Origin of the sequence: Anabaena sp. UHCC 0253 (assembly GCF_009712085.1) — a bacterium.
Lineage (GTDB): Bacteria > Cyanobacteriota > Cyanobacteriia > Cyanobacteriales > Nostocaceae > Dolichospermum.
The window spans coordinates 223,081-277,379 of sequence record NZ_VILD01000008.1 but is presented as its reverse complement, the minus strand read 5'-3'; the positions used below and the strand labels follow the sequence as shown (position 1 = coordinate 277,379).

The window sequence follows — 54,299 nt, the reverse complement described above, 5'->3', positions numbered from 1 at the left end:
AAATCAATCAATTTTGTAGAGGTAAACCCCCTGTGGTTGCCCCAAATCCCTAAATCAATCAATTTTGTAGGGGCAAACCCCCCTGTGGTTGCCCCAAATACCTAAATCAATCAATTTTGTAGGGGCAAACCCCCTGTGGTTGCCCCAAATACCGGGGTAGGCACGGGGGCGCTACCCCTACATTAAATCCAAATCTTTTATATAATTAATTTTGCCTGCCTACTTAAGAAGGTATCAATTGTCAATTATAAATATTTTACAGATAAAATATCTTAATTTACTTCTTCTTCATTCTTTTGATGAAATTTATAGGTAAATTATATTTATCAGTTGCGGACAGAAAACAATAATCCCTCTTAATTTTCTGCATTCATTGTGCATTCTCTTCATTTCACAGTAGTTAAAGAAAAAACCACCTGCAAATCTTTGAGGTAATTATATGAAAGCGGTAATTTTAGCAGGGGGTCTTGGTACACGATTAAGTGAAGAAACCAGTATCAGACCCAAACCAATGGTTGAGGTTGGTGGTAAGCCAATTCTCTGGCACATAATGAAGATTTACTCGGCTCACGGTATTAATGATTTCATCATCTGTTGCGGTTATAAAGGGTACATCATTAAAGAATACTTTGCTAACTATTTCTTACATATGTCAGATGTGACATTTGATATGCGATTTAATCAAATGAATGTCCATTCTGGATATGCTGAACCTTGGCGCGTCACCTTAGTAAATACAGGTGATAGTACGATGACAGGGGGACGTTTAAAGCAAGTTCGTGAACATATTGGAAATGAAACATTTTGCTTTACCTATGGTGATGGTGTCAGCAATATCAATATTACAGAGTTAATTAAATTCCATCGAGAACAAAACACACTAGCGACACTCAGCGCCGTCCAACCAGCAGGAAGATTTGGGGCGATTTCTCTAGGATACGAACAAACAAAAATTACCAGTTTTCAAGAAAAACCTGAAGGTGATGGTGCTTGGATTAACGGTGGCTATTTTGTTCTCGAACCCCAAGTAATTGATTTTATTGCTGATAACTCAACTGTGTGGGAAAAAGAACCATTAGAAAAGTTAGCGAATTTAGAAGAATTATCTGCTTACAAACATCATGATTTTTGGCAACCAATGGACACATTAAGAGATAAACACTATCTAGAAGAACTTTGGAAAAGTGGTAAAGCTCCTTGGCAAGTTTGGTCATAAATAGTTGCATAGGAACAAATAAAAGGTTTAGTCATGAAATCAAATTTTTGGCATCAGAAAAAAGTGTTTGTCACAGGACACACTGGTTTTAAAGGTGGTTGGTTGTCAATGTGGCTACAAATGCTAGGGGCCCAAGTGTGTGGTTACTCTTTAAATCCGCCAACATCTCCGAATTTGTTTGAATTAGCTCATATAGCTGATGGGATGACATCGGTAATTGCAGATGTGAGAGAATTAGACAATCTCCAGGAAGTAATGCAGACTTTCCAGCCAGATATTGTTATTCATTTGGCGGCTCAACCTTTGGTACGGGAATCTTATCAAAACCCGGTAGATACCTATGCCGTAAATGTGATGGGAACAGTTAATGTACTGGAAGCAGTTAGGTCTGTATCTAGCGTCAGAGCGGTAGTTTCTGTCACTTCTGATAAGTGTTATGAAAATCGGGAATGGATTTGGGGTTACAGAGAAACAGACCCTATGGGAGGACATGATCCTTACAGTAGCAGCAAAGGATGTGCTGAATTAGTCACCACAGCTTACCGTCAATCTTTTTTCAATGCGGCTGATTATGCTCAACATAAAGTAGCCATAGCTTCCGTTCGGGCTGGAAATGTGATTGGTGGAGGAGATTGGGCAAAAGATCGTTTGATTCCTGATATTCTTAGAGCTTGGTTAGCAGGAGAGGAAGTAGTAATTAGAAATCCTCAAGCAGTGCGTCCTTGGCAGCACGTACTAGAACCATTGCATGGTTATTTAATGTTAGCTGAAAAATTATTTACTCAAGGTTGCACTTATAACGGAGGCTGGAATTTTGGTCCAAGTGAATCAGGAGTAAAAACTGTTGCTTGGATATTAGAAGAACTGCAACAGCTTTGGGGTAATGATGCTAATTGGATTCAAGATAGGAGATTTCAACCCCATGAGGCTAATCTTTTAACATTAGATTGTTCCAAAGCTCGTAATCAACTTGATTGGGAAGCTCGTTTAGATTTAAAAACAGCATTGGCTTGGATTGTTGATTGGCATAAAACATGGCAACAAGGTGATGATATGAAGCAAAAAACTCAAGAGCAAATTCAGGAATTTATGCAATTGTCAAAATCTCTAGAACAGCCTATGTTGGTTTTGCGTTAATTGCTAAGAGTTAGGGAAATTTCAACTTGTATAATTGGTGAGAAATCCAAGTTAAAAAATACAATGTATAAATTACCAAGTGTTTGTGCATGAAAAATTTTAATTGGGAGGTGTTTAATGTTTGTCAAAATTAAAGAGAAAATATCTCTGTTGCAAATAGAGTTGAATTATATAGCACAACGTTGGCAAAATCGGAGCAGTTTACCTGTTATTGATTCAGGCGATCGCAAAATTCTTAATGCTCTCAAACGTGATTGTATTTATATCACAAATCTCACGGATTTAGGGTTTGGTTATACTCCAGAATTGCTTAATGCTGCTGATATTCTCTTACCAAGTATGGTAAATACTAACTATAGCTATTCAGAGAAAATTCCGCCCAAAATTTATACAGTTACAGATTTAGCGGAATTTTCTAATTGGGGAAGAGAACCCAGATTACTCAATCTTATTGAGAATTATATGGGTGTTCCTATTGCCTATCATGGTGTACATTTACGCAAAGATTTCGCTAATAAAGATCAGTTTGCCACATTACTATGGCATAGAGATATAGAAGATCGGCGAGTGATCAAGGTCATCGTTTATTTAAATGATGTAGAAGAAAAACATGGTCCTTTTGAATATGTACCATTATCTTATACTTCTTTATATAATCCTAATTATTATCGGATTAAATCTAAGATTAATACTTCAGAAGGAATAAATGATGAAACACTAAATCAGATTATCCTCAAATCAGCTTGGAAATCTTGCCCTGGTGCTGCTGGTACAGTGATTATTGTTGATACCCGCAGACTTTTACATCATGGAACTATCCGGACTCAAGAACGTTCAACATTATTTTTTGCCTACACTACTAAATCTCCTAAACAACCACAACTTTGTAATCATTTCTGGGATGATTCTTATTTCAAACCAAATTTGTATAGTGAATCTGTTCAGGAAGAAAATGATCACGTATTATCTGTTGGTAAAAATTAGCATCTCTTAGTTTTATCAGGACTTACGCAGTCACGAAAGAATTAAGAAAGAAAGAATGAACCACGAAGGAACGAAGGAAACGAAGAGAAGAGGGTTTCAGAGATATTTTGCGTAGGTTTTAATTAAAAGAGGTTTTTTTCTTTTTCGCAAAGCAAATCCAGTTATCGCCAATTAGTAGGTGAACAGAAAAATTTAAAGGTATGTGAAGAAAAGTAAAATCGCCCAAAACTCTCTTCCTGTTCCCTTGCCCCAACGACAATTTTTAACGCCCACCTACTTTATCCATTGATTACTATCCATCTCAACCAATATTATTATCCATGATTTTTACCTCCACTAATCTTTCTGGTGCTTTCATTGTTGACTTAGAACAAAAATCAGATGCTCGCGGTTTTTTTGCGCGGACTTTCTGTGCTGATGAATTTGTAGCACATGGTTTAAAACCTACGGTTGCCCAATGTAATCTTTCTTTTAATCATAAAAAAGGGACATTGCGAGGAATGCACTATCAAAGTCTTCCCGCAGCCGAAACAAAATTAATTCGCTGTACTCAAGGAGTTATTTATGACGTAATTATTGATATGCGTCCTGAATCTCCCACTTATCTAGCGCATATTGGTGTAGAACTGAGTGCAGAAAATCGCCGCGCTCTTTATGTTCCAGAAATGTTTGCTCATGGTTATCAGACTTTAACAGATGATGCTGAAGTTATGTATCAAGTGGGTGAATTTTACACTCCTGGATATGAAAGAGGTTTGCGTTATGATGATGCAATTTTAGAAATTTCTTGGCCGTTGAGTGTTACTGAAATATCCGATAAAGATCGGAATTGGCCTTTACTAGAATCTATGTTAATAGGAGTTTAATCATGATTATTGTTGATAAAGCCTTACAAGCGCGGGCTGCATTAGGTAAACCTGTGAAAGTAGCGATGATTGGGGCTGGTTTTATGGGTCGAGGCATTGCTAATCAAATTATCAATTCTGTGCCTGGAATGGAGTTGGTAGCGATCGCTAATCGGCACATTGATACAGCCCAACGAGCTTATTTAGAAGCGGGTATTGAGGATATCAAGGTGATTACAAATGTAACTGATTTAGAAGATGCGATCGCTGAAAATAAATATGCAGTCACCGAAGATGCCATGTTGCTATGTGAAGCAGAAGGCATAGATGCAATCATTGAAGTGACAGGAACAATTGAATATGCAACTCATTTGGTCATGTGTGCGATCGCTCATCAAAAGCATATCATTTTAATGAATGCTGAACTTGATGCCACACTCGGACCCATCCTCAAAGTCCATGCAGACCGCGCTGGAGTCATCCTCAGTGCCTGTGATGGCGACCAACCAGGGGTAGAGATGAACCTGTACCGCTTTGTCAAAAGCATCGGTTTAAAGCCCCTTCTCTGTGGCAATATCAAAGGTTTACAAGACCCCTATCGCAACCCCACCACCCAAGCAGGTTTTGCCGAACGCTGGGGGCAAAATCCCGCCATGGTGACAAGCTTTGCCGATGGGACTAAAATTTCCTTTGAGCAAGCGATAGTGGCTAATGGCACAGGGATGAAAGTAGCCAAGCGCGGAATGTTGGGATATAACTACACAGGTCATGTTGATGAAATGACCAAAATGTATGATGTTGACCAACTCCAAGAATTAGGCGGTATAGTTGATTACGTTGTTGGCACTAATCCCAGTCCCGGAGTGTTTGTATTTGCCACCCACGAAGACCCCAAACAACGCCATTATCTCAATCTTTACAAATTAGGTGAAGGACCCCTCTACAGCTTCTACACCCCCTATCACCTCTGTCATTTTGAAGTTCCCCTGTCTGTTGCCCGTGCTGTCCTCTTCCATGATGCTGCGCTTGCACCAATCGCTGGACCTGTTGTTGATGTCGTCACCACTGCGAAAATTGACCTCAAAGCGGGAGAAACTCTTGATGGTATTGGTTATTACATGACCTATGGACAATGTGAAAATTCCCCAATTGTTCAACAAGAAAACTTATTACCAATGGGTATATCTCAAGGATGCCGTTTGCAGCGCGATATCCTCAAAGATCAAGTTTTAACTTACGATGATGTCGAATTACCAGAAGGCAGACTTTGCGATCAATTACGGGCTGAACAATCAGTTTATTTTGCACCTGCGAAAACTTTAGCACTCACAAAATAGTTTTAAAAATCAGTATCAAGATAATTCAGAGGTTTCCTGATATTTTCATCAGACCTCTGAATTTACATATATAGCAAAAATTAATTGCATAATCAGGTGCTAATTGATTGGCATCGTGAACACGGAATTTCGGTGCATAATCACTTTTATAGTAGAGCGATCGCTACTTTTAGGAAATAGGGAAAAGAGAGGATAATTACCAATTACCACTCACTCAATTATAGGGAATTCAGTATGAAAATTGCTCTCGTTCATGATTACTTAACTCAACGCGGTGGGGCAGAGCGTGTATTTGAATTACTGTGTAAACGCTATCCCGATGCTGACATTTTCACCTCATTATATGATTCAGAAAAAAGTATTGATCTAGGTGAGAGAATTATCAATACAACATTTTTGCAAAAAATTCCTGGTGCAACTAAATATTTTCGGATGTTAGCCCCCTTATATTTTCCTGCATTTCGGTCTTTGGATTTACAAGATTATGACCTAATTATTAGCAGTAGCACAAGTTTTGCGAAAGCAGTACGGAAAAAACCCCAAGCCAGACATATTTGTTTTTGTCATAATGTTACCCGATTTTTATGGGACACAGAAACTTATTTACGGGAATACGGAGACTATAGATACTTTGCTCCCCTCATCGAAAAAGTATTTCAAATGATGAGAAATGTAGACCTGAAATATGCTCAAGAACCAGATATGTACATTGCCAACTCTAGCATTGTGGCCAGGCGCATTCAACAGATTTATAACAAGCAAGCCATAGTTATTAACTATCCAATTGATACTAGCAACTTTGTTTTTTCTGATACTAAATCAGAATACTACCTAGCATCAGCGCGGATGATAAGTTATAAACGTCTTGATATAATAGTCGAAGCTTTTAATTGGCTAGGCTGGAATTTATTAATATCAGGTGATGGACCAGAAGAAGAAAGATTAAAAGCTCATGCTTTGCCCAATATCCAATTTCTTGGTCATGTTAGTGACAAAGAACGTAAAAATTTATTCTCTAAAGCCAAATCAATAATTGTTGCGGCCTTAGAAGATTACGGTTTAGTTCCAGTCGAAGCAAATGCTAGTGGTACACCAGTAATTGCTTATGGAGCAGGTGGAGTATTAGATACTCAAATACCAGGTAAAACTGGCGTTTTTTTTAATAGACAAACACCATGCTCTTTACAAGCAGCATTACTAGAGGCCGGAGGAATATCTTGGGATTATGAAACCATTCGTAATCATGCTGTTAGTAATTTTTCCGAACAGTCATTCTTTAGTAAAGTTGAGCAAATTATTGATCAAGCTAGTATCGCAAGACGGAATTAAAAATTGAAAAAGCAACTTCTACCAGCTTTTTGAGAATTTTTAATTGTTAGTTAACTTCTGTCATTGTGTGCTGGATGTGTGCATCACTGATTCATTTAATTTTTTAGGTGTTTGCGTAATGTGTCGCAGATAAGGATAATAAAAGTGGTTCAAACTAGTCTAAATCCAAATATAAATTCAGCATCAGAAACAGAACCAGGCTATGGACAAATATTTGCCGTACTGCTCCGGCGATTTCCCTGGTTATTATTAGTATTGCTGAGTTCTACAGCTATTGCTGGCATCATTACATTAAGAACAGAACCCAGCTTCAAAAGCACCATGCAATTGTTAGTAGAACCTAACTATCAAGGTAAGAAAGAAGCTGATACCATTGAAAGCCAGTTTACTGATGCTAACGTAGTGGTAGATACTGCTACTCAACTGAACTTAATGCAGAGTTCTGGACTAATTCAAAAAGCAGTTGATAAACTCAAAAATGAATATCCAGACTTAACTGTAATGGATTTAAAAAAGTCCTTGACCTTAACTCAAATTAAGACTCCAGAGGACAATATTGCTACTAAAATATTTCAAGTTGACTATAGCGATAACGATCCAGAAAAAACACAAAAAGTGCTGACTGCCATTCGGCAAGTTTATTTAGAATACAATAAACAACAGCAGGATTCACGCTTGCAAAAAGGTCTACAAGTTATCAGAGATCAATTAAGAAAAGCTACTGATGAAGTAACTGCTTCAGAAGCAAATCTGCAACGGTTTCGCAGAAATCAAAATCTAATTGATCCGGAAACTCAAGCCAAAGCCATAGAGGCAACTTTAAATACTATCCAACAAGAACGACAAACAACTCGTTCCCAGTATGAAGAAGCTATAGCAAAGCAAAAATCTTTGCAATTACAACTTAACCGTTCTCCACAAAATGCTCTAGTTTCTTCTCGTTTGAGTCAGTCTACCCGCTACCAAGGTTTACTTAACGAAATTCAGAAAACAGAATTAGCCTTAGCACAGGAAAAACTACGCTTCACAGATGATACTCCCAGCGTTCAAAAATTGAACGAACAATTACAAAGTCAGAAACAACTTCTACAAAAAGAAGTTACTAGAACATTAGGACAAAGATCCAATCGTGTATTTAGTCCTGGAGACAATCTTTTAGAACAAGGACAACTTGGTGAAATTGATCTTAACCTCACAGGTCAATTAGTAGACACACAAACTACCATAGTTTCATTAAGCGCCCGTGATCAAACTTTAGCAACCAAAGAAAAAGAACTACAAGCAGACCTGAAACGCTTTCCTTCTCTATTAGCTTATTACAATCGCATTCTTCCCCAATTACAATTTAGCCGGGAAAGATTGGAACAATTATTAAGAGCCGAACAAAAATTACGCCAAGAACTTTCTAAAGGTGGATTTAATTGGGAAGTAGTAGAAGAACCTCAAGAAGGTATTAAAACTGGTCCAAATCTCCGACAAAACCTCTTATTAGGAGGAGTAATTGGCTTAATGTTTGGCGGTATTGCTGCCTTTATTCGTGAAGCCTCTGATGATGCTGTCCATACTACTGCTGAATTAGAAAAACAAGTTTCTTTGCCATTATTAGGAACAACTCCTAAATTGCCACCGGCTAAACCCAGAGAATCAATGATCAAATTGCCATTTGGCAAACCAGAAGTTCTCGCTCCTTGGACAATTCAGGTACTACAATCTCCTCCTCGTTGGGAATCCCTTGATCTCATTTACAAAAACATTGAACTGCTCAATAATGTCTCTGATTTAAGATCCTTAATGGTGACATCAGCGTTACCAGATGATGGTAAGTCAGCTTTAGCATTAGGTCTAGCCATGAGTGCCGCTCGCTTGCATAAAAAGGTATTACTAATTGATGCCAATTTGCGCTATCCTAACCTGCACAAACAATTAAATCTTCCTAATGAACAGGGACTTTCTACATTATTAGAAAGTGAAGTTACCTTACCAAATCAAATTAGTGTTCCCTACTCCGGTTCATCTTATATTGATATCTTGACCGCTGGACCTATCCCTACTGATCCTGCCCATCTTTTGAGTTCTCCCCGGATGATCCAATTGATTGCTGCATTTGAAGAAAACTATGATTTGGTACTCATAGATGCCCCCTCAGTGCTGGGTTTAGTGGATGCTATGCTCACAGCGTCATCTTGTCGAAGTGTGGTGATGATGGCGAGTATTGGTAAGGTGACACGCACCCAACTTAATCAAGCTACAGGTATGTTGAGTAAGTTAAATTTGATTGGGGTTGTGGCTAATGGTGTTTCCCCATCTGATAGCACTTATGTACCCTATGTCAAGCCAAAACATTTGGTATTACAACAAGCAATGGAAGAGTAAACCAAGCTATTTCCTAATTATTCAACCAGGTTTTATATTATTGACCCCTCATACTTCATGGGGGTTTTTTATTGACGAGATTTATTTAGATAACTCAAGTTATCTGGTAATGGGTAATTGGTAATTGGTAATAGGTAATGGGTAATTGGTGATTGGTAATGGGTAATTGGTGATTAGTAATAGGTAATTGGTGATTGGTGATTGGTGAGTAAATTTCTGTTTTTATTCTGTTAATCCTTTAATTGGTGGATACATTTATAGCGGTTATCGCTAGGATGCAATACAATCGAGGGCGCAGGGCCTGCGCCCCTACAGGCTTTGCGATTTGCTGACTGTATCTCACTCAAGTGCATACCGCTATATAAGCATTTGTTGGGTTTCGCTGTTGCTTAACCAAACCTACACCTCATAAATCGGGATAAATATCCGCAATAGTCAGATATCCAATTCATGATAAAAATCTAGTTTACTGTTACTTGTATAGCATTCCTTAGTCTAACGAGATACAAATTTATCTGCGTTCATCTGTGTTTATCCTCTTCCATCTGCGGTTAATTATTTATTCTTATATCTCACTTAAACAGTAACTGCTACAAATGATAAATAACAAAAAAATATGTTTTGCAAGTCACAAAATATTGGTTAATTTTATTTAGTTACAATTAATTCAATTTATCATAACTTGATATTTTATAGAAAAAAGGAATATCTATTTAAAGAGTAAATAAAGAAGTTGCTTATTGATGATCTATTTATCGAGAGTCTTATATTCTAGAGATTGAGACACATATTCCCAGCCTCAAGCTAAGGACAACCTGACTATTTTATAGTGGAGATAACCATAGGGAAATACTGATAATAATTTCCTCTGCGGATATTTCCAGTCAACCTTTTACTACTTTATTCCTGACAATATATATGACAACTTCAGTTATTCCTAGTCTAAATAATAACCTTATTATCTCTCCTGAATTTGACACTATTAATCCATCATCTTGTACCTTAAAATGGCGCAGAGGAAAGTTATTAGTGAAAACTTCTACACAATCACCACAGCCCTATTTAAATTTAGTAGAAGATGCAGAATCCCTAGTCAAGTGTTTAAAACATTCTTCAGTGAATTTAGTGAGTGTAGATCCAAAACTCGGTAATTCTCTATTGAAATTTTGGGCAAATGCTTGTAAAAAAGCTAATAAACCCATCTTTATCAATATTCCTAAATATCAGAAATTACCCAAAAAAGGTAATCAAATATTCAGAATTTTTCAAAGAATTGTTGATTGGAATTTAGCTTTATCCTTGTTGCTGTTGACAAGTCCATTCATGCTGGGATTATTTATTGTCATGCAGGTATATTCTCCCAAATTATTGTTTGATTATGAATGGTATGTTGGAGAAAAAGGTCAACTTTTTCAGGCAATTAAGTTTAGCTCAATTGCTAAAAATGAAATTACAAATTTTCTACCTGGTGTAGGTAAATACTTTCTGGAAAATGTGTCTAATTTACTGAATGTGTTACAGGGTAAATTTTACTTAATTAATAATCCTTGTTTGTCGTTAGAGGAAGTAGTGAATCTAAACTTAGAAAAATAGGAGTGATGATTTAAAATTCACTGGACTACAATCTAGGATAAATATATATTTATCCAAATGATAAAAATTTCCTGGTTTGATATTTTCAAGCATGAATTATGTAGCTAATTCAAAACAAAAAACCTATGCAGATAGAGCTTTATAACGATTTTCACCGAAGTTGTAATTGCATTTATGGTTTTTGTCATCTTATTCGGAACAACTCAATTTAAGAATATTTATTGTTCTTTTAGTTGATGCTTCTGTGCTTAATTATCAAAATAACAACTTCAAATGTTTATGGATTCTAAATTTATACCCTCAACCGTGAAAATCTTGCAATCTACAAGTTTTTGGCAAAATAATCGGTTAATATTGCGAGAATTTAAACATTTTCGGTTGGTGGCAATTTTAGCTGTAGTTTTTTCAGTAATATCTGCCAGTTTAGAGGGATTTGGTTTAGGATTTTTGTTGGTATTTCTACAAAGCTTAACCACTCCTGGTGCAGAACCTGTGCAAACAGGAATTGAATGGTTTGATATTTTGATTTTAGGAATTAATGCTTCCGCAAATGAGCGATTATATCGAGTATCGGCTTTAATTGTAATTACCACCTGTATGCGTGCATTGTTCAACTACCTGGGACAATTGTGCATTCAGTTTAGTGAAGTCAGCTTAGTAGACAATTTCCGCAAACGAATTTTTGAACAATTAGAAGCTCAAAGTCTCAGTTATTTTGGCCAGAAAAAATCTGGAGAATTAATTAATACACTCACCAGTGAAATGGAGAGAATTAGACAGATTTTCGGTGGTATAGCTTTTTTAACCACTAGAAGCTTCACACTGATAGTTTATTCTATTTCTTTGTTTATTCTTTCATGGAAACTCTCTATAGTTTCGATTTTGCTATTTAGTCTTTTAGCAGTAGGATTATCTACACTAAATAAACAAATTAGAGAACGTAGCTTTGCGATTACTACAGCTAATGATAATTTTACTTCTAGGACACTAGAGTTTGTCGAAGGTATCCGGACAATTCATGCTTTTTCTACTCAAGAATTTGAGCGAAAACGATATTATCAAGCGAGTGAAAAAATAGTTGATACTTGGAAACGAGTTTATTGGATTTCTTTAGTAGTTAAACCTCTGGCAGAGAGTATAGCTACGATGATTTTGATTAGTATGATTATTGTGGCAATCGTCACAGGTTTAATGAAAGTTTCGGCTTTGTTAACGTTCTTCTTTGTACTGTTCCGAATTATCCCCATGACTCAGGATTTGAATGGAGTGGTAGCTTTTTTAAGTACCCAAGCAGGAGCAGTAGAAAATATCAAGAATCTATTAAAACCTGATGATAAAATCTATTTTCAAAATGGAAAACTTAAATTTCCTGGTTTGAAAAGATCCATTGATTTAATATCTGTTGATTTTGGTTATAATCCCAATCAACGGATTTTACATGATGTTACTCTCTCGATTGAACAGGGGAAAATGACGGCTTTAGTGGGTTCATCTGGGGCTGGTAAAACTACATTAGCAGATTTAATTCCTCGATTTCATGATGCTACTGAAGGCTCTATTTATATAGATGAAGTTGATATTCGCAAATTTGAAATTAACTCTCTTCGTCGGAGAATAGCAGTTGTTAGTCAAGATACATTTATTTTCAATACTTCTGTTTGGAAAAATATTGCTTATGGGACACCAAAAGCCACAGAATCGCAAATTAGAGAAGCGGCTCGACTTGCCAATGCTCTTGAATTTATTCTAGAAATGCCTGAAGGTTTTAATACACAATTAGGAGATAGAGGAATTCGATTATCAGGGGGACAAAGACAAAGAATAGCGATCGCTCGCGCATTACTCAGAAATCCCGAAATTTTGATTTTAGATGAAGCTACAAGTGCTTTAGATTCTGTTTCTGAGCGTTTAATTCAAGAATCATTAGAAAAACTCTCTGTTGGTCGGACAGTAATTGCGATCGCTCACCGTCTTTCTACTATTGCTAAGGCTGATAAAATTGTCGTCTTAGAACAAGGCAAAATTGTAGAACAGGGTAAATATCAAGAGTTACTAGAACTTAAAGGGAAGCTTTGGCAATATCACCAAATGCAATATGAAATTAGACCTACTAGCGATAGTTAAGCTGCTCAATAATCAAGGTTCATTACTCAAGCTTTTCAGGGATGCAGAGAATTGATACGGGAGGAATAAAATAGGATTTCTAGATTGATTCTCAATCGCAATTTATAGATATTCACGAGTCAACAAATGTATGCAAAATGAATAATTCTTTGTGGAACTTTTTGCCATTGAGTTTTTCTAAAGTCAGAAAATCTGCCGATTCTCACAATAAATTGGCAGAAAAGTCACCCAATCAGCCAACACTTTTTTGTATAGCCTATGATTTACCACCCTTAAAAACACCAATTGCTCATAGGGCTAATAAACTATTAGGAGAATTTCAAAAAACTTGGCAGATTCATGTATTAACAGGTACAACTGGTGGTTATTTATCAGAAAAATCTCACATACATTATATCAAAAGTTTGTATCCTCAAACTTTAATTAAATGGTTAAATAAACTGAGATTGGAGAAAATAATAACATTATTGATTTGGCCAGATCCAGAAATATTTTGGTTTTTACCTGCACTATTGAAAGGCTATCAATTAATTAAGCAGCAAAAACCTGATGCTATTTTTGTGATTATGATGCCCTATTCTGCCGGGTTGGTGGGAATTGCACTTAAATTCCTCACAGGGTTGCCTTTGGTAATTAGTTTAGATGATTCACTTAGTTGTACTGATATGCACTCTAATGCAGTCAGTTGGTTACATCATCATCTTGAACGCTGGTTAGAAAACTTTTATGTCAGCCAAGCAAATGCGGTAGTTTATGTTTCTCAATTCAATTTAGATTTAGTTAAAAATCGTCAATCTGCATCTCAAAAATCCAAATTTAATCTAATTCGTTGTGGCGCAGATCCAGAGGATTTTACTACTCCTATTGAATTAAAAAATGATAACTCATATTTCGATATTGTTTATACAGGTGGGATGAATGGCTGGTATGAATTTTATCATCTTCCTTCCGAAAAAAATTTAGCTAAAAAACTTTATAAAGCCTGGCTAGAATGGGGATATTATCACCGCTCGAAACTTGATTATCGCAGTTCTAGTCCAGTTTTTGTTGGTAAAGCTATCAAAAAAGTCATCTCTCAAAACCCAGAATGGGAAAGCAAAATTAAACTTTCTGTGTATGGTAATAGTTTTCCAGAATTTGTAGTGAATCGGGTATTACACAATCAAAATATTGCAGATGTAGTCACTGTATTAGAGCCATTACCTCACTTCCAAGCTATTCAATTAGCTAGACAGGCAGATTTATTATTAATAACTTTACCTAATCGTCTAGACGGAACTCCAGGGGGCAGAATTTCCTGTAAAACCTATGAATATTTGATGACAGATAGACCCATTCTAGCAGCAGTTCCTCCAGGAGAGAATAGAGATTATTTACAAGATAAACCAGGTGTTTGGTTAGTTGAACCAACAGATATAGAAGCTATTATGCAAGTAATTTCTTATATTGCTCAAGCTAAATTTGCTGGTGATCCTCTCAGATTTAATCGCACTCATTTATATGCAGAACTGAGTTATAAAAATTTAGCTCAAAACTATTTACAAATATTCAATGATGTCTGTTTTAAATCAAACTTAAAATCATGAAAATTACATTAACTTGCAATACAAGTCTAGGTAAAGGAGGACAAGGAATTTGCTTAGAAAATGCAGCTTTAGCTTTAAGTGAAATTGGTGATTTAACTGTATTGTCTGCTGATTTAGAATCACCAAAAACTAATTTTCCTGTTTATTCAATGGGATATTCTCGTTGGAGTCAAAGATTGCTAAATACGCCATTTTTACGTCGTCGTCATGATTGGGCTGTATTAATGGGGGATTTATATTTTGATAAACAAGTAAGTAAAACTTTAAAATCTCAATTTTGCGATTTAATTATGGGGGTAGCAGGACAAACTAATTTAGGATTTAAAACAGCTAAAGCTACAGGTGCAAAAGCTTGGCTATATTGTTTAAATAACTATTTACCTTTTATGCAGTCACAAATTCACCAAGAATTAGAATTTATTGGTGATTCTACTGTAGCAAAAATGAATCCAAGAATGCTAGATCGTTTTGAAGGTGAATGTCAACAAGCAGATTTAATTGTAGTGCTTTCAGATGTTGCTAAAAAAACTTTTATTCAAGCTGGATATACATCAGAAAAAGTTGCGGTTCTCAGACCTTTTGTAGATACTAATAGATTTCATCCTGTGACGAAGGCTGATCAAGTTTTCCGCGTTTTATATGTAGGAACGATTGAACCAAGAAAAGGAGTTATTTATTTAGTTAATGCTTTTTTACAAGCTAATATTCCTAATTCCGAATTATTGATTGTGGGTGGAACTACAACTCGTGGATTGAAAATATTCATGGAAAAAACATTAAGTCAACATATAAATATTAAACAGGAATTTCGGGATTTTAGTCAGGATGATCCGACGGAGATATTTGGTAAATCGTCTGTTTTAGTTTTACCTTCTGTAGAAGATGGTTTTGGTTTAGTTGCATTAGAAGCAATGGCTTCTGGACTACCTGTAATTGTCACGTCTCAATGTGGTGCGGCTGATGTGGTAAATAATGGAGTAAATGGGTTTATTGTACCACCTAGAAATATAGAAGCTATAGCTGATAAATTGACATTTTTAGCGGAGAATAAAACGATTAGATCAGAGATGGGAACATTTGCCAGAACTACTGCTAAACAATTTAATTTAGAAAATTATCAACAACAATTGCGCCAAATCTTTGTGCAAGAAGGGTTATTAAAATAGCTTAGTAACTTTAAAAATATCTAATTAATTTTGTTGGCTAGGAATCTGTTCTGTTTTTAATAGGACTTACGCAAGATTGAACTCAAAACCTGATTCTTGCGTAGGGGTAATTCATGAATTACCCCTACTTCCGTTCTGTTTTGCGTAAGTCCTGTTTAATATATCAGGAAAGGACAGAGATATATTTCACAGGATGGTATATTTTTTATATTCTCTTATTAATAAGACTCTGGCTACATTGAAACAGGACTTACGCAAAATCATGAAGAAACGAAACGCAGAGGACAGGTCGAAATAAGAGTTTCAAAGAGTTATTGCGTAATTCCTATGAAAAAGTGAAGGTATTAATTAATCACTTGCTCTTAGTATCTGTTAACAAACTGATGTTAATTTATAGCAAATTGGAGATCAATGAGGTATAAAATCTAAATTGAAACATATACACAAAGCTAGTTTTACTTCTGACTCCTGTACGGGCGAAGCATTCGGGTGATAACTTATCGGTTTGTTCCCAAATTTATTTTCCGAATGCTTCGCCCCTACTTGGACAAAAATAGTCGAAAAAATAAAGCCTTAATTTCTAAGAACTTTAAACACAGTTTTTATTGTTTGATCATGGCGTAATTCTCATATTTTTATTTATCAGACTATTTTGATGATGGATAATACCGTAGTTCATGAAAAGAGGATACATCATTGCTCTAGTATTAGTCTTGAGGGTGGTGGTGGGTTAGAAACTTATATAACTTCTTTGATAAATTCACAAATTTATGAAGTTAGTAAAAATTTGATTACTTCTCTCAAGAATATGGATCAAAGTCAGTATAAATTACTGCATTTTCATGATCGAGAAATGTTGATGGAATGGAAGGAAGAATGTCCAGCCGTCTTTACATTACATAATCACTCTAGCTACTGTCCGAGTGGGACAAAATATTTAACAGATCGTCAAAAGCAGTGCGATCGCATGATGAACCCTCTAGGATGTACTTGGGGGCATTTAGTTGATGGTTGTGGTAGTCGTAGAATTCCCAACATTGCACAAAATTGGTGGAGTACGTACCATCCTTTTACAGTTCTCAAAAAACTAAGTATTCCTATTATTGCTAATAGTCACTATGTAAAAAAGCAAATTATTAAAAATGGTATATCACCTCACCGTGTAATTACATTACCCTGTGGTGTACAACAACCTAAAAATTACACAGAACCATTAACTAAAAATATTCATCAACAACAAAGAATTTTATTTGTTGGTCGAATTGTTCCTGATAAAGGAATTGAATGGTTGATTAAATGTTTAGCAAACACTGATCAGCGTATTTATCTGGATATTGCTGGTGACGGTTGGGCAAAATCTGATATGGAAAAATTAGTAGATCAAATGGGTTTGAGTCATCGGATTAAGTGGCATGGTTGGTGTCAAGGAGAAGCACTAGCACATCTTTATCACCAATGCTTTGCGGTGGTATTTCCTAGTCTTTGGCCTGAACCGGCTGGGCTAGTAACCCTAGAAGCTTATGCTCATTATCGTCCTGTTATTGCCAGTGCAGTCGGTGGTATTCCTGAATATGTAAAAGATGGTAAAACAGGTATTCTTGTATCACATAATCACATTTCTCAATTGTCTGATGCGATCGCTGAATTGGCTACAAATTATCAAAAAAGCCGACTTATGGGTGAACAAGGTCAGATTTTATTTCAGCAAGAATTTACGATTGAGGTTCATATTCAAAGATTAATGGCAATATATTCTCAAACTATCACTGATTTTGAATTTCAAAATTGAAATATTAAATATAACCAATAGAAAAACATCAATGTATCTTCCGTCTTGTGAGGGCAACGAGCAGACTATGCTAACAAAAATCAAATAGGAGTTCTAGATGATAAATAATCGTTTACCGAAAATTCCCCTCAAGATATATTTTTACTGTGACTCTCAAGAAAATATTCCTATAGGGGATAAATTTCAACATCTATTAATTTGTCTAGCTGAAGGTTTTCGAGAATTAGGAATATCGTTTTTTTCTAATGCTAATTATTGGCAAAATTCCTTAGAAACATCAGAATATCTGTTTCAATATCATGATCATGTGACACCTGATGATTGTTCTATTGTTATCCTTACCAATTATTGGTATCATACTCGTCAACAATTGCCAGAAAAATTATTTCATCCACAACGTCAATATATAACTATTTATTTGGATGGTGAGGATGATGATAAAACCTATACTAAAAGACCAGAATTTAAGCAATTTGACTTTATTTTCCGAACTCATCTGAATAGTAAATTAACTTATGGTGATAACTTTCATCCTTGGGCATTTGGACTGAGTAATCGCATTTTGCAAGAACTGAACACTATCCCAGATTTTGCTGATAGAAAAAAACAAATATTGGTAAATTTTCGACATTGGAAATCCGGACATTCTGTCAGAAATATTAGCTGTAGTCAACTTATTCCCCAGATTAAAGATATTCTCTCTATTAATGATGTAGTTGATGATCCTCGTCATCATCCTCAAGTAGGATATCATTATCTACAATATTTACAAACTGGTGGTAGACACTATCCAAATTATTATCAACGGCTGCAAGAATCTGTTGCTTGTACTTGCTTTGGTGGTTTTTTTGTACCTACTTGGCCTAATAATCCTGGTAACTTAGTTAATCGCATGATTAAACAATGTTTAGCCAAGTTAAACTTACAATCAAAAACAATTGTCCAATGGGATAGTTGGCGATTTTGGGAATCTTTAGCCGCAGGATGTGTTACCTTTCATGTGGATTTTGAAAAATATGGAATTTCTCTACCTGTAATGCCTGAAAATTGGCGACATTATATTGGTGTAGATTTGAATAATATCCAAGCCACAATAGATAGAATTGTAGAAAATCCCGAAGTTCTCGAATATATTGCTAAAGAAGGCAGAATTTGGGCTATGAAATATTATAGTCCTACACCTACTGCTTTACGTTTATTAGAAATAGTTTCCCAAGAACAAAAAAAATTCCCGATAGTTTGTTTTCTCCTGTTACTATCAATGCTAAAAATTAATGAGGTAGAATTTATGTCTATAAATATGAATTCACTAGAACCGCTGGTGAGTGTAATCATTCCTACCTATAATCGCCTAGAATATCTCAAACAAGCAATTACTAGCGCCATTCAACAAAAGTATCAAAATCTGGAAATTATTGTTTCTGATAATTGTAGTTCTGAAAATCCTCAAGCAATGGTTGAATCTTTTCAAGATTCACGCATTAAATTTTGGCGACATGAACAAAATATTGGGATGTTAGGTAATCAGTTTAATGCTTTTAAAATGGCACAGGGAAAATATGTTGCTAGTCTTCATGATGATGATATGTGGAATGAGGATTTTTTATCTAAACTTGTACCCCATTTAGAAACAAATCCCGATTTGATCTTAGCATTTTGTGACCAATATATTATAGATGGTGATAGTAAAATAAATCTTGCTGCTACTGAAAACAATACCCGTAGTTATAAGCGAGATCAAATTGTGGCTGGAGTTCATCAAAATTTTACTCAAATTGGCTTGATGGATAAAAGTATCCCCACTGCGGCTGCTTGTGTAATTCGCAATGGTGTCCTTGATTGGGATAGTATTCCTGCCGAAGTTGGGGGAATGTGGGATTTATATTTAACATATCTGTGTTGTGTTTCTGGCTATGGAATTTACTATGTTCCTGAAAAATTAACTAGATATCGGGAACATGAACAAACTGATACTCTGTTGAGTGGTAGTCGTAATACACAAGCAAAAATTCGTAAGGCTAAAAGTGAGATATTCTGTTATCAAATTTTTATGGCAGATAAAAATTTACAGGAATTTCATCAATACTTTAAAAAACAATGGTTAACAGCGAATACAACTTTAGGTATTGGTTTATTACGAGATCAACAAATCTCCGCAGCCCGTCCTTATTTTTGGCAGACTTTGAGCGAACAGAAGTTTAATTTACGCACTTTGGTAGCTCTGATTCTTAGTTTTACTCCCCGGATTTTGAGTAATAAAATTTTAAAGATTTCATAATCGGTAAATTCAATAAATTCAGGTAGGTGATGAGTGAGACTTTGTATTGTTACTCACAAAATTAAAAAAGGTGATGGTCAAGGAAGAGTTAATTATGAAGTTGCTCTAGAAGCAATTCGTCGGGGTTATCACTTAACGTTATTAGCTAGTGAAGTTACTCCAGAGTTAGCAGAAAATAGTGCAGTTGATTGGATTTCTATTCCCGTTTCTGGGTATCCAACGGAATTTATCCGCAATTTTATTTTTGCCAAAAAAAGCGGTGATTGGTTAAAGAAAAACCGTGATCATTTGGATTTAATTAAAGTCAATGGTGCGATTACGATGGGTGCAGCAGATGTGAATGCTGTGCATTTTGTGCATAATTCATGGTGGCGATCGCCTGTGCATATTTCCCGCACCCGTAAAGATTTGTATGGGTTCTATCAATGGTTATTTACTGCGGCTAATGCTTATTGGGAAAACCAGGCTTTTCAGCAAGCAAAAATTCTAATTGCTGTCTCTGAAAAAGTAGCTCAAGAATTAGTAAATATTGGTATTTCCCGCCAGAAAATTCGCGTCATTGTCAATGGTGTAGATTTACAAGAATTTTCCCCTGGTGTCTCTGATCGTACTGCTTTGGGATTACCTGAAAATGTAACTTTGGCTTTATTTGCTGGCGATATTCGCATTCCTCGCAAGAATTTAGACACTGTACTTCAGGCTTTAGTAAAAGTTCCTGAACTACATTTAGCAGTTGTGGGAGATACAAAAGACAGCCCGTATCCCGCAATGGCAAAGATGCTGAATATTAGTGAAAGAGTGCATTTTTTAGGTTATCGCCATGATATGCCACAAATTCAACGGGCATCAGATTTATTTGTGTTTCCTTCCCGCTATGAACCCTTTGGATTGGTAGTGATTGAAGCAATGGCTTCCGGGTTGCCAGTAATTACCGCGACTACTACCGGTGCAGCAGATTTACTTAATCCTGATTGTGGCATTGTTTTATCCGACTGTGACGATGTTGATGCTTTAGCCGATGCCATGAAGTTGTTGAATAGCGATCGCTCATTGCGGCAAAAAATGGGTCAAGTCGCCCGTACTGTCGCTGAACAACATAGCTGGTCAACAATGGCACAAACCTATTTAGATATATTTGAGGAGTTAATTACCCATGAGAAACACAGTTCTCATCCCCACCTATCGTCGTCCGCAAGATTTAGCCCGCTGTCTGAAAGCCCTGCAACAGCAAACTAAATCAGTTGATCAGGCGATCATCGTTGTCAGAGATACAGACACAGAAACCCAGGAGTTCCTTGACCAATTTCCGTACTATCTCCTACCCCTCAAAATTGTCACTGTTACCCAGCCGGGAGTCGTAGCCGCCCTCAATGCCGGACTAGCCCAAGTACAAGGAGACATTGTTTCCATCACTGATGACGATGCTGCCCCCCATCCTGATTGGTTAGCGAAAATTAACTCTCACTTCAGCGTCAATGGTGCTATTGGCGGCGTTGGTGGCCGTGATTGGGTTTATCAAGGAGACAAGCTAGAAGCTGGTTCTCGTTCCATAGTGGGCAAATTGCAATGGTGTGGGCGTGTGATTGGCAACCATCATTTAGGAGTAGGCGCACCCCGTGAAGTTGATGTTCTCAAAGGTGTGAATATGAGTTTTCGGACTCAAGCGATCGGTAAATTGCGATTTGATGATAGAATGCGGGGTACAGGCGCACAAGTACATTTTGAAATGTCCTTTACTCTCACTCTCAAAAGAGCCGGATGGAAAATGATCTATGATCCCAGCATTGCTGTAGATCACTATCCAGCCCAACGTTTTGATGAAGATCAACGCCACAATTTTAATGACATCGCCTTAATTAATTTAGTCCACAACGAAACCTTAGTTTTATTAGAACATCTTTCTCCTTTCCGTCGCATTGTCTTTTTATGCTGGTCGGTTTTAGTAGGAACAAGAGAAAGTTTAGGAATATGTCAATGGCTGCGACTTTTTCCCAAACAAGGAGAATTAGTAACTAAAAAACTGCAAGCATCTTTACAGGGTAGATGGTTAGGATATCAACAATATAAACAAATGGAAAAACACCATCTGAGCTATTAATGCAGATTTAGTTAGGTTCAGTTTTTTAGCCAATATCGAAATTAAAGTGATTTCTAAACCGATACTTTTCAACACTGTTTTAAAAGAACAATTTTCGCCCCAAGATCGATCTGCTCAAAGTTGGATCATTATCCTTGGCTTTATCTTTTTAACAACAGCTTGCTACTTTACCAGTACAGCCAGTTTACGCTTCGTTTTTCCCGCAATGACATTTTTAGTCGCCATATTTTTATATTTGCGACATCCCATTCACTATATCGGCTTTACCTGGTGGGTGTGGTTTCTCACTCCTTTAATTACTCGTTTGGTTGACTATAAAATTGGCTGGGACCCTACCAGACAAATGTTAATTGCTCCCTATTTAGTGGTATTTATCACTATAATCACCTTCTTTAAACATCTACCTAGCACGTTTCGTCAAGGTGGACTGCCATTTGTTTTGGGTTTTATAGGGGTTTGTTATGGGTGTTTAGTGGGTTTAGTTTATAATCAACCAGTAGCAGTAATTCGCAGTTTTTTAGATTGGCTAAGTCCCATAATTTTTGCTTTTCACCTCTTCTCTAATTGGCGAGATTACCCTAGCTATCGCCAGAACATTCAACGCATCTTTATTTGGGGTGTATTCATCCTTGGTGCTTACGGTATTTATCAATTTGTTGTTGCTCCTGAATGGGATCAATATTGGTTACTGCAATCGAAAATGTTTACCAGTGCTGGAAAACCTGTACCTTTTGGAATGCGGGTTTGGAGTACATTACATTCACCTGGTCCATTTGCTACTGTGATGCAAGCTGGGTTGCTATTATTATTTACTAGTTCCGGTCCTTTCATCTTTCCGGCTTCTGCTGTGGGTTATTTGTCGTTTTTACTCACCCAAGTCCGTAGTAGTTGGGGTGGTTGGTTGTTAGGAACAATTATGATTTTTGGTTCTGTAAAACCGCGCATTCAAATGCGGTTAATTACCATAATTTTAATGATGACAATCTGTGTTGTCCCCTTGGTAAATATTGAACCTATTTCTAAAGTGATTACGACTCGCTTAGAAACTTTTTCTAACTTGGAAAAAGATGGTAGCTTTAAGGATAGATCCGCAACTTATGATCGCAACCTCAATTTAGCTCTTTCTAATGTAATTGGTAATGGTTTTGGCAATATTTGGAAGGTGAATGAAAAAACTGGACAAATAGAGGTAATTGTAATTGATAGCGGTATTTTAGATATGTTTTTCACTTTGGGTTGGATAGGTGCAATTCCCTATCTTGGTGGATTAATATTGATAGTTATTAGTGTTAGTAATTACGCCGAAGGACGTTTTGATAGTTTTCTCAGTGCTGCTCGCGCTATTGGTCTGAGTTGTTGCGCTCAGTTAATTATTTATAGCGGGATGTTGAGTATAGCCGGGATGATTCTTTGGGGATTTTTGGCGATCGCTATGGCCGGACATAAATACTATAGTAGGCAACAGGTGACAAGTGACAGGTAATAGTCCTCCTGAATCCTGCTATATAGCTAAACCATAATAACCCTGACTTTTTCGTGAAGTCGGGGTTCTGCGGCTGGGAATTTTTATAAATCAAATGGAAGTGCTATAGGCTGATAGAATGTTCTCACTTTGATAGCAAAGAGGTATGTATGAATAAAATTAACTCCTTGGCCATTGTGGGAGGAAATCACGGCAACGAATTAACAGGAATTTATTTGGTCAAAAAGTTTCAGCAATATCCCAATTTAATTTACAGACAAAGTTTTGAAACTCTATCATTACTTGGTAATCCTCAAGCTATTATTGCCCGCACAAGATATATTGAGAAAGACTTGAATCGCTGCTTTATTGAATCTGAATCTCTAGATACAAAAACATCAAGCTACGAAGAATTAAGAGCCAAAGAAATTCAAGCCATACTACACCCACCAAACCAGAAAATTGTAGATGTAATTATTGATTTACATACGACTACTGCCAACATGGGATTATGTATTATTCTGGGTAGTGACCATCCCGTATTACTTGGATTAGCGGCTGATTTAAGTGCAATTAATCCTCTAGTAAAAGTTTATCTCCATCCACAACCCAAAGGCAGTGGTTTTCTCCGTTCCTTGAGTGAATTAGGTTTTGCTCTGGAAGTTGGTGCTGTACCCCAAGGAATTTTAAATGCTGAATTATTTCAACAAACTGAACAGCTTATTTATGCTATTTTAGATTATTTTGAAGCATATAACCAAGGTAAAAATTTGCCAAAAAATCAGATTATGACAGTTTATCAATCCATGGGAATAATTGATTATCCTAGAAATACAGAAGGAGAAATTCAAGCTATGGTACACCCCGAACTTCAGTTTAGGGATTATGAACCATTGCATCCTGGTGATCCTATGTTTCTAACTTTTGCAGGTAAAGAAATTTTATATCAAGGAAATTCTACTGTCTATCCCATTTTTATTAATGAAGCCGCTTATTATGAAAAAGGAATTGCTATGCACATTAGTAAAAAAGAGTTAATTCAGATTAGCTAATCTAGCATTTCTCACAAATAAGTAGGTGGGAAAACTTATACAGCACTTCCCTCTGTTATGAGGTACAGTTTTTTATTGTCAAACCCGTAGGGGCGGGGTTTCCCCGCCTTCCATTGTATTTCATTAGAGCGGGAAGTGCTGTAACTATGTCATTGCGAGTGGAACGGAGTGGAACGCAGCAATCCCAATAGTTTTGGGTAATTTACAGTTCGTTACATAGTTGGGTTGATTAGCATCTACCTACTTAATCTAGCATTTCTCACAAATACAGCCGATTGTAGATCAATGAAGTACAGAATCTAAATTGAACCCTATCCTGTAGGGGCGAAGCATTCGGACGATAAATTATCGGTTTTTCCCAAGTTTATTTTCCGAATGCTTCGCCCTTACACCAAATACTTCACCCTTACAATTCTTGATTGAAACATTTTTTAGTAGAGACATTCCAGCGGAAAGTCTCTACAGAAGTCAGGAAGAAGAACAACAATCTCGAACTTTCAAATTACCCATTAAATCTATAAATAAGCACCTTCCCTTTCCAATTTTCCTCTACAAATACAAGATATTCACCATTAGCACGGCGAAAACCACGGATACCATAGGGAATATCAACCCAGCCACTTTCCTTCCCTACTTCTGGTCCTGGAGTCATCTTTCTCACCAATTCTCCTGTTGCAGATTTATAAACATATACCTCTGCCGTTTTTACAGTCACTGCAAATACATAATCACCAGCTATACTCATGGCTGCGGTAGAAACTTGCCCCTTACCTGTAGTGTCATAGGGAACTACAGTTCGCCATTTGGGAGTGCGATTTCCTTTACTCCAATTATCAAACCGAGCAATTTCCGATCCTATAACTTTGGCATCATCAGCAAATGCAGGATGTTCCATCGTAAAACCTGACAAATACATAATATCTGTTTCTGGAAAATACTCAATCCGTCGCAAGTCTTTAAAAATGCTAGGAGTCTGGATTTTCTGCATCGAACTATAGTTATAAATCGGGTTTCCTTTAGCATCTATTCCCTGCAAAGGATAACGACGAATACCATCTTGAGTTCGCAAAGTCTTCCAAACATCACCTTTACTATCTACCCACCAACCACCCATATAGGGATAATCTTGGCTGCTGTCATACTCATTTTTTTCAAATCCACCATTCCCATTAATATCGCGCCAAATCCATTCTCCTTTTGTCGGTTGAGAAGGTGGCCAATTTCCCGAAATAGCTTGTTCACCTTTATCATTAGTACCCACAAACATCCCCGCCGGAATCGCAATTTTACCGTCTGTATTTGGTTGAAAACGATAAATTTGTAAAAAGCTGCCAAACATATCTGTCAGGAATAAAAAAGGTTTTCCCTGAATACGCCGCATCCAAGTACCATCAGGTGATGTATGCAAACGTGGATCTTGAGGATATTTAAAAGGATTAACTGTGTAAGCTTTATAAGTCCAATCTTTACCAGGTGGCTTACTATAGTCCATCACATATTCTTCTTGTTTTGTGAATAGATGAACACCATCTGTTTTGGGATCAGTATCGGCATTATCTACAAATATTAATCCTAGTAATTGCCATTGTATTTGTCCTGACGGGGAAAATTTTCTTAAATCTGTTCCTGATCTATTGAAACCATTATTGTTTATATAAAGATTACCTGTGGCATCTGCACCGACTCCGGTAATCCCATAGAGTTTTGAATTTTTTACTTCTCCTGGTACACCACTAAAAATACCGTTTTTATCGCCAAATGTATCAACGCGAACTGGCTGATTATTAATATTATAAATCAGCACTTGTTGACTAACACCATTTTCTCCTATTAACAGCCGACCTCGATTATCAATAGCTAATGCTGATGGTTCGTCAATATCTATAATTTGTTGGGGTAATTTCTTTCCTGTCTGAGAATAATTAACAACTTTTCCAGGAGTGCTACCTTTTTTCTTTTGAATAATCCATAACCCACCTTTTTTATCAATGGTGATATTTCCTGGATTGGTAACAGAAAAACTAGTTATTTCCTCCATTGTTTCGGTATTATAAACCCGAACCATATTTTCATTAGCATTGCTAACAAATAGTTGATTATCTATCGTTGCTAATCCAGTCACTGCATTACTTTTGCTGGTAATTAACATACTTTTATCCCAGCCATTACCTTTACCAAAAGGGGCAGGTTTCCCTTTTAAGTCATAGCGTCTAACACAGTACCATGTCTGACCTTTGGGAGGATAATCTTGTTTGGTTTTATCTAGTCCTCCTTGAGACATAGCCAAGTAAATATATTTGTTATTTACTGTTATGGCTTTACCACCTAACCGATACCAACCATGAGTATCTTCAAGGACAAAAATTGGTTTACCATCTTTATATACTCCTGCTTCACTACCAGCTTCATCCCAAATACTATTTGTATAAATTGTCCCGTCATCTTTAACATACATTCCTTCTATGTTGTTTTGTACTCGCAATTTACCATTGCCAATAGTATTACCCAACCAAGAAGTTATATAGGTAACTTCAGAAGTTTTAGTTTTAGCTATTTTAGGTGTTTTAGTTGTAGCAAAATCCATGGCCATTCCAGCAAATGTCACCATAAGACCACAAGTAACACCAAGTAAAATGTTGAATATTATTTTTTTGTGCCAATATTTCCTGTTAACCAAACTATTAATATATTGATATATTTTATGGCAAGTTTTCCTAATATGCGTAAAAAATGTATTGTTCATGACAATTTTTCTGTAGTTTGATAAACAGTTGAATTTCCAGTGAATTATCTATTAAAACTAGGTCATACCAATTTTATGCGAGGCTGCACAAAGTCCATTAATTCATCCGCGTTTATCTGCGTTCATCTGCGGTCAATTATTCTTGAAATCTGATCTTATGCAGCTTCATCTTAATTTGGGATAAGACCGTAAAAATCCGGAAGAAACAATGGATAACTATTAAATAGTATTGATGCGCTCGATATCTTATTAAACCAACCATGCAGTTTCTAAAATGTATCCCATAAACTAGCAAATAAATCCAACTAGGAAGATAATTTCATCAAAACTTTATTAATTAAATATCCTCTTCAAAAAAAGAAATTATACTCAATACATGAATACTGATTATCTCTAGATATAATTGTTATTGCTCACTTCATAAGTATTAGCAACATTTCATACATTTTTATTAATAAAAATAATTCTTTTTTGATAGACAATTCTTGTTAGGCTATGCCACAAATATCAAACTGTTTGTTTAGAATTCAGTATAATATTTACAGGTAGTAATTTTTCTTAGTTCACAAAGAACTCTTGCTGAAAGAATATTGACACTTGAAAATTAATTGTTTATAAATAAGTTTGCTATCTTCTATCTGCTCTATATTAGACATTTCCCACAAAATCTAAAGATGTTCTCTAGCAAGTCTTGACAAGGTTTGTGGATAAGAAATATTTAATTTCTGGAGATGTCTATGAGTATCTTTTATAAACACAGACTATTTCCTAGATGAATATATTTTTTTGCTATATATTTCATATTTAGACTGGTTTTAATCTTGAGTGCTGTATTAGAAGATCATGCTGAAATGAGTTATTTGGGTAGGGGCAAATCAGGAATATAGAAATTATACATTATTGGTGAACAATAATATCCCTGACTTTTTCTAGAAGTCAGATATCCGATGCTGGCAGTCAAATAGGATTACTAAATTATATCTATAAGAGGAGATAATTAAGTGGAAAGTAAAGATACAAAATTGGATTCAGCATCTGCATCTATTCTAACTTTGGGTACAGGTTGGTTTCCGAAAACTCCCGGAGGATTAGAACGGTATGTTTATGAACTCACTCATAAATTAGCAACACATAAAGACCAAGTAGAATTATGTGGAGTTGGTTTACCTACAGATAATAAACATATACCCATAAAGTTAACTAATCTAGCTTTTCCAGATACCAAGATTAGTTCTAGACTGTGGTCAATTCGCAATAACTTTAAGAAAACAAGATTAGGTAAACCTGATGCAATTAATCTACATTTTGCATTATATAGTTTTCCAATTTTAGATATTTTACCTAAAGGAGTACCAATTACCTTTAATTTCCATGGACCTTGGGCTGCGGAAAGTCAGGAAGAAGTAATTAATCAGAAATTGAGTATTTGGTTAAAAAAGCAGCTAATAGAACAAAGCACTTATAATCGGTGCGATCGCTTCATTGTTCTTAGTAAAGCTTTTGGTCAGATTTTGCATCAAAAATACCAAATTCCCTGGCAGAAAATTCACATTATTCCCGGTGGAGTTGATATTGATCATTTTCAAAATCATCTATCACGTCATGATGCTAGAACCAAACTAGGCTGGCCGACTAATCGGCCTATACTATTTACTTCCCGTCGCTTAGTTCATCGGATGGGAATTGATAAGTTATTACAAGCGATCGCTATAATTAAACCAGGAATTCCTGATATCTGGTTAGCTATAGCCGGTCGTGGTCATATTCAACCTTTACTTCAACAACAAGTTAGAGAATTAGGTTTAGAAAATAATGTGCAGTTTTTAGGTTTTTTACCTGATGAACACTTACCTCTAGCTTATCAATCGGCTGATTTAACTGTCATGCCAAGTCAATCTTTTGAAGGGTTTGGATTAGCAATTATTGAATCGTTGGCTTGTGGAACTCCGGTTTTATGTACACCAGTTGGCGGTATGCCAGAAATTTTACAAGCATTTTCTCCAGATTTAATTACTGAATCTATTAGTATTGAAAGTATTGCTGATAAATTAGCGCAAATTCTATTAGGTAAACTGCTTTTACCTTCTAGAGAAGAATGTCGTGATTACACAATCAAAAATTTTGATTGGACTAATATTGCTCAAAAAGTCCGTCATGTCCTTTTAGCTTAATGTTATAAATCAATATAAGATGATGAAAATTCTATTTTTAGATCAAAGTGGTAAACTGGGTGGGGCTGAGTTGTGTTTAGTAGATATTGCTAAACCTTATGGAAAAAATGCTCTTGTCGGTTTATTTGCAGATGGTGATTTTAGAAAGTTACTTGAAGAAAATAAAATTCCTGTAGATATTTTGACTAATCAAGTAATTAAGGTGAGAAAAAATAGCAGTTTTTTCCAAGCATTAGGTAGTTTAAAACAACTCACTCCTCTTATTTTTAAGGTGGTTCAACGCGCTCAAAATTATGATTTAATTTATGCTAATACTCAAAAAGCTTTAGTGGTGGGTGCTTTAGCAAGTTTTTTATCGCGTCGTCCTTTGGTTTATCATTTACATGATATTCTTTCTACAGAACATTTTAGCCAAACTAATTTACGGGTTGCTGTTACTTTAATTAATCGTTTTGCATCTTTAGTAATTGCTAATTCTCAAGCGAGTAAAATAGCATTTTTACAAGCTGGAGGAAAACCAAATTTAATCGAAGTTGTTTATAATGGATTTGATCCTCAAAATTATCTCACTAATGAATTAGATACTCAAAAATTAAGACAAAATTTAGGGTTAGAAGATAAATTTATTATTGGACATTTTAGTCGTCTTTCACAGTGGAAAGGACAGCATATTTTAATTGATGCGCTTGACAAATGCCCCCAGAATGTGGTAGCTATTTTAGTAGGTGATGCACTTTTTGGTGAACATGAATATGTCAAATATCTACACCAAAAAGTTATAAAATTAGGACTAGAAAACCGAGTCAAGTTTTTAGGATTTCGTACAGATATTCCCCAATTAATGACAATGTGTGATTTAGTTGCACATACATCAATTGCCCCAGAACCTTTTGGTAGAGTTATTGTTGAAGGTATGCTTTGCGGAAAACCTGTTATTGCTGCTAATTCTGGGGGGGCAATGGAATTAGTAGAAGATGGCATTAATGGTTTTTTAGTTACACCAGAAGAACCTCAAGAATTAGCCCAAGTAATTAATAATTGTGTCCAAGAATCTGCTAAAATAGCAAATATTGCTAATAATGCCAGAATTACTGCTAGTGAACGTTTTGATGTGAAGACTATTAATCAGCAAATTCAACAATTGCTAAAATCATTAGTAATTGATAATAAACATCTCCAAAAAAGAATGTAGAAACGTTCCATGGAACGCCTCTACAAGGATTCTGTTTAAGCTGCTTCCCGCAGTTTGGTTGATACAGATACTTCGGGAAAGGGTAGGGAAAGTTGTTCTACTGGTGATGTTGCCGCTTGTTCTAATACTGTGACTTCAATATTTACACTGATTAAATAATTACCTGTATCTGCACCTACAGCTTCAGAAACTAATTTAGCTATATCTGGACGTTTTGCAGTTAAAGGATCACGGATAATACAACGATCCCATTCATGCTTGGCGGTGGGGTTAAGACTGAGAATATAATGCTTCATCATAGGTATAGTCCTTAAAATCCATCTTCTATAAGTCTTTCCAGGTTTGAAGACTATTTTTATAGTATAGTACAAATTTACTAAAATGGGAAGAAAACAATCGAAATTCCCCCCTAATCAGAGAAGCAGCCTGATATATAAAGGCATAAAAAAGCAGATACGGCTTATAAACCGCATCTACAGATTTTGTTTTGGAAAGCAAAGAGGGTTAATTAAGATTTATACCAATTTTAGGTGAGGCTACATAGAATCATCAAATCCATTAATTCATCCGTGTTTATCTGCGGTTAATTATTATTAAAATCTCTAATTCTATGCAGCTTGATCTGAATTTGGTATTAGGTCATTAAAGATGCCTGATAGTGTTTAACTTTCTGGTGCTGCAATTGATGGAAATTCTGAGTAATTAGACAACTGTGCATCATTAATCCAAATGGCTTGTTGCGGGACGGGAATGGAAACTCCGACGCTATCGAATGCAACTTTTAAGCGGCGACGATATTCTCTAGCGACATCCCATTGTTTAAGAGGTTGGGTTTTAATCCAGACGCGAATCATCATCCCGCGATCGCTAAAATTGTCAATTCCTAAAATACTCGGTTTTTCAATGATTTGTTTTTTCCATAGTGGATCTTGATTCATATCCCAAGCCACATTTTCGATTAATTTCAAAGCCTCATCAATGTTAGCTTGGTAAGAAATGGGAATAGTTAAATCAGCCCGTGACCAACGACTAGAGAGATTAGCAACTACTTTAATTTCACTATTCGGAATTGTAATTAAACGTCCTTCCGCATCTCGAACTTGAGTCATTCGCAAATTGAGGTTTTCTACCAATCCTCCCACATCTCCTACAGTAATCACATCACCAAGGGCATATTGATCTTCTAAAATAATTAAAAAGCCGTTAATAGCATCTTTAATTAGACTTTGAGAAGCCAAAGATACAGCTACACCAATTAAACTAGCACCTGCTAATAAAGGAACTATATCTATACCTAATGAAATCAAAGCGAATAAAATACCAATTCCCATCCAAATGAGAGTGGTAATGCTTTTCGTTACTCCTGAAAATGTGGAAACTCGCAATTGCATCCGTTCAGAAGTTTCTGAATTTAATAAAGCACCACCGCTAATTAAAGTCGTAGTAAACTTGTCAATTAGAGCATAACTAAAACGAATTGCTACGTAAGTTACTAAGAGTACAATTCCTACTTTAACAGGAATTTTAGCAACTGCAAGCAGCCCCATTTGTAATGCTCGCGTGTAGGGAAATAAACCCAAAATTATAAAAGTGCCACTTCCCCAAATACCTGTTTGTGTTAATTGCAATAACCTTTTTTTAACTTCTGCTAAATGCTGATATTGCTGTTGATTTAGTTGATTTGTAATCGGTTTTTCTGTATCTTCATCTGAAGAAATTGGTTCTATTGAATCTTTTCGAGAACGACATTGCCAGCTATATATCAATAAACTTGATAAAATCATTACCAAAGCTAGAATACCTGCTATTCTACCTTGATTTAGTAAAGATGAAGTTTGGCGTTCTTCCTTAGCTGTTTCCAACTCTTTTTGCAAATCACCAGCAATTTGATTAGCCATTGTTAAAGAGTCTACCTGACGTAATCTAGCATCTTCAGAATTAACTGTCATCAGGTATTTGTCATTCACATAAATTACTGGCAAATCGTTAACTTTACGAATCTGCACATTAAGTTCTTGCGCTGATGAATAAAAGTAATCTCGGTTAATTTGCTGTAAATTCCGGTGGATATTTTGTAACCTTTCGGAAATATCATTTTTTGAGGCTGCAATCTGAAATAAAGGACGACCGTCTAAATAAATCCATTCGGAAACTGTTGAATTTTCAGAAGCATTACTCACACTGCTAGGAGTTTGTAAGTAGGGTAAAAGAGGAATCTGGGCTGTAGCTTTTGGAACAGAGACAACGGTAACAGCCATTGAAACTACAATTGCCAAAAATTTTAAACGCACTCAAAAACCTCCTTGAGTAAAAACTATTTTTGGGTACTCATAGAGTTATTATCAACACACAGATTATATTATCTACCTTTGGTCAAATCTCCCTTAAATGACCTTTCTTTCTATCTAAAGATAGGTAAAATATGTTGATAGCCATGAATAGCCCATCTGTTCATAATACTAATAGCAGATATTAGGAAAAAATGACAACTTAGATAAAAATGGTGATCAGTAAAGCTGGTTTTTTGCTGTTGCAGCCTACCTGATTCGGTAATTACAGCGAAAATTTGCCACTTGTGAGAAAATCTTGTTACAGTACGTGAAGGTTTCTTGACCTTTTTTCGTTTTTTAAAGGATAATTTTTCATGACCGCAACAACTCCCAGATTAAAGCACGAGGTTAAAGACCTCGCCCTCGCTCCCTTGGGAAGACAACGCATTGAATGGGCTGGAAGAGAAATGCCCGTATTGAAGCAAATCCGCGATCGCTTTGAGAAAGAAAAGCCTTTTGCTGGATTACGCATTTCAGCTTGCGCCCACGTCACCACAGAAACTGCACATTTAGCGATCGCTCTGAAAGCCGGTGGTGCTGATGCAGTTTTAATTGCTAGTAACCCTTTATCAACTCAAGATGACGTAGCTGCAAGTCTTGTAGCTGATCATGAAATTTCCGTATTTGCTCAAAAAGGCGAAGATGCCGCTACCTATAGCCGTCACGTCCAAATAGCCTTAGATCATCGCCCCAACATCATTGTTGATGACGGTAGCGACGTGGTAGCAGAATTGGTTCAACATCGTCAAAACCAAATCGCTGATTTAATTGGTAGCACCGAAGAAACCACTACAGGTATCGTGCGGTTACGCGCCATGTTTAAAGAAGGGGTTCTCACCTTCCCGGCGATGAACGTCAACGACGCAGACACCAAGCATTTCTTTGATAATCGCTATGGTACAGGTCAATCTACCTTAGACGGGATTATCCGCGCTACAAATATTTTGTTAGCTGGTAAGACTGTTGTGGTTGTCGGTTATGGCTGGTGTGGTAAGGGTACAGCCCTCCGCGCCCGTGGGATGGGTGCAAACGTCATCGTTACCGAAATTGACCATATCAAGGCTATTGAAGCCGTTATGGATGGTTTCCGCGTCCTCCCAATGGCGGAAGCAGCGCCTTACGGTGATATCTTCATTACTGTGACAGGTAACAAGCACGTCGTTCGCGGTGAACACTTCGATGTGATGAAAGACGGTGCAATTGTTTGTAACTCTGGTCACTTTGATTTGGAACTTGATTTGAAATACTTAGCTGCTAATGCTAAGGAAATCAAGGATGTCCGTCCTTTCACTGAAGAGTATAAATTGACAAATGGTAAATCCGTTGTTGTTCTCGGACAAGGACGTTTGATTAATTTGGCTGCTGCTGAAGGACACCCCAGCGCAGTTATGGATATGAGTTTTGCTAACCAAGCTTTGGCTGTTGAATACCTGGTGAAGAATAAGGGTAGTTTAGCTGCTGGTTTGCATTCTATTCCTAGAGAAGTAGATGAAGAAATTGCTCGTTTGAAGTTGCAAGCTATGGGTATTTTCATTGATAGTTTGACAGCAGATCAAATTGACTATACCAATTCTTGGCAGTCTGGAACGTAAGTCATTAATTAGTTGATTTTTTTGGGGATAGGCGTTTTGCTTATCCCTTTTTTTGTTTTTATTCTACTTAATTATTTAGTTAGCCGACAATCTTCAATAAATTGATAACTGTTTGCCATTCCTTCATGCAATACTACTTTCCAATGGTTGTTAGAAAATCGATCCCTTAAACGTTGAGCTTCTTCTAATAAAAATTGTATCACCCGTTTATTAGATTTTGCTTTTATGTGTGTTTTAATACTAGATTGCGTTTCTGATAATACTTCTGGTGAACGGTTCCGAAACCTTTCTAGCAATTTTAATTTGGTATAATGTGATTGAATTAAACTAAATTGATTATCAGAAATACCTATAGGTTGAATTAAAGAATATTCTGCACTTGGTACATCATCTTTATAAGAAATAGAAACATTTAAATAACGCTCAGATAGCAAATTATCATAATATAAATTTATTATTTGTCTTTTTCCATCTACAAGGAATATGTTAGATTTATATTTATTACAAGTATCACAACAAGGCAATAAATTTAAAGAAAAAACTGCAAATTCGGGGAATATACTTATTGGCAAATAGTGGTCAAATGTATTAGCAGAAGCAATACCGCAATACTGACATTGATTACGTATAGGTAAATCCTGTAACTCTCTAATATCAGCTAAAAGTTTATTTAGTGGATTTGTCTTACCTGAATAACAATCTTCTAAATCTTCTTTCTCTAATCCACTCAAACCTATTGGATTCATTGCTGAAAGATCAGATATAGACTCAGAATAAGTTTTATAATAATTATAAATTTCGAGAGCTATTATTTTTAATCTTTCTCCTCTTTCTAACCTTTTAGCTGAAGCTATCTCATTAAATACCTGAGTTGGGTCTAATGCAGATGGAACTAATTTTCTCATAGATCATCTTCCTCCATTTTGTCTTCATAAATTGATAGTAAAAAAGATTTAGCATTAAGGCTTAACTGCCTATCAAATAAGTCGAGAATTTCTTCATAAGTATACGTTTCTGATAGTTTTTTTAGATGGTTACGGTAATTATTACGTTCTTCTGATGTCTCAAAAACCTCATCTGTTATAGTTGTCAAATTTTCGCCAAAACACTCAATTCCTAGCTGACTAACAATTGGATAATTACCTTGCTTTCTGAAAACTCTGACACATTTGGCAGGGATTTCTTGCAAAAGTATAGGTGAATGAGTTGCAATAATAGCATAGGAATTAAATGCTTCTAGAAGGATATGAAATGCTCTAGCTACTGAAGCCACTGCATCAGGATGTAAATGGATTTCTGGTTCGTCAAATAGTATAATTGATTCTTCTGAGATGTTTGCAATTACTTCAGTCATCACTAAAGCAAGAATACGTTGTCCTGAACTTAAACGGTCATAAAATAGTAAATTAGAGTTAGTAATAGTATTTTCTGTTTCTGAAATATCAATTGTTGTATCTAAAAGTGCTTCAATAATTTTAGTCCATTGTTGTAAGCGGCTATTTTGTTTTATTTGCTCAATTGCATTTAAAAGTTTGCTACGAATTTCTTGGGTATTAAGAAGCCTATCCTTTTCTCTAATACCACAATATTTATAGCTAAACGTTGCATCTTCTTCTGGAGGACGGTCAAACTCATCAAAGACACTATAGGATATTGCTATTGCTTTGCTAAAGCTTGGACGTGCTGGACTAAATATTCCTGAGTTTCGTTTTAGCCCACTCATGGAATGAGCAAAATTTGCAAGTAATTGTGTCTTTCCAGTTCCATTTTTACCAATAATTGCAGTAATTCTGTATAGTCCTGTTTCACTTGGAGAAAAGTCAAAATCAATATTATGTTCTGCTAATGCACCTGGTACAGTACATGAAAAATTAAATATAAAATTTTTTGTTTCCATTAAAGGTTCTTCATCTCTAAATATCATTCCAGCTTCATTGAAGGCTTTTTCTGCGCCACTAAATCTTAGCAACGAGCTACGAAATCCTTCTAATTTTTCAAGGTCGTCTATATTATGTTGACAGTAAATAATATCATTAAGAGCAGTCAATATTGGATGGTATACTGATTCGCCCAATTTTTTTAGATTGGTATAGTATTCCATATCTTGTCCAATAGAAACAAAATTTTTATCTAATGAATCAAATATTTTAGGTGTATTACTTTCAAATTCTCCTATTTGCAAAATTTTTAGAGTTCCTATGGATTGATAATTACCGTTATCATCATAATACTTCATACTAAAAAGAGTTTGATAACCATAATCATCCCAATTATCATATAATAATTCAATATACGGACATTCAAACTCTGGTTTTAACGATAATGTATGATATCTAGACCTTGGTTGTAAATTATAAAATTTCATAATCAAAAAAATAAATAAATTAGTCCTGATTAAAACATTTTATGTATTTAAAGTCAATAAGTTTCGCATCTTGGGTGAAATAAAAAATGTTTAAATACCCGGCGAATATAATTCGCGTCTACACAGACAAAACCCGCCTTCGCGGGTTCAAAAATTTTGTTTTTAGTCCACGAAGGTGGACTTTGTTTGTATAGCCGCGATTTCTAATCGCCAGGGCTTTTTGTAAATACCCAAATTAATATACTATATATTGCAGTATAAATTTATCCCTATGCCAGCCAAAGACATTTACCATAATACCGTTAGAAATGCCCTAGAAAAAGATAATTGGCAAATCACCAAAGATCCATTTGTTCTCAAATGGGGTATAAGAGATTTATATATAGACTTAGGTGCAGAAAAACTCATAGCAGCCGAAAAAACTGGACAGAAAATAGCAGTCGAAATTAAAAGCTTTATAGGTGCTTCTCCAGTCACCGACCTAGAAAACGCTTTAGGGCAATATATCTTATATTACGACATTCTCACACGCTTAGAACCTGAACGCCGCTTATATCTCGCTATTCGTCAAGAAACCTACTCAGAACTATTTCAAGAACCAGTTGGTAAAATATTATTAGAAAATCAACGCCTTTGTTTACTTGTCTTCGATTCAAAACAAGAGATTATACTGCAATGGATACCTTAGATAAATATCGCCAAATCATTCAAAAAATCTTAACCGAATATTCCCAACTTCCCTACGCTTACGGTGAACTAGAAAGACAACTAATAATAGACCAAACCGCCAACCATTACCTACTACTAACATTAGGCTGGGAAAATAATCAACGAGTGCATGGTTGCTTAGTTCATATAGACATAATCAACGATAAAATCTGGATTCAAAGAGACGGAACAGAATACGGTATAGCCAACGAACTTGTTAACGCAGGTATTCCTAAAAATCAAATTGTGTTAGCCTTCCAACCAGCCGATATCAGACAATATACCGAATTTGCCGTTTCTTAGTTTAAAACTCATTATAAAAAAAGAGGCTTTAAGCCTCCAGCAAAATAAATTTCATCAATCAATAATCAAGAAAGTTTATAACTAATATATCGGTTCAGACTAACTTTTTCTTCTGCGGCTTCTACAGCTAATTTGCGGTGTAGTGCCGGAGTGATGCGTACCTGAAATTTACCACTATATTGCTTTTCTGCTAGTGGCTCTGGGGGTATCTCCCCAGTAGTTTCCATATCAGCTAGTATATCTTTCACTAGCTCTGTAATACCTTTGAGAGCAGTAAGATTATCTTCATGAAGATAAGACAGGCTAGGAAATTCAGCACACAAACCCACAAATTCTTGATCCTCTTGTGACCAAGTAACTCTATATGTATAGTGGTTGTGATTAACCATTTTCCGATTCCTCAGTTTCTTCAATTGCTGCTAATTTTTCGATCGCATCCAAAACTTGTCTAACTTGATAGGGCTTTGCCTTTCCTTTGTCGCTTTGGATGTTGACTCGCGGATCTCCACCCCAGGGCATCTTGTAGACACAGTGGCTTGTCCCTTGCTGTCTGGGTTCTCCAAAATAATGAGTGCAAACCTTTACTAAATCAGTAAAGTTTACGTTCTGAGGATTATTTTTGAGTTCAGCAAGGATTTTTTTTATTTGTGTCATCTTCAGGTTTCCTTTTGTATATAAAATCCATGTCAATGTCAATTAGGTAAAATCTAAGTGATTTTACTCAGTATTAACAATGCACGAATGTAGAAACCTTAAGCACTGTTCCCAGTCAAGGTGGATAAATGCTTATCATAAGAAATTGAACTTTAGATAGAATGTCATAATGTTGATAGCTCAATTATAGGATCAATATTGGTACTATGTCAATCCTTTTTTGATGGTAAGTGTAGATATAGCGGAACTGTTACCAGGGGCAAGGTCAGTAGTTGTAGGTTGGGTTGAGGAACGAAATCCAACATCTTTATAATTTTATCGTGTTCGGTTACGCTTTGCTTAACCCAACCTACGAATTATTACTAGGTAAAGAATAATGAGAGTAGGATAAAATTTAATGTAAAACAATGATAAAATAAAGTAATGTCGAAAAAACGTAAATTACTTGAGAAAGTTCTTTCAGGATCTAAAAATCTTCAATTTGATGATTTGGTGACTTTAGTTGAAGCCTTTGGTTTTTCGTTATCACGTATCAACGGTAGTCATCACATTTTTACTCATCCAACTATCCCTGAACTTATTAACTTACAAAATCGCAATGGTAAAGCTATTCCTTATCAGGTTCGTCAATTTTTGATTTTGATTGAAGAATATGCACTCACTTTGGAGGATGAGCAATGAAGCAGTATCACATTAATATTTTCTACAGTAAAGAAGATGAAGGTTATATTGCTGATATTCCTGATTTAAAATATTGTTCAGGATTTGGTTTAACTGAAGAAGAAGCACTGCAAGAAGTTCTCAAAGCTAAAGCTGCTTGGTTAGAAGCTGCGGAAATAGAAGGTAAACCGATTCCCGAAGCAAGATATAAACCTGTAATTTATCAGATAGCTTCATAACTTTATAGTCTTATGGAAAGATTAAATTATCAAGAGATAGTAAAATATATTATCTCTAAATATGCAAATGAGCAAGCAAAGGAAGATTTACTAACTGTTTTCGATAGAATTGGTAAAAATGCTCAAGCTAAAGGACTTACAGAAGAAATATTGGAACAATTATTATCTGATGAATCATAAATTAATTATCATTGATATTCCTACAGAATCATCTCATGTTAACCATAACCATTGATGAAATCCAAAAAAACCTCACTAGCTATCTTCACCAAGTAGCAGCAGGAGAAACTATTATTATCATTGACGCAGGTAAAGCAATTGCAGAAATTAAACCAGTTCCCAATGTTATGGAAAAATTAGATTACCCTGAATTAGTACAACAAGTGTTAGCAACACATACAGACGGTCATTGCTCTGAAGGAACAGAAATCGAGGTAATATTTGATATTCAAAGAAATCGCTATCTAGTAGTTCATATAGGTTGGGAAGGTGAAAATAGAACCTATGGTACAATGATTCATGTAGATATTAAAGATGGAAAAATTTGGATTCAGCGCGATTTTACAGAAGAAGGAATTCCTCATCAATTAGTAGAGTTAGGAGTACCGAAAACAGATATTGTGTTAGGTTTTAGAGCGCCTCATATTTAGGCAATTTACTGGTTTTGCAGAGGGGTTAACTTTTTTGCATTCTTCCTTTGCTCCTGTGCGTCTTTGCGCGAAATCAAAATCTTCAACCCAAAGTCAAAATACCCTCTGGAAAATCCACCACCAAACGCAAAAACTTCAACCATTCAGAACCTAATAGAACTTCTGTAATATTATTCCCCACATGAACAGGAATTTCATACTCTTCTCCAGCCAATATTACCTTACCTAAATAGATATTAAATCTTGATTCACCCTGTGCTATTTGCATAGGTTCATTACCAAGAAAAACCCAATCAAGTCCATTTAAATCTTGAGTATTAATTGCCATAAACTTGGTAAATCCTGTATCTAACATCGCATCTACAGGCAAATTTAACCCATCAGCAGTAATCAAATCAATCTCAAAAAATAGCTGCCCCTCACCACCAAAACTTCCCTGAATCATATTCTCCCAGTCGTTCCTGTTTCATTTAAGCAAAACACATAATTTTTAGCATTTGGGTATTTTTCAAGAACTTTTTTATGAGCTTGAATATTATCTTGATCAAGAAAGTATTCACCACTATTTGGTTCTATGCCAATATACCAGCCATAATGACTTTCAATATATTCAGGACGGACACGCTCAAAAATTGCCCGACAACGTTGATAAAATATTTCATCTTCCGCTTCTCGTCTAGCTAATTCTTCTGGTGATATAGTCAATTCAGGAAAAATTCTTCCTCTTCTTACCACTTTTTTTGATGTTATGTGAGTCATACTATTAACTTGAACTCTAGTTATTATCTTAACTTAAATTGTGCTTAATTGCGACTATTACCATTATTTAAACATAAATTTTAACATGATTTCCCCTATTTATTTTCATCATTAAAAGCTGCTGCTAACTCAGGACTACTAATAGCTATAGAACTTTCATGCCATTCATGAATAATAGCATCAATCAAATCCCAAGCCTGATTAGAAGTATCCGTTAAACGAAAAGCCTCACTCACCTCTTGAATAAAATCTTGCAATTCATCCGCATCAAAAACCCGCAACCAACCATAAGGATGCTCATAACCAATTTCTTGACCCAACAACAACCTAAACGCCACTGATAACGCCTCAAAAACAGCCTTACTTTGTGTTACCCCTTTCACTAAATAAGCTACATCCTCACGACGCAACAGCGCAAAAGATTGGTCATTTCTAGTAATGGTAATTGGGTGTTCATAAGCCTTATCTAGAACCTTTCCAGGTTGACGATTCAACTCAGTGGCTGTCACTAACTCATCTGAGTAAGCATTGCTAAAAATTGCCATTGACATGATACCTGCGTTTTCAAGAAACGCTGACTTAATCTGAAGATGATATTACGTACTATTATACGTAGTCATTATTATTTGTCAATAGGTAACATTACAAAAACCTTTGTTCTTGCAATTCTTCCTTTGCGCCTTTGCGTAAGACAAAAATATTCATAACAATTGCTATAAGTAGTAATGCAAAATAAATTGAACATTTTAAAAATCCCTAAATCAATCAATTTTGTAGGGGCAAACCCCCTGTGGTTGCCCCAAATACCGGGGTAGGCACGGGGGCGCTACCCCTACATTAAATCCAAATCTTTTATATAATTAATTTTGCCTGCCTACTAGAAAGATTCCCACCCAATCATCTCATGCTAACCGTAACCATATATGACTCTTAGCCAATTTCATCCCTATCTTTCCCCAGAAGAATATTTAGAAACTGAAAAATCCAGCCCTATTAAACATGAATATATCCAAGGGCAAATTTACGCAATGGCTGGTGCTAGTGACGCTCATGTGACAATTACCGCTAACTTAGTCGCCCTTTTAAGAAACCATATTCGTGGTACAGGATGCCGTCTTTACGTCGCTGACATGAAAGCGAGAATTGAATCTCTCGATATTTTCTATTATCCTGATATTATGGTAACTTGCGATTCAAGAGATACACAATTTGAATATTTTAAACGATATCCGAGTTTAATCATTGAAGTTTTATCACCTTCTACAGAAGCCTTAGATAGAGGTGATAAATTTAGTGATTACCAAGAATTAGACACTTTGCAAGAATATGTTTTAGTTAGTCAAAATCGTCAACGAATTGATTGTTTTCGGCGTAATACTGAAGGAAGATGGGAACTTTATAGTTATAAAGGAAATCAAGAATTAGAATTAAAGAGTGTGAATTTTTCTGTTCATTTAACTAATGTTTATGAAGACGTTACTTTTACTACTAATTTGAGTAAATAAAAGATGATATGGTATTATACTAATTGCTCAAAATCTGGAAGAGAATAACCTTTCCACTTTAAAAGTGCATAGGCATAGGCTTTTTTCAACATTAAATAATGGCTCTTCGGTAGTTGTTATGGCACAACCAGTCATAAATTACATCAAAATCATAGGCATATTATTAAAGACCTCCCTTTTGGAGAAAAAGAAGTATTTTTAGAAGTTAATCACCGACAGTTTAAATGTGAACAATCTAAAAAACCGTTTAGTGAAGATTTAGATTTTGTAAAAAAGAAAATAACTTTTACAAACCGCCTTGCACATAAGACAATACAAGAAGTTTTAGAAAATGATATACATAGTGTAGCCGCAAAAGGTATAGTAACAAAAGACATCTAGTAACAGAATTAATGCCAAATGCTCAAGTTGTAGCCGATAGATTTCATGTAATGACACAGATAAATAAAGAACTAGATACACATAACAAGTACCGAAGAACCATATATGTATCTGGCTTAATATAAGAATAATCTCAAGGCTGAATTAGAAAAATAATGAAGAAAATTTTACGTTGGTTAATTTTAGGGGGAACGCTGTTTTTTTGTTAAAAGCCCTTAAAGATAATTGGTTGGAAGTGAGTGCTATTCGGATTAATAGCACAGGATGGTTAATATTAACAACTGCTACGAGTGTAACTTTACTAGCACATATTTGGGCGGGTTGGATTTGGACTTGGGTACTAAAGGAGTTAAATCAATCTGTATCTTCTATTGAGTTTATTCAAGTTTATTTAAAAACGAATATTGCAAAATATTTACCTGGTAATGTTTGGCATTACTATGGGAGAATTATAGCAGCTAAAAATGCTAACATTCCGACAAATATTGCTACATTAAGTGTTTTATTAGAACCATTATTAATGTTAGCAGCAGCTTTAATTATTATTGTTTTATTTGGTAGCCAACTTCTTGTTAAGAATGTAAATTTTAATTTATATATTCTGCAATTTCTGATGTTAATAATTGTATTAGGTATACTTCATCCCCGATTTTTAAATCCAGTAATTCAACTTTTAGAACAGTGGAAAAATAAAAAATCTCATCAAGAAAAACAGTTAATTAATAGTTTTATAATTAAAGACTATCCAGTTAAACCCTTATTAGGAGAGTTGGTTTTTTAGGGTTACGTGCTGCTGGTTTTATTTTAACTATCTTGGCCTTAAATTCCTTGAATTGGGCGCAAATTCCCTTATTAGTGGGGGGCTTTTAGTTGTGCATGGGTATTAGGGTTAGTTATTCCTGGAGCGCCTGGTGGTTTAGGCGTATTTGAAACCACAGCCATATTACTATTACAAAATCATTTTCCGGCAGCTTTAGTGATTAGTGCGATCGCTCTTTATCGTCTCATTAGCATCATAGCAGAAACAATCGGCGCAGGTTTAGCTTGGTTACATGAACGAATTAGCAATTAAATAATTTCCAATGCTTCCCTTTCTTCCTTTGCGTCTTTGCGACGGCAGTCACTCATGGGGGAAACCCCCAAGACCGCGCTGCCTCGCCTTTGCGTGAGATATAAAGTAAATAAAAGTTGGGTTTCGTTTCCTCAACCCAACCTACAATTTTTTCAACGTAAGTTGGGTATTTATTTCTTAATCTCCAGTAATAGAAAGTTCACTTACCCAAACCCTGGGAGCAACTCCTCCAGGTGTTAACTCCACCTCTTTCTCTACATAAACAATAGATTTCAAAAGTTCCAAGAAATCACCAGCTACCGTTGCTGACTCAATACTGGTTTTCTCACCTTTGTTAACTAACCAACCATCAAAAGGTAAAGAAAAAGAACCTTGTAAAGCCTTAACACCTGCATGAAGAGCTTGTAAATCATCAATTAAAATCACATTTTCCGCAGTTTCTAAACTCAATTCTTTTTCAGGAGTTCCTGCTGCAAAAACGTGATAGAAATTAGGACTGACACTCACTTTTGCGCCAATACTCGCATTACCTGTAGGTTGAGCATTTAACCGTTTAGCAGTTCCCGCACTATGCAAAAAGCTAGTTAAAATTCCCTTTTCTATTAACTTAATTTGCCGAGTTGGTGTACCTTCACCATCAAAACTTTCTGCACCAATATTAGCCGGGTGTAAAGCATCATCATAAACTGAAAGTAAAGGTGAAGCAAGTTCTTTACCAATATCATCAGTTTTCGATAAACTTTGATTATCAAGAATACTTTGGGCATTAAATAAATTAGAAAAAGCCCCCAACAAACTTAAAAAAGCTTCAGGAGAGAAAACTACTTGATATTTACCAGTTTTGATTTTTTCATAATGCAAATGACTGATAGTTTTCTCAGCAGTTTCCTTTATACAACCAGCAATATCTAAATCAGCTACACTTTCCTTGACTCGATAAGCACCTCCACTGCGGGGTTTTTTCCCTTCCTCCTCAGTTTTGCTATACAAATAAATAGAAGCTAAAGAATGAGACTCAGTTCTTAAAGCCCCTTCACTATTGAGATAAAACCTGTCAATATCTCTTTGTGCTAACCCATTATAAGGTACTCCCTTAATAGCAGGATGAGTTGCTAACAATTCCTTTTCTGCTACTAATAGCTTTTCTATCAGTTCAGAAACAGGTGCTTGGAGGGCTTTTTCTTGATGTGTATTGGGGATAGGAATAGTTGCTTCTGGACTAAAATCAGGAACATTTTCCTTCACACCAAAAAAGCTCGCTTCATAAGCTGTTTTTAAAGCTAATTCTAATCCTTGAGGATCTACATCTGTAGTGCTGGTAACACCCATTGTATTTTCCTCATTCCAAACTCGAACTGTTACTCCAGAACGATTAGAAGCTTTAACTTGTTTGGGTTCACCTTGGTCAACTTGAACGCTGGTATCATCTACTGTTGAGCCGTAAATGTCAAACTTCTTAATGCCAAGTTTGTCGGCATTTTCTTGGGCGTAAGTTGCGATTTCTTGTATTTTTGGCATAATCAAATCAACTTGGGATTTTAGATTTAACAAAAGTGCGGTTTTAAAATTGGATTTTGGATGTGATTATTTAGATTATTACTAAGGCATGAACTCATGTTACTCTCCGCGCCTCTGCGTCTCTGCGTGAGACATATATACTTTGTCTTCACAAGCCAAAATCCAAAATTTAGTTATCTACCACCAACAGTAATAGAATCAACTTTTATATGGGGTTGTCCAACTGTGGTGTAAATGCTGCCACTAACAGAACCACAAAAGCCGGGAGCTAATTCTAAATCTTGGGAACATAGGGAAATTTTATTCATGATTTCCTTGGCTTCACCAATGAGGGTAGCACCTTTTAATGGTTTGGTAATTTTGCCATTTTCTATTAAGTAAGCTTCGTCAACACTAAAGTTAAATTGACCTGTTGCGCCGACACTTCCGCCACCCATTTTCTTACAGTAGATGCCTTTATCAACGGAGGCAAATAGGTCTTCTGTTGTATGTTCACCACAATCAATATATGTATTTCGCATCCGACTAGCGGCAGCAAAAGTGTAATTTTGACGGCGGCCACTGCCTGTTCTGGGATGTCCGGTACGCACTGAACCGGTTCTGTCAGCGAGGAAGTTTTTGAGAATACCTTTTTCAATTAATAATGTTCTTTGGGCGGGCATTCCTTCGTCATCCATATCAATCGTGCCAAAGGCATTATCAGCCCGTCCTTCGTCCCAAGCTGTTAAACTTTCGTGGGCGATTTTTTCACCTTTTTTATCGGCAAATGGTGTGGTTTGGCGTTCAATTTGGGTGGTTTCTAACAAGTGTCCGCAAGCTTCATGGAAAATTACGCCGCCAAAGTGATTGGCCATGATAATCGGGTAAGTTCCTGATTCTACGTAATCTGCGTAAAGCATTTTACCGGCTGATTCGGCGATTTGTTCGGAGGCTTGTTGATAATCCCAGGTTTTCAAGAAGTTAGGATCACTGGTGTTACCAGCCCGTTCACCAATGGAGGAACGGTTAGCACCGTCAGCACAAAGCAGGTTAAAGCCGACGGACTGGGTGAGGCGGATATCACGGGCAAATGTGCCGTCACTGGCTGCAACTAATACTTCTTGCCAATCACGGAAGTAGGAAGCGCGACGGGATTGGACGTGAGTAGCTTTTTTATTCAGTTGGGCTGTACCATCAAGGAGGACTTCTCCCATTTCGCGGATAGAACTACACAAGGGTAGCCAAGAGTCTTTACCACGTTTGCTGGCGTAGTCTCTGAGTAATTCTAGGTTGATTTCGGGGATGAAGGCACTTGGACCTGGTAGTTGTAATCCTAAGATGGAAAGAGCTTTTTCTAAGGCGGCTTTTAAACCAGCAAATGTGAGATTATTTGTGCTAACGTAGCAGTCAGCTTTGCCGCGAAATACTCGCACTCCTGCACCAGTGGCTAAACTGGGGGAAATGCTGGTGATGGTGTCTTCTTCGGCTAAACAACTGATGTAGTTGCGATGTTCTAAGAAGTATTCAATAAAGTCAGCACCAGCGGCGCGTCCTAGTCCCAAAAGGGTTGCCAGTGGGGCTTCCCAGGTTTCATCAAATCGTTCTGATGTGGATGAATATTGGAGATTCGGAAGTTGATTTGAGAGAAGTAGCGTGTTTGTAAGCATGAAGAGCCTCGTCTGCTGGCGTTATTCTACAGATGTGACCGAAAAAAATCCTGGTGTACTCAGTCTAACAAATCTATGAAAGCCGTTGTTAGCAGTTAGGCTGTAGGGTTTTCCGCCATTGTTGTGTGTTTTCAGTCTAGGCAGAATGACAATTGATAATTGACAATTGACAACTAAGAACGCTTAATCAATTGAAAACCTCGATAAATCAATGACTATAGAGGGATGAAAGACCTATTTATACAAATTAAATGTATATTGGCTTAAGTTAGTTCACAGGTCAGGGTGTGAGAGCTATCACTAAAAATCAAATGGTAGATAGGATAAATGATATCGCTTGGCAAGCTCACCAGGGCAGTGTTGCAGCGATTATTCAAGTTTTAAATGAAAGGCTAGTTGTGTCTGGTGTCAGAACTAGAGCAATTTTGGCGGATGGTGTATTACAGCTTTTGTGTGAAGCGGCTACGGTAGATCAACTTGAGCAATCTATTTTAGTGCAGAAAATTCAGGAAATTTTGGAGTCCATTGCACCACGCAATATTCGCAAAGTCAATATTAACAGTCGGATTGTTCGGGAAGAGCAATTACTTTGGTTAGAGGAAATTAACGATGAGGGCGAAAATAAATTATTGTGGTGTCAACAAATAATACTCACCCAGCCAAATTTTTTTAAGCAGCTAATTCAAGATTTAACTGAATTCTATAGAGAATCAGGAAAACCTACTTTACCACAGTTTGAATCTTTAATCAAAAATAAAAACAAACACAAACGTTTAGTCAAAACTGCAATAGTAGGCGTTTCTGGTTTATGTTCACTGATTTTACTGCTATGGCTAGTTCGTTTTTGGTTAGATGATACAGTAAAAAATTTGACTATACTACAAGAAGCTCAAGTTTTGAAGCAAGGAAATCAGACAAAGCCAGATGTCTTAAACCGTACTGGTAATCAAAGTCTTTCTACCCCATCAGATGTATCACCAGATTTATTTGCAGATGCTGTGAGACTTGCTAACCAAGCTTCAGCCGCTGGTAAAACTGCTATAACTTCAACTCAGTGGTTGGAATTAGCTGCTACTTGGCAACGAGCTTCTGATTTAATGAGTCAGGTATCCCCTAGCCATAGCCGCTATAGAGAAGCACAGATTAGAACTAAACTATATAAAAAGTTTAGTGAGGCAGCGGAGAAAGAAGCAGATAAGAGTGAGTTGTAATATGTGAGGTTGGGTAAAATAACCCTCCTCATACTTTTTATAAGTTCGTCAATAATCTGGTTTTTCTCAAAATAAATGTTAATACGGTCTCTTCCTCAGCAATAATATCTGCCACCACTTCCATTCCCGCTTGAATGGGATATTTTTGTAAATCTCTTTGCAAATGTAGCTTTTCGGGTTCAATTGTTACTTCAAAATAAGATTCTCCTGTGTTATTCCCCTGGGGTAAAATCACATCTGCTGTAATTGACCTCACTGCACCTTCAAGTATACCATAATCAGGGTAAGGATAGGCAGAAAATCGCATTTTTACTTTGCCTATTTGGCAATTTACAACTTCTTGAGAATTGCAAACAAAGACTTTACTAATATCAGCAGTAGCGACACGAGCTTTAATAATTAAAGGGGTATGACTGGGAGCAATTTGAGCAATAGAACTACCAGGATTTACTACCTGTCCAGGATTTCGCAAATCTAATTTTAAAATAGTTCCAGTTGCAGCAGCGCGAATTATTGTTTTTTGAATTTGTGTTAAAACTTGTTTGAGTTCTTTTTCGGTGTTATTTATCTGGCTTTGAATTTCAAGTTGACGTTGAATTAAACTGTCTTTTTCTTGCTGTAATCTCGCTAAATTAGTTTTACCATTAGCGCGTTCAGTAGCTATTTTTTCTTCAGCGATGGAAATTACTGCATTACTCGGATTGAGAGATGAATCAGCTTTTTTACTTCTAGCGATCGCAGATGTTAAAGCTTGTTGTGTTTGTTGAATAACTTGTTTTTGACTTGCTAATGTGGCTTTTTGTGATTCTACAATTTGTGCTTGTTGAATTGCAGCTAGTTGAACTTCTTCTAATTGATTTTGGGAAATTGAACCAGTTTTAGCTATATCTTCATAACGTAAACGTTTGACTATTGCGGCTTTTAATCCTGCTTCTGCACTTTCTAAATTAGCCTGAATTGACTGCAATTCTAATCTTACTCGCAGTAATTCATTTTTAGCAATCTTTATATTAGCTTGTGCTTCTTCCCATTCACTACTAACAGCTACTTTTCTCTCTTGATAATCTCTTTCTGTACCCTGTAGTTCAGCTAAAGCAGATGCAACAAGGCGTTGATTTCTTTCTGTTTCTGTCGCAATTTGCCGATTTAAAGCCTGAATTTGAGCATCTAATTGTGCAAACTGTAATTGAGATTTTTGCACATTTCCTTGAAGTTGATTTTTTTGATTTTGTAATTGGGTATCATCCAGAATTACTAAAACATCACCTTGTTTGACTATTTGATTTTCTTTAACAGAGATTTTTTTAACAGTTCCTTCTATTGCAGCTTCCACTATTCGTACTTCACCAATAGGACGAACAGTAGCAGATGCTTTGACAGTTTGCTGATATTTTGTGAAAGCAAAAATAGTCACAGAAGCACCAACAACACCAACTAAAAATAATCCTCCTAATCTTGTCCAAATAGCAATGTTAGGTAAGTATTCATCTGATTTTGCAGTTGGTAAAAAAGTGGGAATTGTTTGATTCATTGTTAATAGACAAGGTATTTTTTATGAAGTACATTTTTTTATTTCACGCAGAGACGCTCCAGACGCAGAGAGAAATTAAAATATTAACTAAGTTTAATTATTGGGGATGCTTATTTTAATTCAGGATATTCAACCATTTTCATATAGATACCAATTTGTAGAAATAGTGATTAGTTGAAAATCAAATCTCCAGTTCAAAATGGTATAACCTGCTGCTCCTGTTTTTATGAAAAAGTTGAATATCCTGAAATATTCCTCAACTAAATTAGAAGCTGAGTTCTTCTGCTCCAATAGGTTTACAACCTACCCATAATGTGTGGAAAGGATCTCCACAGGTTGTACAACCACCAGAAACCGAGGACATATCTTCATCATTAAGTTCAACTAAACCAGCGGGGTTTGCTGGTAGCTGTTCCTGTTGTTCAGCACTTAAGCTATGACGATATTCCTCGTCTTTCCAAGCGCGAATGATATCTAGATTAGACATATTTTACCTCATTAAAAAATTCTACGTCTTAACTAGGAAATAGCGAAATATTCCCCAGAAGTCGCAGTTGTCAAAGTATGATTGATGACATTTTCACCAACCCCAGAATAATAATCATTCTCATTAAAAATGTCAAGTAATCTATCCGTGTACAGTAAATCTGCTTAAGTACAGGTTAGGGAATTAAAAACTCTAAATGCTCACCTGCTATGCTCAGTAGTTCCGCAGGAGTACCTTGTAGTTTTAATTGTCCAGCATCTAACAGGACAATCCAATCTGCGCGTTTAATTACTCTGGGACGATGACTAATCAAAATAGTAGTTTTACCTTGACGATAAGTGAGTAATTGATCTAAAACTAAACTTTCACTAAGGGGATCTAAACCTGCGGTAGATTCATCTAAAATCAAGATGGGAGGATTAGTAATAATTCCTCTTGCTATAGCTAATCTTTGTTTTTGTCCACCGGAAAGATTCGCTCCAAATTCACCTAAAATAGTTTGATATTTTTCGGGTAATTTACTAATAAAATTATCTGCATCTGCAACTTGACAAGCGGTGACTATTTGCTCAAAATTCACCTGGGGAAGACCAAGAGATAAGTTATCTAAAATAGAACGACTCCAAAAATTTGCATCTTGAGGAATTAATACTATTTGTTGACGTAAGCAGCTAGGATTAATATCAGAAAGGTTGTAATGATGAATGCGAATATTCCCAGACTGGGGATGATATAAACTAGCAATTAATTTTGCTAAGGTACTTTTACCACATCCAGATTTACCGATAATTGCAATGACTTTTCCTCCTGGTAAAGTTAAAGAAAAGTCTTTTAATAAATCAACTCTACCAGCATGATGAAAATTGATATCTTTACAAACAATCTCCGCGTTGTCGGGAATATTTACAAAAGGTTTTTGACTGACTTCTGAAAATTCAGGAGTTGAGTTAATTACCTCATTTAATCTTTCAGTTGCAGCTTGAGCGCGAGTAAAGTCAGTAATGAAGCGAACGCAGGTATTTACTAAACCTAGAATATTGGCATTTAAACTATTAAAAGCTAATAATTGACCGATAGAAAGCTCTCGATTAATAACTAAAATACTTCCATACCATAGCAGAATAATGCCACCAGCGGTAGATATCCAATTAGAAAAAATCGTATTTGTTAAAACAATTTGGACAGTGCGAAACATTAAATTTGATTGTCTTCCGTAGCGAGTTTGGAATTCTTGCCAAAATTCTGGTGCAGCATTGGTGGTTTTCACAACTAATGCACCTTTAAAAGTTTCAACTAATACACCTTGGTTTTCGGAAGCTAAACCCATAACAGTACGGATTTTTTGCTGTAAAGTGGGGAAAGAAAGCACTGTTGAGAAAGTCATAATAATAGCTATGAATATTGATATTAAAGTCAGTTGAGAATTGTAGAATAACATCAGAATCAAAGAAGTTATGGCAATTAATAATTGACTTGGTAAATTTACCCCAACTTGAGAAACTAATTGATTAATGGTTTGAATATCTCGTAATCTACTAACTACTTCCCCACTGCGACGAGATTCATAATAAGATAAGGGTAAACGTAAAATATTTCTAGCAAATTCCCATACTAAATCTAATTCTAACCGATGGGCAAAATGGGATACTAAATTTCCTTGCACCCATTGTAAACAGCTACTAATAAAACTCATTGTTAATATTCCTAATGCAATCCCTGTAAGTAATTGGGTGTCTCCGCGCACTAAAACATCATCAGTAAGAATTTGAATTAAAAATGGTGATAATAGGGAAAGTAACCCGACGACAAAATTTAATAATAAGGCTTCTGCAAGGATAAAGCGATAGTTAAAAAGACGCTGGATTAATTTTTTAAACCCTCCCAACTTTTCCCGATCATCTGCTTGTTCTAGAAAATCTACACGGGGTTCTAATAGTAGCATAACACTATTATTCCAACCAGTTAATAAGGCTTCTTTAGTTAAATATCTTACTCCAACTAAAGGATCAGCTAAGATATATTTTTGATTTTTACGCCCATATAAAACAGTCCAATGATTACCTTTCCAATGTATAATTGCTGGAAGAGGAATTTGTTTTTTATCTACTAATTCTAAAGCAGCTTTAACACCCCTCGCATTAAATCCTAATACCTGCGCTCCTTGTTTGAGATTGAGTAATGTTGTTCCTAATTGTCCTGTTCCAGAGGCTTCACGGACACGGGTAATTGTGAATAATTGTCCGTAATATTTGCAGATGGTTGCTAAACAAGCTGGTCCACAATCTTCTTCGTTATGTTGTAAAATTATTGGGTATTTCATTTTGATCACGCAAAGGCGCAAAGACGCAAAGATTAAGATTATTGTTTGGGTGGTTCAAGTAGGAGAATGGAAGGGATCATTTCGGGTTGATAAAGGCGTAAAAGTCCGTAACCAATACCCGCTAAACCTGTCATTAATCCTGGGGTTTCTATTCCTAATGGAACACCACAACGCAGGTTATTTTTTTGGATATCGTCTAATATTTGGGAAGCGATTTTTTCGATCTTTCTGGCGATTTCTGGGTAATCTAATTTTGCATTTGCTATTAATAATAAGTCAATGTTTCCTAAGTCTCCATGACAGAGACAATGGTTATCACCAAATCCTTGTTTGATGGTGGTTTCAATGGCGGTTTTAATTTCTTTATACATGATTAAATTCAGTGCATTCCCTGGGATACCCAAACGTCCTAAACCAATTCCGGGCGCACCGCTACACCATGCTATCATTGAACTATTTTTTACCTTCTCTTGCCGTAAATCTAACCAGTTACCTGTACTGGGGTGAAAATGACTGCGTTCGTAGTTAATTGCTGCTATGGCTGCGGTTTGAAATTCTTGTTTTTTGGTAGTTACAGCCAATTTCCACAACGCCCAAGCAAAGCCAGCACCACCATGTGCAAATCCTGTTAAGGGTTGATTTTCGCTGGCTGGAGATTGCCAACCGATACCAGTATCTGTAATTTGGGCTTGGGTGAGGAGGTGTTCCCCGCATTGTATAGCAACATCAAGAATAATTTGATCTGGAAAAATTCTATAAAAACTCAGTAAGCTACCAATACAACCAGCAGCACCAGCAATTATATCTAGTTGTTGATCTTGCTCAATTAAGGGTGGTAACTGTTCAACTAATATAAAAGCATCTGCAATTAAACCTGGTTCTCGCCATAATATTCCTAAATGGGTAAAGGTGTAAATTATCCCTCCCCAACCACTAAATCCGCCGATGAATTTAATTGAGTCGGAATCTCTATTAAGCTTCTCTTTAAGGGTGTTTAGGGCTGTTTTGGCTAGGTTTGTATAGCTATCATTTTGAGTAATTTTCCCCAGATATGCGAGAAATAAAACTACTCCGGGTATACCTGCATATAAGTCTGTCCCTAAAGGTGATAATGTCCACTGTTGATTAGGGGTAACGCTTAATCCCATCCAGTTCACAAATTCGCCGTTTTTGTGCGCTAGGAGTTCTAAACGGTCGCCAATTTTACAGGCTGCTTCTAAGAATTGGTTTTTTGTGGTTGGGTTAGTAACTTGGATTTTGCGAGGTTTTTTTCCTAATTTAATTTGATGATTATCCGCAGTTTTACTCATTTCTAGAGTAGCTAAGGCTGCTTGAATAAACCATGTTTGTCGTTGTACTCCCTTCCCAGTGTAGAATTAGACGTAAAGTAGGCGAGAATTTCATGACTAGATCAGAGCAACTAAGTAAAAGAAGTTTTGAAGAAGAAGAGTGGCAAAAATTATTTTATAAGTATCAACAACAATACATAAGAAGACGGTTAGAAGCAATCAAGTATCTACATGATGGTAAAAGTAGACAAGAAGTGATGGATAAAATCGGCTGTGCAAGACAGACCTTAATCACTTGGATTGATAAGTATTGTCAAGGGGGACTAAAGGCACTAGTCACACCAATAAAGTCTAAAAGAATACAGAGATTGAGTAGTGAACAAAAGGAAGAGATCAAAAGAATGCTCTTGGAGAAGAAACCAACCGACTATGGAATAGACCGACAGATATGGACAGGGAAGATAATAATCGAAAGTTGTACAGCAAAGATGGGGTATAGAGCTAAAAGACAGTCGCACCTATGACATACTCAAAGGAGATGGGACTATCGCATCAAAAAGCACATCGTGATTACGAGAATAGCGATCCGAAAGTTCAGAAAGAG

The 54,299-nt window shown here is 36.1% G+C and carries 46 protein-coding genes and 2 pseudogenes; 32 read left to right on the top strand and 16 right to left on the bottom strand.

What is annotated here, in order from left to right; genetic code table 11:
* Positions 1 to 439 precede the first annotated feature (439 nt).
* From rfbF to FJR38_RS21255, 17 genes are all read left to right on the top strand, one after another.
* Positions 440 to 1,216 (top strand): glucose-1-phosphate cytidylyltransferase, encoded by a 777-nt coding sequence (rfbF, locus tag FJR38_RS21340; protein ID WP_168491716.1) that lies wholly within the window; start codon positions 440 to 442, stop codon positions 1,214 to 1,216.
* Positions 1,217 to 1,249: 33 nt separating this feature from the next.
* Positions 1,250 to 2,353 carry a CDP-glucose 4,6-dehydratase gene (rfbG, locus tag FJR38_RS21335; protein ID WP_168491718.1) on the top strand — a complete coding sequence of 368 codons (1,104 nt, stop codon included), beginning with the start codon at positions 1,250 to 1,252 and terminating at the stop codon, positions 2,351 to 2,353.
* Positions 2,354 to 2,470: 117 nt separating this feature from the next.
* Entirely contained in the window at positions 2,471 to 3,337 is an 867-nt protein-coding gene (locus FJR38_RS21330; protein WP_168539253.1) for a phytanoyl-CoA dioxygenase, read from the top strand.
* Between the two features lie 320 nt (positions 3,338 to 3,657).
* A complete protein-coding gene (gene rfbC / locus FJR38_RS21325) occupies positions 3,658 to 4,203 on the top strand; it encodes a dTDP-4-dehydrorhamnose 3,5-epimerase (RefSeq protein WP_168491722.1) in 546 nt (181 codons plus the stop codon).
* Positions 4,204 to 4,205: 2 nt separating this feature from the next.
* Positions 4,206 to 5,519, top strand: a complete 1,314-nt coding sequence (locus tag FJR38_RS21320; protein WP_168539251.1) for an NAD(P)H-dependent oxidoreductase — start codon at positions 4,206 to 4,208, stop codon at positions 5,517 to 5,519.
* A 234-nt stretch (positions 5,520 to 5,753) separates the two neighbouring features.
* Positions 5,754 to 6,848 (top strand): glycosyltransferase, encoded by a 1,095-nt coding sequence (locus FJR38_RS21315; protein ID WP_168491726.1) that lies wholly within the window; start codon positions 5,754 to 5,756, stop codon positions 6,846 to 6,848.
* A 144-nt stretch (positions 6,849 to 6,992) separates the two neighbouring features.
* Entirely contained in the window at positions 6,993 to 9,221 is a 2,229-nt protein-coding gene (locus FJR38_RS21310) for a polysaccharide biosynthesis tyrosine autokinase (RefSeq protein WP_168539249.1), read from the top strand.
* A gap of 918 nt (positions 9,222 to 10,139) precedes the next feature.
* A complete protein-coding gene (gene hepC, locus FJR38_RS21305; RefSeq protein ID WP_168539247.1) occupies positions 10,140 to 10,814 on the top strand; it encodes a heterocyst development glycosyltransferase HepC in 675 nt (224 codons plus the stop codon).
* A 279-nt stretch (positions 10,815 to 11,093) separates the two neighbouring features.
* The gene (gene hepA, locus FJR38_RS21300; protein ID WP_168539245.1) at positions 11,094 to 12,938 is read left to right on the top strand and encodes a heterocyst formation ABC transporter subunit HepA; all 1,845 of its coding nucleotides are present in this window, start codon (positions 11,094 to 11,096) and stop codon (positions 12,936 to 12,938) included.
* A gap of 137 nt (positions 12,939 to 13,075) precedes the next feature.
* Positions 13,076 to 14,524 (top strand): glycosyltransferase, encoded by a 1,449-nt coding sequence (locus FJR38_RS21295; RefSeq protein ID WP_168539243.1) that lies wholly within the window; start codon positions 13,076 to 13,078, stop codon positions 14,522 to 14,524.
* Entirely contained in the window at positions 14,521 to 15,690 is a 1,170-nt protein-coding gene (locus FJR38_RS21290) for a glycosyltransferase family 4 protein (RefSeq protein ID WP_168539241.1), read from the top strand. Before FJR38_RS21295 ends, FJR38_RS21290 begins: the two co-directional genes overlap by 4 nt.
* Positions 15,691 to 16,345: 655 nt before the next feature.
* Positions 16,346 to 17,479 (top strand): glycosyltransferase family 4 protein, encoded by a 1,134-nt coding sequence (locus tag FJR38_RS21285; RefSeq protein WP_371418262.1) that lies wholly within the window; start codon positions 16,346 to 16,348, stop codon positions 17,477 to 17,479.
* 1,288 nt (positions 17,480 to 18,767) lie between these two features.
* Positions 18,768 to 19,757: a glycosyltransferase family 2 protein gene (locus tag FJR38_RS21275; RefSeq protein WP_168539325.1), complete on the top strand. Its 990-nt coding sequence runs from the start codon at positions 18,768 to 18,770 to the stop codon at positions 19,755 to 19,757.
* Between the two features lie 33 nt (positions 19,758 to 19,790).
* Positions 19,791 to 20,993, top strand: a complete 1,203-nt coding sequence (locus FJR38_RS21270; RefSeq protein ID WP_168539239.1) for a glycosyltransferase family 4 protein — start codon at positions 19,791 to 19,793, stop codon at positions 20,991 to 20,993.
* Positions 20,911 to 21,855, top strand: a complete 945-nt coding sequence (locus tag FJR38_RS21265; RefSeq protein WP_168491743.1) for a glycosyltransferase family 2 protein — start codon at positions 20,911 to 20,913, stop codon at positions 21,853 to 21,855. Before FJR38_RS21270 ends, FJR38_RS21265 begins: the two co-directional genes overlap by 83 nt.
* A gap of 46 nt (positions 21,856 to 21,901) precedes the next feature.
* Positions 21,902 to 23,338 (top strand): O-antigen ligase family protein, encoded by a 1,437-nt coding sequence (locus FJR38_RS21260; protein WP_168491745.1) that lies wholly within the window; start codon positions 21,902 to 21,904, stop codon positions 23,336 to 23,338.
* A gap of 149 nt (positions 23,339 to 23,487) precedes the next feature.
* Positions 23,488 to 24,369: an aspartoacylase gene (locus FJR38_RS21255; RefSeq protein WP_168491747.1), complete on the top strand. Its 882-nt coding sequence runs from the start codon at positions 23,488 to 23,490 to the stop codon at positions 24,367 to 24,369.
* A 502-nt stretch (positions 24,370 to 24,871) separates the two neighbouring features.
* Here FJR38_RS21255 and FJR38_RS21250 read toward each other — a convergent pair.
* Positions 24,872 to 27,112 (bottom strand): hypothetical protein, encoded by a 2,241-nt coding sequence (locus FJR38_RS21250; protein WP_168539237.1) that lies wholly within the window; start codon positions 27,110 to 27,112, stop codon positions 24,872 to 24,874.
* A 1,001-nt stretch (positions 27,113 to 28,113) separates the two neighbouring features.
* Here FJR38_RS21250 and FJR38_RS21245 point away from each other — a divergent pair.
* Both FJR38_RS21245 and FJR38_RS21240 read left to right on the top strand, forming a co-directional pair.
* Complete coding sequence (locus FJR38_RS21245; RefSeq protein WP_168491751.1) at positions 28,114 to 29,283, top strand: glycosyltransferase family 4 protein; 1,170 nt, start codon at positions 28,114 to 28,116, stop codon at positions 29,281 to 29,283.
* 22 nt (positions 29,284 to 29,305) lie between these two features.
* Positions 29,306 to 30,475 carry a glycosyltransferase family 4 protein gene (locus FJR38_RS21240; RefSeq protein ID WP_168539323.1) on the top strand — a complete coding sequence of 390 codons (1,170 nt, stop codon included), beginning with the start codon at positions 29,306 to 29,308 and terminating at the stop codon, positions 30,473 to 30,475.
* Positions 30,476 to 30,510: 35 nt separating this feature from the next.
* Here the strand turns inward: FJR38_RS21240 and FJR38_RS21235 are convergent, their stop codons facing one another.
* The gene (locus tag FJR38_RS21235; protein ID WP_168539235.1) at positions 30,511 to 30,774 is read right to left on the bottom strand and encodes a hypothetical protein; all 264 of its coding nucleotides are present in this window, start codon (positions 30,772 to 30,774) and stop codon (positions 30,511 to 30,513) included.
* Positions 30,775 to 31,137: 363 nt separating this feature from the next.
* On the bottom strand, positions 31,138 to 32,766 hold the full coding sequence (locus tag FJR38_RS21230) for a mechanosensitive ion channel family protein (RefSeq protein WP_371418261.1): 1,629 nt from the start codon (positions 32,764 to 32,766) through the stop codon (positions 31,138 to 31,140).
* Positions 32,767 to 33,119: 353 nt separating this feature from the next.
* On the opposite strand from FJR38_RS21230, the gene ahcY reads away from it, so the two are divergent.
* Entirely contained in the window at positions 33,120 to 34,397 is a 1,278-nt protein-coding gene (ahcY, locus tag FJR38_RS21225; RefSeq protein WP_168539233.1) for an adenosylhomocysteinase, read from the top strand.
* 71 nt (positions 34,398 to 34,468) lie between these two features.
* Here ahcY and FJR38_RS21220 read toward each other — a convergent pair whose 3' ends face one another.
* Complete coding sequence (locus FJR38_RS21220; RefSeq protein ID WP_168539231.1) at positions 34,469 to 35,302, bottom strand: HNH endonuclease; 834 nt, start codon at positions 35,300 to 35,302, stop codon at positions 34,469 to 34,471.
* Positions 35,299 to 36,762: an AAA family ATPase gene (locus tag FJR38_RS21215; protein ID WP_168539229.1), complete on the bottom strand. Its 1,464-nt coding sequence runs from the start codon at positions 36,760 to 36,762 to the stop codon at positions 35,299 to 35,301. Before FJR38_RS21215 ends, FJR38_RS21220 begins: the two co-directional genes overlap by 4 nt.
* Positions 36,763 to 37,033: 271 nt before the next feature.
* Between FJR38_RS21215 and FJR38_RS21210 the strand changes: the two genes are divergently transcribed.
* Both FJR38_RS21210 and FJR38_RS21205 read left to right on the top strand, forming a co-directional pair.
* On the top strand, positions 37,034 to 37,450 hold the full coding sequence (locus FJR38_RS21210) for an element excision factor XisH family protein (protein ID WP_168539227.1): 417 nt from the start codon (positions 37,034 to 37,036) through the stop codon (positions 37,448 to 37,450).
* Positions 37,438 to 37,773, top strand: a complete 336-nt coding sequence (locus FJR38_RS21205; RefSeq protein ID WP_168539225.1) for a XisI protein — start codon at positions 37,438 to 37,440, stop codon at positions 37,771 to 37,773. The genes FJR38_RS21210 and FJR38_RS21205 overlap by 13 nt, the downstream gene beginning before the upstream one ends.
* A 65-nt stretch (positions 37,774 to 37,838) precedes the next feature.
* Here the strand turns inward: FJR38_RS21205 and FJR38_RS21200 are convergent, their stop codons facing one another.
* Both FJR38_RS21200 and FJR38_RS21195 read right to left on the bottom strand, forming a co-directional pair.
* A complete protein-coding gene (locus tag FJR38_RS21200; RefSeq protein ID WP_168539223.1) occupies positions 37,839 to 38,162 on the bottom strand; it encodes a type II toxin-antitoxin system HicB family antitoxin in 324 nt (107 codons plus the stop codon).
* Positions 38,155 to 38,427 carry a toxin HicA gene (locus FJR38_RS21195; RefSeq protein WP_028089159.1) on the bottom strand — a complete coding sequence of 91 codons (273 nt, stop codon included), beginning with the start codon at positions 38,425 to 38,427 and terminating at the stop codon, positions 38,155 to 38,157. Before FJR38_RS21195 ends, FJR38_RS21200 begins: the two co-directional genes overlap by 8 nt.
* Positions 38,428 to 38,850: 423 nt before the next feature.
* Here FJR38_RS21195 and FJR38_RS21190 point away from each other — a divergent pair, with 423 nt between their 5' ends.
* Genes FJR38_RS21190 through FJR38_RS21175 form a run of 4 tightly spaced genes read left to right on the top strand, consistent with a single transcriptional unit; the run spans position 38,851 to position 39,976 of the window.
* Entirely contained in the window at positions 38,851 to 39,108 is a 258-nt protein-coding gene (locus FJR38_RS21190) for a type II toxin-antitoxin system HicA family toxin (protein WP_168539221.1), read from the top strand.
* Positions 39,105 to 39,326: a type II toxin-antitoxin system HicB family antitoxin gene (locus FJR38_RS21185; protein ID WP_168539219.1), complete on the top strand. Its 222-nt coding sequence runs from the start codon at positions 39,105 to 39,107 to the stop codon at positions 39,324 to 39,326. The genes FJR38_RS21190 and FJR38_RS21185 overlap by 4 nt, the downstream gene beginning before the upstream one ends.
* Positions 39,327 to 39,338: 12 nt before the next feature.
* The gene (locus FJR38_RS21180; RefSeq protein WP_168539217.1) at positions 39,339 to 39,506 is read left to right on the top strand and encodes a hypothetical protein; all 168 of its coding nucleotides are present in this window, start codon (positions 39,339 to 39,341) and stop codon (positions 39,504 to 39,506) included.
* Between the two features lie 35 nt (positions 39,507 to 39,541).
* Positions 39,542 to 39,976 carry an element excision factor XisI family protein gene (locus tag FJR38_RS21175; protein ID WP_371418260.1) on the top strand — a complete coding sequence of 145 codons (435 nt, stop codon included), beginning with the start codon at positions 39,542 to 39,544 and terminating at the stop codon, positions 39,974 to 39,976.
* A gap of 82 nt (positions 39,977 to 40,058) precedes the next feature.
* Here FJR38_RS21175 and FJR38_RS21170 read toward each other — a convergent pair whose 3' ends face one another.
* The 3 genes from FJR38_RS21170 to FJR38_RS21160 all read right to left on the bottom strand — a co-directional run bounded on the left by FJR38_RS21170 (position 40,059) and on the right by FJR38_RS21160 (position 41,286).
* Positions 40,059 to 40,421, bottom strand: a complete 363-nt coding sequence (locus FJR38_RS21170) for an aspartyl protease (protein ID WP_168539215.1) — start codon at positions 40,419 to 40,421, stop codon at positions 40,059 to 40,061.
* Positions 40,418 to 40,735: a hypothetical protein gene (locus tag FJR38_RS21165; protein WP_168539213.1), complete on the bottom strand. Its 318-nt coding sequence runs from the start codon at positions 40,733 to 40,735 to the stop codon at positions 40,418 to 40,420. The genes FJR38_RS21170 and FJR38_RS21165 overlap by 4 nt, the downstream gene beginning before the upstream one ends.
* A gap of 95 nt (positions 40,736 to 40,830) precedes the next feature.
* Positions 40,831 to 41,286, bottom strand: coding sequence for a hypothetical protein (locus tag FJR38_RS21160; RefSeq protein ID WP_168539211.1), 456 nt, complete (start codon positions 41,284 to 41,286; stop codon positions 40,831 to 40,833).
* 372 nt (positions 41,287 to 41,658) lie between these two features.
* Here FJR38_RS21160 and FJR38_RS21155 point away from each other — a divergent pair, with 372 nt between their 5' ends.
* From FJR38_RS21155 to FJR38_RS21145, 4 genes and pseudogenes are all read left to right on the top strand, one after another.
* Positions 41,659 to 42,240 carry a Uma2 family endonuclease gene (locus FJR38_RS21155; RefSeq protein ID WP_168491781.1) on the top strand — a complete coding sequence of 194 codons (582 nt, stop codon included), beginning with the start codon at positions 41,659 to 41,661 and terminating at the stop codon, positions 42,238 to 42,240.
* A gap of 159 nt (positions 42,241 to 42,399) precedes the next feature.
* Positions 42,400 to 42,621 carry a hypothetical protein gene (locus FJR38_RS29410; RefSeq protein WP_371418263.1) on the top strand — a complete coding sequence of 74 codons (222 nt, stop codon included), beginning with the start codon at positions 42,400 to 42,402 and terminating at the stop codon, positions 42,619 to 42,621.
* Positions 42,622 to 42,632: 11 nt separating this feature from the next.
* Complete coding sequence (locus FJR38_RS28715) at positions 42,633 to 42,746, top strand: transposase (protein ID WP_254445188.1); 114 nt, start codon at positions 42,633 to 42,635, stop codon at positions 42,744 to 42,746.
* 30 nt (positions 42,747 to 42,776) lie between these two features.
* A pseudogene (locus FJR38_RS21145) lies at positions 42,777 to 43,693 on the top strand (lysylphosphatidylglycerol synthase domain-containing protein).
* A 177-nt stretch (positions 43,694 to 43,870) separates the two neighbouring features.
* Here the strand turns inward: FJR38_RS21145 and FJR38_RS21140 are convergent.
* Positions 43,871 to 45,211, bottom strand: coding sequence for a TldD/PmbA family protein (locus FJR38_RS21140; RefSeq protein WP_168539209.1), 1,341 nt, complete (start codon positions 45,209 to 45,211; stop codon positions 43,871 to 43,873).
* 173 nt (positions 45,212 to 45,384) lie between these two features.
* On the bottom strand, positions 45,385 to 46,857 hold the full coding sequence (locus tag FJR38_RS21135; RefSeq protein WP_168491787.1) for a TldD/PmbA family protein: 1,473 nt from the start codon (positions 46,855 to 46,857) through the stop codon (positions 45,385 to 45,387).
* A 311-nt stretch (positions 46,858 to 47,168) separates the two neighbouring features.
* Here FJR38_RS21135 and FJR38_RS21130 point away from each other — a divergent pair, with 311 nt between their 5' ends.
* Complete coding sequence (locus tag FJR38_RS21130; RefSeq protein WP_168492128.1) at positions 47,169 to 48,068, top strand: hypothetical protein; 900 nt, start codon at positions 47,169 to 47,171, stop codon at positions 48,066 to 48,068.
* Between the two features lie 37 nt (positions 48,069 to 48,105).
* Here FJR38_RS21130 and FJR38_RS21125 read toward each other — a convergent pair whose 3' ends face one another.
* The 4 genes and pseudogenes from FJR38_RS21125 to lanM form a co-directional block, all read right to left on the bottom strand.
* On the bottom strand, positions 48,106 to 49,599 hold the full coding sequence (locus FJR38_RS21125) for a biotin/lipoyl-binding protein (protein ID WP_168539207.1): 1,494 nt from the start codon (positions 49,597 to 49,599) through the stop codon (positions 48,106 to 48,108).
* 265 nt (positions 49,600 to 49,864) lie between these two features.
* The gene (locus FJR38_RS21120) at positions 49,865 to 50,086 is read right to left on the bottom strand and encodes a mersacidin/lichenicidin family type 2 lantibiotic (protein WP_168491791.1); all 222 of its coding nucleotides are present in this window, start codon (positions 50,084 to 50,086) and stop codon (positions 49,865 to 49,867) included.
* Between the two features lie 175 nt (positions 50,087 to 50,261).
* Entirely contained in the window at positions 50,262 to 52,406 is a 2,145-nt protein-coding gene (locus tag FJR38_RS21115; protein WP_168539205.1) for a peptidase domain-containing ABC transporter, read from the bottom strand.
* Positions 52,407 to 52,444: 38 nt separating this feature from the next.
* Positions 52,445 to 53,752 (bottom strand): annotated as a pseudogene (lanM, locus tag FJR38_RS21110) (type 2 lanthipeptide synthetase LanM); the annotation flags it as partial.
* 56 nt (positions 53,753 to 53,808) lie between these two features.
* Between lanM and FJR38_RS21105 the strand changes: the two are divergent.
* The gene (locus tag FJR38_RS21105; protein WP_168539203.1) at positions 53,809 to 54,219 is read left to right on the top strand and encodes a helix-turn-helix domain-containing protein; all 411 of its coding nucleotides are present in this window, start codon (positions 53,809 to 53,811) and stop codon (positions 54,217 to 54,219) included.
* Positions 54,220 to 54,299 lie beyond the last annotated feature (80 nt).

Bases quoted from the DNA above. Each gene is read 5' to 3' on its own strand.
- FJR38_RS21220 (WP_168539231.1), bottom strand. From the start codon at position 35,302: ATGAGAAAATTAGTTCCATCTGCATTAGACCCAACTCAGGTATTTAAT.
- FJR38_RS21215 (WP_168539229.1), bottom strand. From the start codon at position 36,762: ATGAAATTTTATAATTTACAACCAAGGTCTAGATATCATACATTATCG.
- FJR38_RS21190 (WP_168539221.1), top strand. From the start codon at position 38,851: ATGTCGAAAAAACGTAAATTACTTGAGAAAGTTCTTTCAGGATCTAAA.
- rfbC (WP_168491722.1), top strand. From the start codon at position 3,658: ATGATTTTTACCTCCACTAATCTTTCTGGTGCTTTCATTGTTGACTTA.
- FJR38_RS21205 (WP_168539225.1), top strand. From the start codon at position 37,438: ATGGATACCTTAGATAAATATCGCCAAATCATTCAAAAAATCTTAACC.
- rfbF (WP_168491716.1), top strand. From the start codon at position 440: ATGAAAGCGGTAATTTTAGCAGGGGGTCTTGGTACACGATTAAGTGAA.
- FJR38_RS21160 (WP_168539211.1), bottom strand. From the start codon at position 41,286: ATGTCAATGGCAATTTTTAGCAATGCTTACTCAGATGAGTTAGTGACA.
- FJR38_RS21180 (WP_168539217.1), top strand. From the start codon at position 39,339: ATGGAAAGATTAAATTATCAAGAGATAGTAAAATATATTATCTCTAAA.
- FJR38_RS21290 (WP_168539241.1), top strand. From the start codon at position 14,521: ATGAAAATTACATTAACTTGCAATACAAGTCTAGGTAAAGGAGGACAA.
- FJR38_RS21265 (WP_168491743.1), top strand. From the start codon at position 20,911: ATGAGAAACACAGTTCTCATCCCCACCTATCGTCGTCCGCAAGATTTA.
- FJR38_RS21255 (WP_168491747.1), top strand. From the start codon at position 23,488: ATGAATAAAATTAACTCCTTGGCCATTGTGGGAGGAAATCACGGCAAC.
- FJR38_RS21240 (WP_168539323.1), top strand. From the start codon at position 29,306: ATGAAAATTCTATTTTTAGATCAAAGTGGTAAACTGGGTGGGGCTGAG.
- FJR38_RS21295 (WP_168539243.1), top strand. From the start codon at position 13,076: ATGAATAATTCTTTGTGGAACTTTTTGCCATTGAGTTTTTCTAAAGTC.
- FJR38_RS21320 (WP_168539251.1), top strand. From the start codon at position 4,206: ATGATTATTGTTGATAAAGCCTTACAAGCGCGGGCTGCATTAGGTAAA.
- FJR38_RS21155 (WP_168491781.1), top strand. From the start codon at position 41,659: ATGACTCTTAGCCAATTTCATCCCTATCTTTCCCCAGAAGAATATTTA.
- FJR38_RS21125 (WP_168539207.1), bottom strand. From the start codon at position 49,599: ATGAATCAAACAATTCCCACTTTTTTACCAACTGCAAAATCAGATGAA.
- FJR38_RS21315 (WP_168491726.1), top strand. From the start codon at position 5,754: ATGAAAATTGCTCTCGTTCATGATTACTTAACTCAACGCGGTGGGGCA.
- FJR38_RS21105 (WP_168539203.1), top strand. From the start codon at position 53,809: ATGACTAGATCAGAGCAACTAAGTAAAAGAAGTTTTGAAGAAGAAGAG.
- FJR38_RS21120 (WP_168491791.1), bottom strand. From the start codon at position 50,086: ATGTCTAATCTAGATATCATTCGCGCTTGGAAAGACGAGGAATATCGT.
- FJR38_RS21200 (WP_168539223.1), bottom strand. From the start codon at position 38,162: ATGGTTAATCACAACCACTATACATATAGAGTTACTTGGTCACAAGAG.
- FJR38_RS21165 (WP_168539213.1), bottom strand. From the start codon at position 40,735: ATGACTCACATAACATCAAAAAAAGTGGTAAGAAGAGGAAGAATTTTT.
- FJR38_RS21285 (WP_371418262.1), top strand. From the start codon at position 16,346: ATGATGGATAATACCGTAGTTCATGAAAAGAGGATACATCATTGCTCT.
- FJR38_RS21250 (WP_168539237.1), bottom strand. From the start codon at position 27,112: ATGAACAATACATTTTTTACGCATATTAGGAAAACTTGCCATAAAATA.
- hepA (WP_168539245.1), top strand. From the start codon at position 11,094: ATGGATTCTAAATTTATACCCTCAACCGTGAAAATCTTGCAATCTACA.
- FJR38_RS21330 (WP_168539253.1), top strand. From the start codon at position 2,471: ATGTTTGTCAAAATTAAAGAGAAAATATCTCTGTTGCAAATAGAGTTG.
- FJR38_RS21235 (WP_168539235.1), bottom strand. From the start codon at position 30,774: ATGATGAAGCATTATATTCTCAGTCTTAACCCCACCGCCAAGCATGAA.
- FJR38_RS21275 (WP_168539325.1), top strand. From the start codon at position 18,768: ATGTCTATAAATATGAATTCACTAGAACCGCTGGTGAGTGTAATCATT.
- hepC (WP_168539247.1), top strand. From the start codon at position 10,140: ATGACAACTTCAGTTATTCCTAGTCTAAATAATAACCTTATTATCTCT.
- FJR38_RS21195 (WP_028089159.1), bottom strand. From the start codon at position 38,427: ATGACACAAATAAAAAAAATCCTTGCTGAACTCAAAAATAATCCTCAG.
- rfbG (WP_168491718.1), top strand. From the start codon at position 1,250: ATGAAATCAAATTTTTGGCATCAGAAAAAAGTGTTTGTCACAGGACAC.
- FJR38_RS21135 (WP_168491787.1), bottom strand. From the start codon at position 46,857: ATGCTTACAAACACGCTACTTCTCTCAAATCAACTTCCGAATCTCCAA.
- FJR38_RS21210 (WP_168539227.1), top strand. From the start codon at position 37,034: ATGCCAGCCAAAGACATTTACCATAATACCGTTAGAAATGCCCTAGAA.
- ahcY (WP_168539233.1), top strand. From the start codon at position 33,120: ATGACCGCAACAACTCCCAGATTAAAGCACGAGGTTAAAGACCTCGCC.
- FJR38_RS21175 (WP_371418260.1), top strand. From the start codon at position 39,542: ATGTTAACCATAACCATTGATGAAATCCAAAAAAACCTCACTAGCTAT.
- FJR38_RS21185 (WP_168539219.1), top strand. From the start codon at position 39,105: ATGAAGCAGTATCACATTAATATTTTCTACAGTAAAGAAGATGAAGGT.
- FJR38_RS21130 (WP_168492128.1), top strand. From the start codon at position 47,169: ATGGTAGATAGGATAAATGATATCGCTTGGCAAGCTCACCAGGGCAGT.
- FJR38_RS21170 (WP_168539215.1), bottom strand. From the start codon at position 40,421: ATGATTCAGGGAAGTTTTGGTGGTGAGGGGCAGCTATTTTTTGAGATT.
- FJR38_RS21140 (WP_168539209.1), bottom strand. From the start codon at position 45,211: ATGCCAAAAATACAAGAAATCGCAACTTACGCCCAAGAAAATGCCGAC.
- FJR38_RS21115 (WP_168539205.1), bottom strand. From the start codon at position 52,406: ATGAAATACCCAATAATTTTACAACATAACGAAGAAGATTGTGGACCA.
- FJR38_RS28715 (WP_254445188.1), top strand. From the start codon at position 42,633: ATGCCAAATGCTCAAGTTGTAGCCGATAGATTTCATGTAATGACACAG.